The following is a 57,671-nucleotide window of genomic DNA, read 5'->3' as shown; positions in this document are numbered from 1 at the left end:
TGCCATTGGTGATGTGACAACCAATGATATTGTAGCTCCTTCTCAAGCATTCGGTATTACGCTAGGTGTTTCCAGCGTTGCTATGCATGCAGGTTCTACGGTTGCTATTACGGACCCAAGCAAAGCAAAAGGAATTGTGTATCTTCCTAAGACAACGACAAAATGGTCAAATGCTGTAGATCAAGGAGTGTATAATGGAGGAGGAAGAGCGGAGGGGCCTTTTGCTGCTGTTTCAAAAGTAGGGACAGGTAAAGCTGCTTTTATAGGAGATTCTTCACCGGTTGAAGATGCTACACCAAAATATAGACGAGAAGACACAGGATCTTCTAAAACCACATATGACGGATTTAAGGAACAAGACGATTCTACACTGCTTGTAAATATGGTCAATTGGCTAGCGAAGCAAGAAAGCTATACCTCTTTGAATCAAGTATCAGGACTTGAATTGGATCAGGCTACAGCATTACTTTCGTCGGAAACGCCAAGTCAGTCCACTGAGCCTCAGCCAGAGCCATGGTCAGCACCTACAGCAGGCTATAAATGGTACGATACGTCAACTTTTGCATCAGGTTCATATGGTTATAAAGGTGGAACCACACAGCCTCCAACTGCTAGTGCTTATGGATTTGAACATCAAGCCATTTTACCAACAAGCGGCGTATTCAAAATACGTATAAAGGTAAGCGGGCTTTCAGCTAATACTACGTACAGCACGTTTAATCTAGGTGCATATAACGGATCAGGAACTCAAATTGCTAAAGTCCAAAACGCCGATGGAAGCTGGCCGTCATCGTATGGATACAGCAGTAATTTTTCCATCACAACGGACACAGCTGGAAATGGAGAAAAGGTTGTAAATGTCCAACTAAATCCAAGCGCATCGGGGAGTGCTAACCTTCGCTTACGCCAAAGCAGTACGAACGCATATACAGAAGCTGTAACGGTAGGGAACGTAGCGGTTGAACCACTGCCTTAAACGAGGTGAAAGCAAGCCATTGTGCTTGCTTTTTTATTGTTTTATTCTCCGTCTTTAAGCTTTGAAAGAGCTTAAGAGAAGGCTTTATTCATGAAGAAGAAATATGATATGTTATAAGAAAGAATGAAGTAAAAGGAGTCACTCAATATGTCTAAATATAGAGATTTAGAAACGCGCTATCTAATGGATAAGATTAAAGAATACAAAAACTTAATTTGGAGAGTAGGGCCAGGAAGTGAAAGAACTATAGAAGCTGTTCAAGAGATTCAAGGAATGGAAAAAGAGTTAAAAGCACGCAATGCAGAATTTGAAGCTACGGATTGGAAAACTTTCACTCAGGAAATAAAAGAAAACTACGACTTTACTTATTAAATAAGACACATTCATAATAATGTGATTGAAATAAATGTCTCCAAGTAGAAGGCTTTCTGCTTTCTACTTGGAAACGATATAAGTAGTATGAAGACGATTAAGAAAAATAATCCAGTATCAGTGAAGCAAGTAATCCAAGTGCAGCAATCAATCCTGTAATAGAACCTCCTTCTTCATAGGCCTCTGGCATCATTGTAGAACCTACCATAGCAATAATACCGCCGCCGGCAAAAGCAGCAATAGCAGCCATAAGTGTCTCAGATGCATGGTCTAAAAAAACAAATCCTGTCCATGAACTAAAAGCTGAAATAAACAAAACAGCTGCCCATAGTAAAAAAATTTTCTTTTTAGAGAAGCCGCTTTTCAATAGACCGGTCGTACTGGACAATCCTTCAGGAATATTACTTATAAAAATAGCGATAACAAGAAGCCAGCTAACGGTTGCATTTTCAAGTAAGCTAGCCCCAATCATAATGGACTCTGGGATTGCATCCATTACGGTTCCTATAAATATAGCAATTCCAGAACTACTCGCAGCCATTTGTTTGGTAGACCTCTTTCTTTTATTCGCTCCTTGACGTGAAATTAGATAGTCTAAAAAAGTAAAAACAATAGCACCTGCAAGGAACCCAAACGAAGTAGCTTTTAAACCACCGTTATGAACCGAGTCTCCAAGCAGCTCATAGGTAGATGCTCCGATTAATACACCTGTCCCAAAAGCCATAATATAACCAATTATCTTTTTGCCGATAGGCAAAAAAACTGCTGCCAAAGCACCAAGAAGGGCAGCTGATCCTGAAATTCCGCCCCACATCGCAGCTTGCCACATGAAAAATTCCTCCTCATCTCTATTTTCTATGGATACTTTCCCTAAGAAGAGAAAGAAAAAACGTAAAAGGAGAAGAAAGAAATTTGTTCAATTAAGCAGTGGTTTCATTTCGTTAGCCTTAAGAAATAGAGTGTTCCGGCACCCTGCGCCTATATATATTTTAAATATTCATAAAATTTAAATTATACTGAAATAAAAAACTATTTTGCTGAGATGATTGATTTAACAAAGGTAAATGGTTTGCTTGAGTGTTTTTCTGAAAAAAACAATTGTATTTCTGAGGAAAATTTATTATTATAAAATAAGTAATTATACAGTCGGATAGCTAAAAATAGAAAAAATAGTTTAGTTGTAAAGGTACTAGGTAAAAATGGAAGGTTTTAAAAACGATAGCTGTTCCATCAGACACAAAAAGTATCTTTCCTAACAGAGCTATAACAAGTTTAGGAGGAGGAAATGGAATGGCAGACAAAGAGCTAAAAAGAGGTTTAGAATCTCGTCACATTCAAATGATCGCGCTAGGCGGAACAATTGGCGTTGGGTTGTTTATGGGATCAGCAAGCACCATTCAATGGACAGGTCCATCGGTATTGCTTGCTTACGCAATTTGCGGAATGTTTATTTTCTTTATTATGCGTGCTATGGGCGAAATGCTGTACATGGAACCAAGCACAGGTTCATTCGCTACATTTGGCCACAAATATATTCATCCATTAGCAGGTTATATGGCTGCGTGGAGCAACTGGTTTCAATTTGTAATCGTAGGGATGTCCGAAATTATAGCGGTAGGAGCATATATGCATTATTGGTTCCCTCATTTACCAGCTTGGGTGCCTGGTATTATCGCCATGTTGATTTTAGGCACAGCGAACTTAATTTCAGTAAAATCATTTGGAGAGTTTGAATTTTGGTTTGCGATGATTAAGATTGTAACAATTATTTTAATGATTATCGCAGGACTTGGGTTAATTTTCTTTGGATTTGGAAATGGCGGAGACGCAATCGGGTTATCAAACCTTTGGGCACACCGCGGCTTCTTTGCAGGCGGATGGTCAGGCTTTTTCTTTGCTCTATCTCTTGTTATTGCAGCTTATCAAGGAGTCGAGCTAATTGGGATTACAGCTGGTGAAGCAAAAGATCCTAAAAAAACGTTAACAAGCGCGATTCAAAGTATCATTTGGCGTATTTTAATTTTTTATATTGGAGCTATTTTTGTCATCGTGACGGTCTATCCTTGGAATGAGCTAGATTCTTTAGGAAGTCCATTTGTATCTACATTTGCTAAAGTTGGTGTTACGGCAGCTGCAGGTATCATTAACTTTGTAGTCATTACGGCAGCGATGTCAGGCTGTAATAGCGGAATCTTTAGTGCAGGACGCATGCTTTATACGCTCGGTGTAAACGGTCAAGCACCTAAATTCTTTACAAAAATTTCTCGCAACGGTGTTCCAATTTACAGTACACTCGCTGTTATGATTGGATTAGTAATTGGTGTTATTTTAAACTACATCGCTCCACCTAATGTATTTGTTTATGTATACAGTGCTAGCGTGCTTCCTGGAATGATTCCTTGGTTCATTATTCTTATCAGCCAAATTCGTTTCCGTAAAGCTAAAGGTGCTGAAATGGATAGTCATCCTTTCAAAATGCCCTTTGCGCCTGTAACGAACTATGTAACCATTGCTTTTCTACTAATGGTGCTTGTAGGCATGTGGTTTAATGATGAAACGCGTATTTCACTTATTGTAGGAATTATTTTCCTCGCTCTCGTTGTCATTAGTTTTTACGCATTCGGAATAAATAAACGTATGATACCTGAGACAGAGAACGGTCAAATAAAGAAATAAATATGCTTTTTCATAATCGAAAAGCAAAACAAAAAAACGGCTGAGAAAAGTCGTTTTTTTGTTTTGTTTAAATGAAAGATACAATAAAAATGTCATTGTACGCTGATAGTTTGGATAAACTATATTCGTTCATATAACGTAAAGGGAGCGAATGTTATGAGAAGCCACAGATATATTATTAAAGATTCACTAAAAGCTGATGAAGTTGCCCGAGATTTGGAACTGCAGCTCGATATAAACCGAATGTCGGATGTCAGAATTCTTTCGGTAAATGCACAAAACGAAATACTCGTTCAAATGGAGGAGGAGAACGAAGAAGCAGGAGATGTTATTGATGTATTTATGAAAGAGTATAAAACCGCAGAAATTATTGAATAGCACGTAATTGAGAAGAATATTGAGAGGTTTCGTTGAATAAATAAAAAGAAAACACCTTTAATTTTTATTAAAAAAGGAACGCACGAAGAAAACTTCTTGTTTATCAAGAAGTTTCTTTTGTATCTGAACATTCGTTTGTATAGGTAAGGAGAGGTGATGAAGGTGAAAAGAAATGGTGAGGGTCACGTCTTTTTTATTATTCTCGGAGGCCTGTTTATTTTAATAGGCACACTCTTTGCAAATACTTCCGTTTATTTTCTCGTCTCCGGATGGATAGCAGCTGTCTGTTGTTTAGGAATCAGCGCTGTACTAAAGAAAGGAAAAACAAAATCAGTCAGTAAAGAGGAGGAAGAATAATAATTTTTATATAAAGATGGAAAGTAAATATATGAAAAGGAAGAATGGATATCCATTCTTCCTTAAGTCATGGTGTGTATGAAATTGTCTTAGAAACGTCCGCCGCCAAGTTGTTGCTCAGCTAATTGTACAAGACGTTTTGTGATTTCGCCGCCTACTGATCCGTTTGCACGTGCAGTAGTGTCAGCTCCTAAATTTACTCCGAACTCGCTAGCGATTTCATATTTCATTTGATCGATTGCTTGTTCAGCTCCGTATACTAATAATTCATTATTATTGCTGCTTTTATTGTTTGCCATTGTATTCAACTCCTTTCTGTAACGTTAAGGTGTGAATAAAAGAAGAAGAATATACAACAAACTGATATTTATTTTATAAAAAACGTATTTTTACGTTGTTTGTCCTTCTAGAAGCTTAACGGGAAGGCAGATTTCACGAGGTATATTGCTGAATTCTCCTTCAATTTCTTTTAGTAAAATATCAATGGCTGTTTGAGCAATCGATTCGATGGGCTGTTGAACTGTAGTTAGACCAGGTAACAAAGTCTGACTGGTCTCCGTTCCGTCATAGCCCACGATTTTTAAATCTCTTGGGACATTTTTTCCTCTTTTTTGTGCTTCCGCAACTACTAAAGCTGCAAGTAAGTCATCGCTTGCAAAAATACCATCTACTTCCGGATGTTCTTCAAAAACCTTAGAAATAGTTTCTCGCTGAATGTTGCGGTCAAAGGTATTTGAAATCTCATACGTGATAGGCTGTTTTCCGTACTGTTTCATCACGTTTTCATAAGCTTTCCTTCTTAAGTTAGCTGGAGTTTCAAGTTTAAGGGGACCGTTAATATGAATAATATGCTTGCAATCTTTTGAAATAAGCAATTCCGTGGCTTGTTCTCCTCCAGAATAGTTATCAGAAGATACGGTAGGAATATCTTTTGATAAATAGTGATCCACTGCTACTACAGGAAGGCTTTGACTTTCGGAATCAAAAATACCTCTATTATAAGTAACGGCAATAACACCGTCTACCTGATTTCTGATAAGCATTTCTACGTATTTTTTTTCTTTATCAATTCGATTCAGACTGTTACAAAGAAGTACTTTGTAGTTAAGGGAAGCACATATGCTTTCAATATGAAAGGCTAACTCTCCGAAAAAAGGGTTGCTCGTTTGCGGGACAATCATACCGATTAAATTTGTTCGCTTATTAAATAATGAACGCGCAATATCATTTGGGAAATAATTAATTTCTTTCATTGCTTTATAAACATTTTCTCGCGTTTCTTTGCTTATGTAACCACGGTTATTTAATACACGAGAAACTGTAGTCGGTGAAACACCTGCAATTTTTGCTACATCACTAATTTTGGCTTTCATCTAGTTTCCTCCTAATTTCTCCAAAACCTTGCTTTTATAGTATATATCAGTTGTGTAAAAGCCTTAAAATAAATGCAATCAAGCAAGCAGCTTTCCAGTCGCTACGTTTTATTTTGATACATAAAATCTATGTAAGGATTGTAAACGGTTTATTGAACAATTTAAACATACCACAAAGCCCACTTTTACGCCTAATACATCTTTTTTCAATATAAAATGTGAAACCGGTTGACATATGAAACCGGTTGACATAAAATCAAATTGAAAGTGCTTTCATTTTGTTAGATAAAAGATTTTATATCTTAAGCTAAAGGGGTAACTAAAATGAAAAGTTCAAAAAGTTTATATTGGAAGCTGAGTGCATATTTTTTCTTCTTCTTTTTTACGTGGTCGTCGAGCTACTCTTTATTTTCTATCTGGTTAGGGCAAGAGATTAAGTTGAACGGATCAGCTACAGGCTTAATCTTTTCTGTAAACGCTATCTTTGCTTTGTGTATGCAGCCTTTGTATGGATATATATCTGACAGGATAGGTTTAAAGAAACACATTTTATTTTTTATTAGCTGTCTTTTAGTGTTTGTAGGACCATTTTATATTTTTGTTTATGGGCCTTTGCTTCAATACAATGTGTTGATAGGAGCTATTATTGGAGGATTATATTTAGGAGTAGCGTTTTTGGCGGGCATCGGAGCGATTGAAACATACATAGAGAAAGTCAGCCGAAAATATAAATTTGAGTATGGAAAATCTAGAATGTGGGGTTCATTAGGCTGGGCTGCAGCTACATTCTTTGCAGGACAACTATTTAATATTAATCCTCATATTAATTTTTGGGTGGCATCCGTTTCAGCGGTTATCCTAGTTGCTATTATTTTTTCTGTGAAGGTAGAAATGAGCAGCTATGAAATGGAAAAAGCTGAATCCGTCACGCTGAGAGATGTAGGTAATTTATTCTTATTGAAGGAATTTTGGTTTTTTATGATTTATGTTGTTGGTGTTACATGCGTATATGGAGTATACGATCAGCAATTTCCTATCTATTATGCATCTTTGTTTCCTACTGAATCGATAGGTAACCAAGTATTTGGCTACTTAAATTCATTTCAAGTATTTTTAGAAGCTGGAATGATGTTCGCAGCACCCTTTATTGTAAATAAGATCGGTGCAAAAAATAGTTTGATTTTAGCAGGATTTCTAATGGGATTTCGTATTATTGGGTCAGGACTTGTGGTAGGTCCAATTGGAATATCTTCGATGAAGCTTATTCATGCATTAGAACTTCCTATTATGCTCATTGCCATCTTTAAATATTTGGCAGCTAACTTTGACACGCGCCTATCTTCTATACTTTATTTGGTTGGATTCCAATTCGCTTCACAAATAGGTGCTTCCGTTCTTTCACCCATAGCGGGAGGATTATATGATAGCGTAGGTTTTTCTCGTACCTATTTAATTATGGGTGGTATGGTTTTGGTATTTAACGTTATTTCCATGTTTACACTACTAAACTCTAAAAAACATAAGTTTATAAGAAAAGATGTACAAGAAAACACGCAGATTATATAGGGGGATATGATAATGTTAACGATAAATAAAATCGAGCAAGCTCAACATTCATTAAATGAAGCAGAGAAAAAGGTAAATCATCAATATCGGTTAGGGTATCATATTATGGCGCCAGCGAACTGGATTAATGATCCGAATGGGCTGGTTCAGTATAAAGGAGAATATCATGTTTTTTATCAACATCATCCTTATGACGAGAATTGGGGGCCGATGCATTGGGGACATGTAAAAAGCAAAGATCTTGTTCATTGGCAGCATTTACCGATTGCTTTAGCTCCTGGAGATACATTTGATAAAGATGGATGTTTTTCTGGAAGTGCCGTGGATAACGAAGGAGAGCTTACGCTAATTTATACAGGACATAATTATATAGACAAAGAACTGGATACTTTTTTTCAAAACCAAAATATAGCTGTTAGTAAAGACGGCATTACCTTTGAAAAAGCAGAGGTCAACCCAGTTATTGCTGAGCCGCCGGCAGATAGCTCTCATCATTTTCGAGATCCTAAAGTATGGAAGCACGAGGATTTCTGGTATATGATTCTAGGAAACTCAACAAAGAAACAAGAGGGACGTGTTATCTTATACCGCTCTTCAAATTTACGAAAATGGGAATATGTTGGCGTCCTTGCTAAAAACGATGGGAATCTAGGGTACATGTGGGAGTGTCCGGACTTCTTTGAGTTAGACGGAAAACATGTTTTAATGATTTCTCCTCAAGGGATAGAAGCAAAAGGCGATTCCTATCAAAACCTTTTTCAAACAGGGTACTTAGTTGGAGAATATAGTTATGAAACTAATACATTTCATCATGGGTCATTTACTGAATTAGATCACGGCCACGATTTTTATGCTGTTCAAACGCTTTTAGATGATAAAGGAAGACGAATTGCAATTGGATGGATGGACATGTGGGAAGCCAATATGCCAACTAAAAAAGATGGATGGTGCGGTGCGCTAACGCTTCCGAGAGAACTAACTTTAAGAGAGGATAAAGTTTTAATGAACCCCGTCCAAGAGCTTACATTACTTCGGAAAACTCAGTATAATATGCTAACCAATAAAGCTCTTTCTAACAGCTATGTAGTAGAAGTAAATGAAGACTTGCTAGAGATACAAGCTGTATTTGATTTAGCGGACTGCCAAGCTTCATCGGTAGGAATAAAAATTCGTGGAATAAACAACGAAGAAACGCTTATGTGTTACAGCCTTAATGAGCAAAAGCTATTGCTTGACTGTACTCACTCGGGAAAAGAAGATGGAGTGAGGAAAGTAGAGTTACAAGCAGGTGAGACACTAGCTTTACGAATATTTGTGGATCGTTCTTCCATTGAAGTATTTGCAAACGAAGGACAAGCGACCATGACGAGCCGTATTTACCCAAAAGAAAGCAGGCTTGGAATTGAGTTATTTACTGAAGGAGGAGAAGTAATCGTAAAAGAGTTAACGTATTGGAATTTAAAAGATATTTGGGGGTAAAATACAGAGGAAGAAGTATATTAATACTTCTTCTTTTTTGAACATTTAATAGCTCGTCAACAAAGTGGAGGTATATAAATGGATAAGGCACTTTAGATTAAAAGTACGAGCAAATACGATATAATAGTAAAAGAGATAATGAATGAAAGAGAAACTATCCTGCTCTAAGATGCCCAAAAGAAAGCAGGGTAGAGCAGGGCTACTGCGCGTATAAAACCACGATCAGTAAAGAGAAGAGTTATGTTTTAAGACACAAAAAGAAAAGGAGATACGATGATTAATCAAAAAGAAACAGGATGGAATTTACATAATAGCTATGCGGAGTTACCAAACATCTTTTTTGCGCCTCTTGATCCTAATCCAGTAAGTTCACCTAAAATAGTTAAATTTAACGACTCTTTAGCCGCATCTCTAGGGTTACAAAAAGAACAGCTGCAAAGTCAAGAAGGAGTTAGCATTTTGGCTGGAAACAGTGTCCCAAAAGGTGCTTTCCCGCTTGCACAAGCTTATGGGGGGCATCAATTTGGCCACTTTAACATGCTAGGAGACGGACGGGCTATGCTGATAGGGGAGCAAGTTACGCCTTCGGGTGAGAAAGTAGACCTTCAGCTTAAAGGCTCAGGCCGAACTCCATATTCCCGCGGAGGAGACGGACGGGCAGCTCTAGGACCTATGCTGCGTGAGTATATTATTAGTGAAGCCATGCATGCTTTAGGTATTCCGACTACTAGGAGCTTAGCAGTCGTAACAACAGGCGAATCCATTGTTCGTGAAAAAGAACTGCCGGGGGCGATTTTGACGCGTGTAGCTTCCAGTCACCTTCGTTTTGGCACATTTCAGTTCGCTGCAAAATGGGGAACGGTCGACAACCTTCAAGCTTTAGCTGACTATGCATTAGAACGTCACTTTTCCCACATAGAAAAGAATGAAAAAAAATATTTATCATTGCTTCAAGAAGTGATTAAGCGTCACGCTACCCTAGTTGCTAAATGGCAGCTTATTGGTTTTATTCACGGCGTCATGAATACGGATAATATGACAATTAGTGGAGAAACAATTGATTACGGACCATGTGCATTTATGGATACCTATGATCCAGAAACTGTATTTAGCTCAATTGATGTACAAGGGCGCTACGCCTATCAAAATCAACCAGGCATTACAGGGTGGAATCTTGCGAGGTTTGCTGAGGCTTTATTACCGCTATTGGATCAAGATATAGAAAAAGCAGTTGAAATAGCGCAAAGCGCCGTGACGGAATTTCCAAAATTCTATCGGGAAAACTGGCTGGCAGGTATGCAGGCTAAACTTGGGCTTTTTAACGAAGAAAAAGAAGATGAAGCATTATTCCAAGAGCTTCTTACAATAATGAAAACCTATGAAGCTGACTATACAAATACGTTTCGTGCATTAACTTTCGATAAGCTAGGAAATAGTGACTTATTTGAAAGCAAAGAGTTTGCACAGTGGCATGAGCTATGGCAGAAAAGACTAGGTAGACAACAACAATCTAAAGCGGAGTCACAAGAGCTTATGAAAAATAATAATCCGGCTGTCATTCCTCGAAATCACCGGGTGGAAGAAGCGTTAGACGCAGCACAAAAAGAAGACTACAGCGTGATGGAAACCCTTCTTGAAGTGCTTTCTAGCCCATATGAATCTCCGGGTCAGCCAGAGTATTGTACACCGTCTAATCAGCCTTATCAAACGTACTGCGGAACTTGATTTATTTAAATAAGAACGGCTATTTAAAAACAGCATAAATGATATCAAAAAGAGCTCTTTATAAAGAGCTCTTTTTGATTTTCTGAAAAATGTATTATTGATTCATTAAAATGATAACGATTTCTCGTGAACAGCTACATAAAATTTAACAGGAAAAAAGAATCAAAATGAAAAGTAGTTATCTGATTCTTTAGTCTCTTATTATTGCCAATAGGAACTATTATATAAAAAATTATTCCACTATTTCACAAAAAATACATTAACGATATTTTTTTGAAAATGGTCTACCTTAATAGCTGTAGAAGAGCTTATAAAAAAATAGCAGGTTAAATATGACGATGAATTTGCCCATTTAATCAAAAAGTTGAAGGTTTAAGACTTTATAACCAAATAAAAAATACAAGGGGAGAAAAATGAGATGATTACTCCATTTTACCTATTTGACTTTTCAATATTATGCAAGTAATCTTGGAAAGGTGATGGAACCGGTTCTGTTATTTCGCCAGATTGATATGACTTCTCGATACATAGAAAATGAATGGCTTGTGATTGACACAAGAAAAGGTATTATACAAAAGGGAGAAAAACAGATGAATATTAAGAAAATCGCAAAGCAAACTACAGCCTTATCTTTTGCTACAGCTCTGTTAGTAGGTGCTGGATCTCAAACATGGGCAGCTGAAAGCAATCATAAAGATACCAACAATAATTATGGAGTTTCCCATATTACGCGTGATAACATGCTGAAAATTCCTCAGCAGCAAAAAAGCGAACAGTTTAAAGTTCCAGCTTTTGATAAATCAACAATCAAAAATATTGCCTCCGCAAAAGGGTATGATAAATCGGGCAATTTAATTGATTTAGACGTATGGGACAGCTGGCCTCTGCAAAATGCTGACGGAACAGTAGCCAACTATCATGGTTACCAAGTTGTATTTGCACTAGCAGGTGATCCGAAAGATGCTGATGATACATCTATTTATGTGTTTTATCAAAAAATCGGTGAAGATTCGATTGACAGTTGGAAAAATGCAGGAAGAGTGTTCAAAGACAGTGACAAATTTGTACCGAATGATCCTCATTTGAAAAAGCAAACACAAGAATGGTCAGGATCTGCTACTTTAACATCAGACGGAAAAATACGCTTATTCTATACTAACTTTTCAGGTGCAAATTATGGAAAACAAACCTTAACAACAGCTCAAGTAAATGTATCCCAGCCAAGTGGAGATACGTTAAAAATTGAAGGTGTTGAAGATCATAAATCCATTTTTGATGGTGATGGTAAAAAGTATCAAAATATTCAGCAGTTTATTGACGAAGGCGCATATGGTTCAGGAGATAATCATACGTTGAGAGATCCTCACTATGTAGAGGATAAAGGGCATAAATACCTTGTGTTTGAAGCAAACACAGGAACTGAAGATGGTTATCAAGGTGAAGATTCCCTTTACAATCGAGCTTACTACGGTGGAAATAATCCATTTTTCCAATCAGAAAAAGAGAAATTACTTCAGAGCTCTAATAAAAAGAAAGCCTCTTTAGCAAACGGTGCATTAGGCATTGTTGAACTAAATAACGATTATACCTTGAAAAAAGTAATGGATCCACTGATTACTTCAAACACGGTGACAGATGAAATTGAACGCGCAAATGTATTTAAAAAAGATGGGAAATGGTACTTATTCACAGATTCTCGCGGATCTAAAATGACTATTGATGGTATCGGCCAAGATGACGTATATATGCTAGGGTACGTATCAAATACGCTGACAGGAAAATACAAGCCGCTAAATGATACAGGCCTTGTTTTACATATGGACCTCGACCCTAATGACAAAACGTTTACGTATTCACATTTTGCAGTTCCACAAGTGAAAGGAGACAATGTCGTAATCACAAGTTACATGACAAACAGAGGCTTCTATTCAGAGGAACATTCTACTTTTGCTCCTAGCTTTCTGTTGAATATTAAAGGATCAAAAACAGCTGTTGTGAAAAATAGTATTTTACCACAAGGGCAATTAAGTACGGATAAATAATTTTTAAAAACGAAAGAAGATGGCGACAACTGCTGCTGTTTTCTTTCGTTTTAATATTTAATCAAAAATGTGCTGTAACCGCAGCGGTGATTAAAATAAAAAAGCAGTATCTACATTAATAGTTATTTAAAGAAAATGAAACATTCAGACAGACTATAACTTTAAGAATGAAACCGGTTGACATGCAGGTTTGACTAACTTAATATATTTACATATAATGGTTTGAAACGTTTTCATAGATTAGTATGACATGAGGGTACTTGTAGATGAAATAGCTTGTAGTAGTAGGGAATGATCATTTCTTTGAAAGAGAAAATCCCAATCGTGAACTGAAAATAAAGAAGGTGCTTCTAATGAAACGAATTGATAAGGTATACAATCAGCTGTTGAGTAATTTTCAAGAGTTTACAGAAGTGGAACTTTTACATAAACAAGGAAGCTCAGCGATTGAAATTGCTGAACAGTTAGATTTAGAGAGATCTAATGTAAGTCTTGAACTTAATAAACTTGTCCGCATGCAAAAAGTAATCAAAATTAAAATGTTCCCCGTTCGCTACGTTCCGCTAGAGGTTGTCGAAACCATTTGTCGTCAAAAGTGGGATCCGAATAAGATGGAAGTAGAAAAACTAGAGCAGCTATCTAATGTGGGAAAAGAAGAAGCCCTTCCTGCTAATCCTTTTGAATTAATGATTGGAGCTACAGGCAGTTTGAAAAAATCGATTTCTCAAGCAAAAGCTGCTGTTCTTTACCCGCCTAATGGATTACATATGCTGCTATTAGGTCCCACGGGATCGGGAAAATCTCTTTTTGCAAAACGAATCTATCAATTTGCCTTATATTCAGAGAGGCTAAAAACAGATGCCCCATTCATTACCTTTAACTGCGCTGATTATTACCATAATCCTCAATTACTTCTTTCTCAGTTATTTGGTCATAAGCAAGGGAGTTTCACTGGAGCAACTGAAAGTAAAGTAGGTTTAGTAGAACAAGCAAATGAAGGGATTCTCTTTATGGATGAAGTACACCGGCTTCCTCCCGAAGGCCAAGAAATGCTTTTTTACCTCATTGATCAAGGTACGTACAATCGCCTAGGGGAAACAGATCATAAGCGAACGTCTAAGGTATTAATTATTTGTGCTACAACTGAAAATCCCGGTTCAGCCTTACTGCAAACTTTCTTAAGAAGAATTCCGATGACTATCCATATTCCCTCATTAGAAGAGAGGTCTTTAAAAGAAAAAATTCGCCTCACCACGTTTCTTTTAGAACAAGAGGCTAAACGAATTAATAAAAAGCTAAGTGTCCACATTGATGTATTAAATGCTTTAATCCACACTGAAAAATTCGGGAATGTAGGGCAGTTAAAGTCGAATGTGCAGCTCGTGTGCGCACACGGATTTTTAAATAACCTTGATAGTAAACATATGGTGGAACTTACAGTGCGAGATCTGCCTGATGATATTAAACGAGATTGGATTTCGAACAGTAAAAATATGGAGCGAAGCAAAAAAATTTCTGAATATGTAAACCTTAAAACGATTATCTCCCCGGCTATGGAGAGCCAAGAAATAAAAATAGAGGAAGACGTATCGTTTAATTTATATCAGTTAATAGAAGAAAAAGTAGATGTTTTAACAAAAGAAGGTTTATCTCAAGAAGACATCAATCAGTATATTCTTACCGACATTCATTTGAATGTTCGGAGCTTTTTTAATCAAAAAAATGGCCAGAGCTCTAATTTAATGAAATTCGTAGAAGACGATGTGATTCAGCTTACAAAAGAATTAAAACATTTGGCTGAAAAAGAATTGAACTGTAAATTTGATCGCAGGTTTATTCATTTTTTAAGTATGCATATGGAATCCTTTTTAAAGCGAAAAAAACAAGTAGACGTCTTAAATACAAAGGAGATAGATGAAATTCGCGAAACATACCCAAAAGAATATGCGGTAGCACTGCTTTTTAAAAATCGGATTGAAAAGTGGTTTAACATTCGCGTGCCAGAAATAGAAGTCATTTATCTCACAATGGTTATTCAATCGATTCGAACGTTAGAAGAAAATAAACGAGTAGGGATTGTAGTTGCTGCGCATGGAAACAGCACGGCAACTTCTATGGTTGAAGTTGCTACGGAGCTTTTAGGAAGCACTCCTATTATAGCTATTGATGTGCCTTTGACGGTATCTCCGGTTGAAATTGTAGACAGGTTAATCCAAGGAATTAAGAAAGTAGATGAAGGAGAAGGCGTATTAATGCTTGTGGACATGGGTTCGCTTGCCATGTTAGAAAGCAAGTTGGAACAAAAAACAGGGACTAAAATTAAAACCATCAGCAATGTGACGACGTCTATGGTGTTAGACACCGTTAGAAAAGTAAATTATTTAGATTTAAACTTATATGCCATATTTGATTCGGTGCAAAAAGACTTTATGGAATTTATAGATAAGCAGCAGCACGTGTTTGGAAAAAAGAAAGCACTTGTTTCTATTTGTACAACAGGAAGCGGTACAGCAAAACAATTAGAAAAAATCTTGACGATTATTTCACGCAAAGTATCTCAAGAACCTATTAAAATTCTAACCGTTTCTTCTATTAAACTAGCAGCAAATATTCGAGAAATTCAAAAAGAATATGAAATTGTTGCAACGGCAGGTACTAAAAATCCAAGGATTGATGCGCCTCATGTATCATTAGAAGTCCTCATTGAAGGGCAGGGTGAGCGAATACTTCAACAGGCAATTACAAAAGAAACGATATGCTATGATGACGAGAAAACCGGATCGAATATTGTGGTGCGTGAACTTTGCGAAGAAAACTTGCGAAAGTACCTTCTATTTATTAACCCGTACCTCATAAGTGAAATTCTGTTAGAGTGGTTAAGTCATGTACAAGATGAGTTAGAAATGGAATTAAGCAACACTGTTATGATTCGAATTGTGATGCATACAGCCTTTGCTTTAGAAAGAATGATAAAAAATGAACCTCTTACTTTTCCCGAGGATGAAGAAATCACTCACCAGTTAGAAAATATTTATCAAAAAACGGAAAAAACATTACAAGCCGTCGAAAAAAAGCTGAAACTTACCTTAACAAGAGATGAAAAATTATTTATTGCCACCATTTTTGCGGATGAAATGTAAAAATTATATTATAATTCTGAGAAACTAGTTTGATTTATATGCCACTAGTTTCTTTTTTTATCCCACTTTTTAAATAACAGAAAAACCTGTATTAAAACGCATGACGTGTTGATACAGGTTTGTTTATTTTAAGGAACCTGTATCAACAACACAGAAAAAGGTATTGAAAAATAAATGAAAGCGCTTAATACTCTTTGTTGGCACGATACTTGCAATAAATAAGTGTAGAACGTAAAAGAGAGGAGCAAGTGTACATGATTTCAGTCATTATTAGTGGACATGGTGATTTCGCGCCAGCGTTAGAGGGGTCTTCCAAAATGATATTTGGTGAAGAGAATCACGTAGTAGCCGTACCTTTTCTAAAAGGAGAGGGTATCCAAACCCTTGAAGAAAAATATAAGCAGGCACTAGAGGAAATGCCCTTAGAAAATGAAGTGCTTTTTTTAGTCGATATTTTCGGAGGTACACCCTACAATGCGGCTACTCCCTATATCCTTAAAAATAAAACAGCGGATATGGTATCCGGAGTTAACTTGCCTATGCTATTAGAAGTGTTAGCCATGAGGGAACACGTTACATTAAAAGAGATGCTAGGAAGATTAAAGCAAGTGAATGAAGAAAGTTTTCAAGTATGCAGTGAACATTTGGAGAAAATCCAGCAAGCAAACCAAATCGGAGAGGATGGATTATTATGAAAATCGTTTTAGCAAGAATTGATGACCGCTTTATTCACGGGCAGGTATTAACAAGATGGATCAAAACAAATGCAGCAGATCGAATTATCATTGTTTCAGATGAGGTGGCAGCGGATGAAATGCGAAAAACGCTTATTCTTTCTGTGGCTCCTTCGAATGTAAAGGCGAGCGCTGTGTCGATTTCTAAAATGACAAAAGCATTTCACAGCCCTCGTTATCAGGATACAACAGCCATGCTGCTGTTTGAGAACCCTACAGACATTGTCGCTCTTGTTCAAGCAGGCGTACCTATTGAAACAGTAAACGTAGGGGGCATGCGTTTTGCTAATGACCGAAAACAAATCACTAAATCTGTAAGCGTTACCGAAAAAGATATCGATGCTTTTGAGAAACTGCAGGAACTAGGCGTAAAGCTTGAGCTGCGCCAATTACCTTCAGATTCTAGTGAAAATTTTATTCAACTACTGAGAAACGAAACAAAAATCAAATAAGGAGATGAGTTTATGTCTTCCATACAAATTATTTTATTATTAGTCATTGCAGCGGTAACTGGCATCGCAAGCGTGTTGGACGAAGGGCAATCCCATCGTCCTCTCATTGCCTGCACGTTAGTAGGCTTGGTGCTTGGAGATTTAAAAACCGGCATTATTTTAGGTGGAACACTGGAATTAATGGCTCTTGGATGGATGAATGTTGGATTGGCGATGGCACCTGATACGGCTATTGCTTCTGTTATTTCAACTATTTTAGTTATCACAGCTGGTCAGGGGATTGGTGAAGGCATTGCGGTAGCCATAGCTTTAGCAGCTGCAGGGCAAGTACTCACTATTTTTGTTCGTACTATCACAGTATTTTTAATCCACCGAGCTGATAAGTACGCGGAAGAAGGAAACTTTAAAGGAATTGAAATTATGCATATTACTGCTATGGGTTTTCAGGCTCTCCGCGTTATGATTCCAACTTTAATTGTTACATTAATCAGCGTAAGCGCCGTGCAAACTTTCCTCGGAAATATTCCGGAAGTTATTACAAAAGGCCTGCAAATTGGAGGAGGCATTATCGTGGTCGTAGGATATGCCATGGTTATCAATATGATGAACATTCCTCATTTAAAGCCCTTTTTCTATATCGGGTTCTTATTGGCGGCATTTACAGGGTTTAACCTGGTAGGATTTGGAGCGCTGGGTCTTTGTTTAGCACTTCTTTATCAGCAAGTAATGCAGCAGCGAAATCAAATGCAGCCGGCAGGCGTTCCCGCAGCTACAGGGAGCGAACAAGTATATGATGACGATGATGATTTAGATGCCTAAACGGCGAACTTAAGGGAGGGATAGAGATGGAAAATGAAAAAAGATTAACGAAAAAAGATATCTTTAGCATGTTCATTCGTTCGAATTTTTTACTCGGTTCATTTAACTTTGAGCGTGTTCAAGCAATGGGCTACTGTTATGTTATGATTCCGGCAATCAAACGTTTATACGGACCAGGGGCACAGCGAAATGCGGCACTAAAGCGGCATTTAGAATGGTTCAATACACATCCATGGATTTCTGCACCTATATTCGGCGTAACGGCAGCAATGGAAGAAGAAATGGCAAACAAAAAAGATTTTGATGAAAAAGCTATCAGCGGAATGAAAATTGGATTAATGGGACCGCTTGCTGGTGTAGGAGACCCTATTTTCTGGGGAACGCTGCGGCCAGTTCTCGCAGCACTAGGCGCATCTCTTGCGTTAGGCGGGAATATTGCCGGGCCACTGCTGTTTTTCATCTTAATTAATGCCATTCGATTAAGTACAAAATATTATGGATTAAAATATGGCTATTTAAAAGGAACAGAAATTTTAAAAGATTTAGTAGGGAATCGAATTCAAAAACTGACGGAAGGTGCATCCATTTTAGGACTCTTTGTAATGGGAGCATTGGTTTCGAAATGGACCACTATTAATATACCAGTGGTTGTTTCTAGGATCAAAGATGATTCTGGTAAAGTTGTCGTGAAAACCGTGCAAGACGTACTCGATAGTATTCTACCGGGACTGCTACCTTTAGCGCTAACTTTATTAGTAGCATGGATGCTTCGAAAAGGTACAAATCCGCTGCTTATTATTTTCGGTATTTTCTTAATCGGTATAGGAGGTTATTGGATCGGCTTTTTAGGCTGATAAATAAGAGGAGTCATCTATTCTTCTAGCATCTGCTGGTGAAAATGTTTTACATAGCCAGTATGCCAATAAAGGAGGAAAGGAAGATGAAAAGAACCGTCAAAAAGTTATTAATGATTGGAGTCGCTTGTTCTATAAGCTTGTTTTCTGTATACCCTGTATTAGCTGATAATACAGGGTATTATCAAGAAAAATACCGGAATCAATTTCATTTTTCTCCAGAAGCGAACTGGATGAACGATCCAAATGGAATGGTCTATTATAACGGGGAGTATCACCTTTTTTATCAGTATTATCCTTACGGTACCACCTGGGGACCTATGCACTGGGGGCATGCAGTTAGTACAGATTTAGTGAAATGGAAACACCTGCCGATTGCTCTTTCTCCAGACGAGAACGGAGAGATTTTTTCAGGCAGTGCCGTTATTGATTGGAATAATACCGCAGGGTTTGGAAAAGAAGCGATGGTAGCTATCTTTACGCACTCGGGCAGTAAAGGGCAGGTGCAAAGTCTAGCATACAGCAAGGACAGCGGAAGAACGTGGACCAAATATGAAGGAAATCCTGTTATGCCGAATCCCCCAGTTCCTGACTGGCGCGACCCAAAAGTGTTTTGGCACGACCAAACCAAGCAGTGGGTGATGTCTTTAGCTGCTAAAGATAAAATCATGTTTTATACATCACCTGACTTAAAAAGTTGGAAATACGCAAGTGAGTTTGGATCTGACGGAGGGGTTCAAGCAAACGGTCAAAGCGGTGCCTATTCATATACTTTGTCTGAACAAAAAGGTCAATCCTTTACTCTAGAGGGAGAAATTACGCTTGTAGAAAAGAATGGACGCGAAGGTGCAGGAGGCCTTGTTTTTCGTTCTGATAAAGATGCAACAAACGCATATACCGTCAATTTAGATGCTGAAAAGAACCTCTTAACACTTAACAAAGTAGAGAAAGGAAGCGTAACGACCGTTGTCTCAAAGTCGATGAGGCTGGATACGTCGCAAGCGTATCACGTGAAAGTAGAAGCAAGCAGTCACCACTTTAAGATACTGCTAAATGGAAAACAGGTTTTAGAAGGCAGTGATGCATCTTTTGAAAACGGTCAGTTTGGATTAACAGCATGGAATTCCACAGCTGTCTTTCGTCATGTTAAATTTACGAATCAATCTAATTTTATAACCAATCTATCTAACTGGAAACCTGTTACGGGAACATGGAATGATACTGCTGCTGGAAAACTTGGTAAATCTGACAGCGATGGATATATCATAAGTGAAGAACAGGGAGATCAGTTCATTTTCAAGTCAAATATGACATTTTTAGATGCAAATGGTTCAGGTGCACTACTCTTTCGAGCAGACGCAGAAGCCAAAAACGGATATATAGCTAGCGTGGACGCTTCTAAAGATACAATCAAACTAGTAAAGCTTCAAAATGGCATTTCAACTATCCTTGTCGAAACAAACGCAAAAATTGATACGAGCAAATCACATCAAGTAAAAGTAACTGCATTGGAAAATAAACTTGATTTGCATATAGACGATAACTTCACCCTTACTGCAAAAGATGAAACTTTTTCAAAAGGATTGTTTGGACTACACGTTAATCAATCTTCAGTCCAGTTTCAAGACGTTAACATGACAAAGTTTATTGATACAGATGAAAAAGAAATTAAAAATAAAAGTTTTGAAACAGGAGATCTCACCGGCTGGAAAACGATAAAGGGAAATGCATTCACAAACGATCATGTAACGGATGCAACTGCAAATTGGAGCGGTCTTTTTGAACAAAAAGGAAAGTATCATTTATGGGGTTTTTCTGATAAGCAAGATGGCGATAATGCCACTGGAGAATTACATTCGTCTTATTTTAAATTGAGCGGATCAGGTGAAATCAATTTGTTAATGGGAGGCGGAAACGACCCCACAAACCGCTATGTCTCCTTAGTCCGGGCATCTGACGATAAAGAATTGATTCGTCAAGCGAATACAAAGTTTGCAGATGAAAAGTACCAGCGCTACGTATGGGATGCTTCTAAGTATATAGGAGAAGTACTGTACATTAAAGCTGTTGATCAAGCTGTAGGCGGATGGGGGCATATTAATCTAGATGATGTGAATGTATTTAATACAGAAAAGATGCCGGAGAAAGTAGACAGTGTAGCAAAAGAACCAGAGGAAGCTAAACAAAGAGAAGGCGGAGAGCTTTCAGATTGGAACACAGTGTCAGGAGAATGGGTGAATTCAACTCACGGAAGCAATGGAGGCATTTGGGAGTGTCCTACTTTACTCGAACTGCCGGTTGATGGAGACAGCACGAAGAAAAAATGGATGCTGCAAGTCAGCATCAATGATGGAGCGGCAGCTGGAGGTTCAGGGATGCAGTACTTTGTTGGCGATTTTGACGGAAAAACATTTAAAAATGAAAATCCGCCAGAGGAAGTGCTTTGGACAGATTATGGTGCCGACTTTTATGCCGCTGTAGATTGGAGCGGAGTTGAAGGAGATAACGGAGAAAAGTATTGGCTAGGCTGGATGAGCAATTGGCAATATGCCAACAATACCCCAACTACTACTTGGAGAAGCTCTATGTCAATTCCAAGAAAAATAGAACTAACCAACACAGCAAAAGGGCTTCGGTTACAACAAGTACCTGTTTCAATTGATTCAATTCGCAATAAGCAAGAAAAAAAGATATTGAAGAATTTGATGGTTGCTGAAAATGAAAATCTTCTTTCAGGCATAAAGGAAAATAAATATGAAATCATGGCAGAATTCGATGTTTCTAATACGGATGCACAAGAATTTGGTTTTCAAATTCAAAAAGAAGGCAGTGAAAATACGAAAGTCAGCTATAACATAAACAAGCAGCGATTATCTGTTGATCGAACAAACTCTGGAAGTTTTGATTTTGGTGAAAATGTGAAAGGCAAACACTCTGCTCCCATGCTTCCAAAAGACGGAAAAGTTAAGCTCCATATGTTTGTAGACCAGTCGTCTGTAGAAGTATTTGGCAATGACGGCACGGCAGTAATAACAGACCAGCTCTTTCCAACGCTTTCAAGCAATAAAATAAAGCTTTACAGCAAAGGAGGCGCTGTAAAATTAAATTCTCTTAAGATGTATCCATTAAAATCTATTTGGAATAAAAGTCCTGTTGATACAAACTTGTCTGTATGGAAGAATATTAGCGGACTATGGACCGATACAATTAACGGAAAACAAGGACGAAGCAAAGAAGATTCCTTTACCTTATCATCAAAAGAAGCAAAAAATTTCACATATGAGGCAAAAATAAAGGTGTTAGACGATCCCGTTTCAAATTCTACAGGAGCAGGAGCGCTAGTATTCCGTTCGGATGAACAGGCAAACAATGCTTATGCTGCGAATGTAGATGTGCTGAATAATCAAATAAAGCTCATTGCGTTTAGAGATGGAATAGGAAAGGATCTCATTATTTACGATGATGGGGGAAAGCTGGATTTAAAGACAAATACGGATTACCATCTAAAAGTGACGGCTGAAGGAGAACACATTCAAGTTTATCTCGATTATAAGCTGGTGATCGATACGATGGACCCTACCTTTTCAGAAGGTTATGCTGGGCTGAATGTGTGGAATTCTACTAGTTTGTTTAATGAAGTGAAATTTGAAATAGTGGATTAAGGGATTGTGAAAGCTTCTGCTTATTTGAGGGATTTTTTATATGGCATAAAAAAGCATGCTGCGGTGAAGTAGCATGCTTTTTAAATTTCATAGGTTAATGAAGAGGATTTTGACATATGATAAATATCTTACTAGTCTAATTAATCGTACATTTTAGTTCTTAAAAGGTCTTTTGAAAAATCCTCATAAAAATATGATAAAATCGGATAGGATATATATTTCGAGGAAGGAAAGTGTTTTTTTATGATTATTGGTAACGAACAAGATTTAGAAAGTTTACGCAAAATTGGACGCATCGTTGCACTTGCGCGCGAAGAAATGAAAAAACAAGCAAAAGCAGGTATGACAACAAAAGAGCTTGATATGATCGGTAAAAAAATATTGGATGAACACGGTGCTATTTCTGCACCTGAAAAAGAATATAATTTCCCAGGTGTAACGTGCATTAGTGTCAACGAAGAAGTGGCTCACGGTATTCCTGGAGACCGCGTATTAAAAGATGGCGATTTAGTAAATGTAGATGTATCTGCAGTACTTGATGGCTATTATTCAGATACGGGTATTTCATTTGTTATCGGGCAAGACGAAGAAAAAGAAAAGCTGTGTCAAGCTGCAGTAGATGCATTTTGGGCAGCTATGAAAAAAGTAAAAGCTGGTTCAAAACAAAACCAAATTGGTCGTGCTGTTTCTAACTTTGCACATCAAAACGGATATGCTGTTATTGAAAACTTAACGGGTCATGGTGTTGGCCGCAGCTTACATGACGCTCCTAACCACATTTTAAACTATTATGATCCAATGGATAAAGCCCTCTTGAAAAAAGGTCTTGTTATTGCTGTAGAGCCGTTTATCTCTATGAAGGCTGATCATATCATTGAACGCGGAGACGACGGCTGGACGTTTGTTACACCTGATAATAGTCTTGTAGCACAATGTGAACATACGATTGTTGTAACAAACGGTGAACCGATTATTTTAACTGAACTATAATCAAGTTTCTCTGTAGATTTCGGTAACAAAAAAGCTACTTCACTTAGCAATGTTTTTTCATTGCATTATAGTGAGGTAGTTTTTTTATTACTATGTAATGAATGACTATTATATTGACTTGCTTTGTTCATACAACGTTTGAAAGATAGTGTAATTGAATATGCTCAAGGGAATGCTAAGTATAAATCAAAATGAAAAGGGGTATGAAATGTGGAATATGTAGGAAGAGAAGCGATTGTAAGTGAACTGACTCATCATATGGATGACATTTTAAACAAATATAACCTTCAAGGCGTCTCCGTATATGAAGAGGAAGGAGAAGGTAATCACTATTATCTTGGCTACACAGTAAAAAAGAATGATCATGTGTTTATGGTTAACAGACCTTATCTAAAAGATAAAGACGGGAAATTAGCAGTCGAAAAGCAAGAATGGACTCTTCAAGGTAACGAAGGAGAAACAAACGGATATACTTCACTTGAAGATGCGTTTCAAAAAATTGATGAAACCATACATTAAATAATTTTTTGAATTTCAGTTCAGATTTTTTCTTTGAATGCGTGAATCTGAACAGTAGGGCGCTAATGGCTGTCGTGCTTCTTTCACCTATACTATCTAACTTTTCTTTGCTATAAAGTCTAGAAAATTACATGTAATAAAAAATTGTTTTTTTAGGTTTTACTATATAAATACGGGGTACACATATAGTACAGCAGCTATCATGCAAATGGTTGTTGTGGAAGGTTAAATACTTAGCGTTTGAAGGGACTGATTAGTTTTGAAAGGCTTAACAGCGACTTCAGCAAATGTATTACCGCAAATTGAAAGCAGATATTCGTATCTGACACAAGGCACTTTGGTTATGAACCGATATACGTAACGAAAGGGCCTGACTAGGCAAACAAAGGAAAGACTGAATCAACTAGAAGAAGCCTGCATCTAAAAATGTAGGCTTCTTCTTTTTTACAGATGAAACTAAGATGATGAATGAGTACATAACGGGTATAAATTAAGAAGATTCACATTCAATCAATTTTCCGTACACGTTTTTCTTGAAAAAAGGTCATAAGTTGAAGATACTGTATATAACTATGTAAAAGAATTTTTGAAGACAAAATAGTAAATCTGCTTGAGGTGAAAATGATGAGAAAAGCAAATAAAAGTGAATTTCTGTGGAATACGTTAGACGGCTGGCTTTTTATCCCTAGGAACATTCCTTTACTATTTCTTTTTGTATTTCTCTTAGGGGTTTCTTACCTAGGTTGGGTTAAGCTGTTTCATAAATTCGTTTAGCTACACCAATGAGCTGAAACAAAAAACTGTTTCAGCTTGTTGGCGTGCTGATTTATTTATTTATTTATTTTATGTATAGCTGTACCGTAATTTACGTAAATTATTCATTCCATCCTTTGCATACATCAACCCACTTTAAGCATTTCGAAAATTCTTCTAGTTCAGGTATTGTTAATTCAATTGCACTATTTCCACTTCCACAGGCAGGAAAAACGGTAACAAAACGTTTCAGAGATTCATCTAGATACACGTGAACACCTTCATTAACGGCAAACGGGCATACTCCGCCTACGGCATGACCAATCAGCGTTTCTACTTCACTTGCTCCAAGCATTTTTGCTTTGGTTCCGAACTCTTCTTTATATTTTCGGTTATCAATTTTCGCATCTCCTGCTGCCACAATCAATAGAACAGTTCCTTCGGCGTTAAAAGAAAGACTTTTTGCGATCCGTTTCGGCTCGCATTTTAAAGCTTGCGCTGCTAGTTCTACAGTAGCACTGGACTCATCCATTTCGATAATTCGATTCTCCATACCATATTGTTTAAAATATGCTTTTACTTTTTCAATCGCCATTTTTTATATCCATTCCTTTCTTGCAAATATGTATGATTGCCTTACAGAGAACGTGCAGTTGTTCTTTACAGTGAAAAAATCTTATTATTTTAATATACAGAAATTATACACAACTTTGAAGTTAAAAGCACATATTCGTTTTAATTAAAAAAGTTACGTAGGTAAAGTATTTTTAACTGATTAAAGCAGGATTACGGAACCGTTTGACGAATGTAACTATGTCGGCTGCGAAAACATAGGCATTAGAACGAAAGATAAATGATGAAATTGAAAAGGCGCAAACGTTCTAGTGAAATGAGGAGAAGTAATGCCAAATTTACACACTGTCGTCAGTTTTTTTAGCAGTACATGTATGGCAGCGATGAGTATGATTTATTTGTTTTCCCTTGTGCCGCGCGCATGGTCTTTTAAATTTCGATTTGGAGCCATGATTATAGGAATCCCAGTCGGCATTATAATGGGACAGGTTGCTATGCTGATCGGCTGGCACCATCATTAAAACTTTGAATTTTTTAACAAAAAAGGAGACGTGTAAAATGAATATTGTTACATTAAACAATGGTTTAAAAATGCCTCAGCTTGGGTTTGGCGTATGGCAAGTAGAAGATAACCAAGCAGCAGCTGCAGTGTCAAAAGCAATTGAAGTGGGATATACGTCTATCGACACAGCCATGATTTATAAAAATGAAGAAGGAGTAGGTCAAGCGATTAAAGAATCTTCTGTTCCTCGAGAACAGCTGTTTATTACAACAAAAGTTTGGAACAGCGACCAAGGCTATGAAAATGCATTACGTGCATTTGATGAAAGCTTAGAACGATTAGGACTTGAGTATGTCGATTTATATTTAATTCACTGGCCTACGCCTCAATATGATGAGTACGTGGAGACGTATAAAGCATTAGAAAAGCTTTATCACGACGGAAAAGTAAAAGCAATTGGTGTCTGCAACTTTGAAATTGAGCATTTAGAGCGCTTGTTAAACGAATGTGATGTAACGCCTGTTTTAAACCAAATCGAGTGTCATCCGTATCTTGCTCAAAACGAATTAAAAGAGTTTTGTGCCAAACATAATATTTTCGTGGAAGCATGGAGTCCTCTTGATCAAGGAGGAGAAGTGTTACAAGACGAGGTTATTCAAAAAATTGCTGAAGTACATAGCAAAACTCCGGCTCAAGTTGTATTGCGCTGGCACTTACAAAACAACACAATTGTCATCCCTAAATCAGTTACACCGTCTAGAATAGAAGAAAACTTTAACGTGTTTGATTTTGAACTTACTGCCGATGATATGGCAGAGATTAATGGGTTAAACAGCAATCGCCGCAAAGGTCCGCACCCAAGTGACATGAACGTCCGATAACGTTTAAAAAATAAAATTGTGCAGCCGTGAATCATCGCTGCTATAAGAAATAATGAGTTTATTTCAGATTATTTAAAATTTTCTTAAATAATAATTGACAAATGATTAATTCAGCGTAATACTTAGTGTAGGTACCCTAGTTGCTTTAAGTTGTACAGCTTAAAGTGTATAGTGATTTAGTCATTTAGCGATTGTTTGTATGTATAAGTTGAAATGCCGATTATTAATAAAAGCCCATAGTGTAAGTAGGTTAGTTTATAGGGGGCTATATCAAAAGGAGCTTGTTTCCTCTTTGATATAGCCCCTTTTTGTGTTCAAAAAAAAGGTAGTCTACAGTTTAACAAGGGAGCGGGTATGATGTTTATTCAAATCGACGGAAATTCACTGACGTTCGACCAAATCTACAAAGTTATTTACCAAGGATACTCCGTGAAAATTAGCGATCACGCAGTTGAACATATACAAAAAAGCAGAACGTTAATTGAAGAGAGCATTACGAATAACAACGTAATTTACGGAGTAAATACTGGATTTGGAAAGTTTAGCGATACGGTTATTTCAAAAACGGACTTAGCTGATCTGCAGATTAACTTGATTCGCAGTCATGCCTGTGGACTAGGAGAACCATTCTCGTTAGAAGTAAGCAGAGTGATGCTGCTGTTACGAGCAAATGCATTGGCTAAAGGATATTCCGGAATACGACTGGAAACCTTGCAGCTTCTTATCGATTGCTTAAATCAAAACGTAGTACCGGTTATCCCGAGTCAAGGTTCGCTTGGAGCTAGCGGTGACTTAGCCCCGTTATCACATCTAGCGCTGCTGCTAGTTGGAGAAGGGGAAGCTGTATATAATGGTCAGCAAATGCAAGGAGAAGAAGCTTTAAAGCTAGCGGGGCTTGAACCTATCCAATTACAAGCGAAAGAAGGGCTAGCTTTGATCAACGGCACTCAGGCAATGACGGCTGTAGGAGTAGTTTCGTACCTTGAAGCTCAAAAGCTAGCAGATCTTGCTGACGGGATTGCAGCACTGACATTAGAAGGTCTGCAAGGCATTTTAGATGCATTCATGCCCGAGTCTCATGGAGTAAGACCTTATCCGGAACAACAGCAGGTAGCTGCCCGAATTCTTTCATATTTAGAAGGCAGTCAATTAACTACTTCTCAAGGTCAAATGAGAGTGCAAGATGCTTATTCACTGCGCTGCATTCCTCAAGTTCATGGTGCTATTTATCAAGTTTTAAATTATGTAAAAGAAAAGCTGTTAATTGAAGTTAATTCAGCAACCGATAACCCGCTCATCTTTGCCGACAGCGGCAAAGTAATTTCTGGAGGGAACTTTCACGGGCAGCCCATTGCGTTTGCTATGGATTTTCTAGGAATTGCAATGGCGGAGCTTGGGAATATTTCTGAACGGCGCATTGAACGAATAGTAAACCCTCAGCTTAGTGGGCTGCCCGCATTTTTAAGTGCAGATCCAGGTCTAGAGTCCGGGCTCATGATTACTCAATACGCTGCAGCTTCATTAGTTTCCGAAAATAAAGTATTAGCGCATCCATCAAGTGTTGATTCTATCCCATCTTCAGCAAATCAAGAAGATCATGTCAGCATGGGAACGACTGCTGCTCGTCATGCTTATCAAATTATCCAAAATACACGAAGAGTTCTATCGATTGAAGCAATTTGTGCGGCTCAAGCAGCCGATATTCAAGGAGTGGATAAACTCGCTTCAGAAACAAGAAAAATTCATTCAAGAATTAGAAAAACCGTACCAACCATTATTAAAGATCGAATTTTCTCACGTGATATTGAGGCGTTAGCAGCTGATTTCAAAACCTTTGTGCAAGATACTAATTATGAACTAGCGTTGTAATAAAAATGTTCGTTTAACAGTTTTTCATTTTTATAGAGGAGGAAAACAAAATGGAGACAAAGCAAAGTGGAATGAAAGCACCTCGTGGAACGGAACTAACGACAAAAGGCTGGGTACAAGAAGCTGCTCTTCGCATGCTTCTAAACAATTTAGATTCCGAAGTAGCGGAGCATCCGGAAAAGTTAGTCGTATACGGAGGAATCGGAAAAGCAGCTCGTAACTGGGAGGCGTTCGATCGTATTGTCGCAGCGTTAAAAGAGTTAGAAGAAGATGAAACGCTTCTCATACAGTCCGGTAAGCCTGTTGCGGTTTTTAAAACCCACAGTGATGCACCGCGTGTTTTATTAGCGAATTCGAATCTTGTTCCTGCTTTTGCAAATTGGGAGACGTTCCATGAGCTTGATAAAAAAGGGTTAATGATGTACGGACAAATGACTGCAGGAAGCTGGATTTATATTGGAACCCAAGGCATTGTTCAAGGAACGTATGAAACATTTGCTGAATGTGCCAACCAGCATTTTAACGGAACTTTGAAAGGAACCATTACGGTAACAGCTGGATTAGGAGGAATGGGAGGCGCACAGCCACTAGCTGTTACGATGGCAGGCGGCGTTGTAATTGGAATTGATGTTGATCGCACGCGTATTGAAAAGCGTATTGAAACAAAATATTGCGATACGGTAGTCGAAAGCGTAGCTGATGCAATCACATTAGCTGAAGATGCAAAAAGATTGGGCAAAGCGCTTTCTATTGGATTAGTTGGAAATGCAGCCGAGATTCTTCCTGAAATGATAGAGCGAGGATTTATCCCAGATATTGTGACAGATCAAACATCGGCACATGATCCGCTTAACGGATATTTGCCGATTGGAGTCAGCTTAGCAGAAGGAGAAAAATTGCGGAATACAAATCCAAATGAATATATAAAACAATCAAAAGCAAGTATGGCTATTCACGTTCAAGCCATGTTAGAGATGCAAAGAAAAGGCGCGGTTGCTTTTGACTATGGCAATAATATTCGCCAAGTGGCGTTAGATGAAGGTGTCACGAATGCATTTGATTTCCCGGGATTTGTCCCAGCGTACATCCGTCCGCAGTTCTGTGAAGGAAAAGGACCGTTCAGGTGGGTCGCTTTGTCAGGAAACCCAGAGGATATTTATAAAACAGATGAAGTCATTTTACGTGAGTTTTCGGATAATACGCATCTTTGCAACTGGATTAAAATGGCGAGAGAAAAAATTGAGTTTCAAGGATTGCCGGCGCGTATTTGCTGGCTAGGCTACGGAGAAAGAGCGCGCTTTGGAAAAATTATTAATGATATGGTAGCAAACGGAGAACTGTCAGCGCCTATCGTTATTGGTAGAGATCATCTAGATGCCGGTTCTGTGGCGTCGCCAAACCGTGAAACTGAAGCAATGAAAGACGGCAGTGATGCAGTAGCAGACTGGCCGATTTTAAATGCATTAGTAAATACGGCAGCAGGCGCAAGCTGGGTATCTGTTCACCACGGAGGAGGAGTAGGTATGGGGTATTCTCTTCACGCTGGAATGGTTGTAGTAGCAGACGGGACGGACGAAGCCGCCAAACGTCTAGAACGTGTTTTAACAACAGACCCAGGCATGGGTGTTGTTCGTCATGTAGACGCCGGCTATGATAAAGCTATTCAAACTGCAAAAGAAAAAGGAATACAAATTCCGGCGTTAAATGAATAAAAAAGGAGGGATACGTATGACTATTACGTATATCAAATGCGCTGCACAAGTCATTACGGTTAAAGGAGGAAGTCAGCCTAGACGATCGGAGGAAATGTCAGATCTAGGAATCATTGAAAATGGCAGCGTACTCGTGAAAAATGGAAAAATTGTATTTGTTGGGCTTGACGTCAAAGCGCAGGAATACCTTGAGCATATCCATGAACCTATTAATATAATTGATGCCGAAGGAAAAATCGTAACGCCTGGGTTGATTGATCCCCACACTCACCTTGTGTTTGGCGGCAGTCGTGAAAAAGAATTAGAAATGCGCTTAAACGGGGCGAAGTATATTGATATTTTAAAAGCGGGAGGAGGAATTTTACAAACAACCGTTAGTACACGACAAGCAACGGAAGAGGAGCTAATCAAGCAATCTACAAAACGTTTAAATAAATTTCTGCAGCACGGAGTTACAACTGTCGAAGCCAAAAGTGGGTACGGTTTAAATCTTAAAGATGAAATCAAACAATTAAAAGTAGCGAAGAAACTGAATGAACAGCATCCAGTAGATGTTGTTTCAACCTTTATGGGAGCTCATGCGGTGCCAGTTGAGTACAAAGGAAATGAAGATCAGTTTGTTCGTTTCGTTATCGAAGAAATGATACCAATCGTTGCAAAAGAAGAGCTAGCGGAGTTTTGTGATGTATTTTGTGAAGAAGGCGTGTTTACAGTTGAACAGTCAGAGCATATTTTACAAGCTGGAAAAGCATACGGACTAAAACCTAAAATCCACGCCGATGAAATTGTGTCTTTTGGCGGGGCAGAATTAGCGGCTAAAGTGGGAGCAGTGTCCGCGGATCATTTGTTAAAAGCATCGGATCAAGGAATTAAGCAAATGGCTGAAAGCGGAGTTATAGCCGTTCTACTGCCGGGTACGGCATTCTTTTTAATGGAAGAGCCGGCGCGTGCTAGAAAAATGATCGAAGCAGGAGTGCCGGTTGCTTTGTCTACAGATCGAAACCCTGGGTCTTCTCCTACGGAATCACTGCCGTTTATTATGAATTTAGCATGTTTAGCGATGAAGATGACGCCAGCAGAAGTTTTAACCGCCTGTACGATCAACGCGGCTCATGCCATTTGCAAAGGGGATCAAATCGGAAGTATTGAAGTAGGTAAAAAAGCCGATTTAGTGCTATTTGACGCTCCCAATTACCAAACGCTGCAGTATAACTATGCCGTAAATCTTGTAGACACGGTATTAAAAGATGGAAAAGTTGTGGTTGAAGGCGGTGTTTTACATGAACTATCCGTACCCACAGCTTGATCGACCGCCTTTTTGCTGGCAGCGTCAAAGTACTTCTGATCCTAAAGTAAGTGATTGGATTCAGACAGTTGAAGATGGGAGCAGCGTCGACTTTACATCGATAGATATTACGGTCTTGGGCGTGCCTCTTTCAAGATCTTCCATTAGCGCTTCTGGAGCCAGTGAGACGCCAATGGCCATGAGGAAGCTCTGGAAATCCTTTAACCCGTATCATATTGAGTATGATACGGATTTGACTTCCTTGTCAGTGTTGGATTTAGGAGACGTCAAGCAGCACGTAACGAATATAGGGAAGTCTCATCAGTATATAAAAGAAGCGATGATGTCTATGCGGAAATGTCATCCGCATGCGCTACCTATTATGCTTGGAGGCGATCATTCTATTACAGCTATGTTAGTAAAAGGGTGGAAAGAGTCACATCCCGAACAGAAAATAGGGATTTTGCAGTTTGATACGCACTTTGACTTACGCAGCTTAGAAGATAACGGTCCTTCTAACGGAACCCCTATACGAAATTTAATCGAAAGCAATACTATTGATGCAGCTCATGTATGGAATATCGGACTTCACGGGTTTTATAATTCAAAATCGTTAAAGGAATATGCAGATAGCAAAGGCGTTCATTATGTAACGTTACTGCAAGCAAGAAAAGCAGGAATAAATCATACCGTGAAAGAAGCATTAAAACAGCTGAGCAAAGAGGTAGATATGATCTATTTAACCGTTGATATGGATGTGTTAGATATCACTTACGCACCTGGAGTTCCAGCAGGAACGACAGGGGGAATGAGAACGGAGGAATTGTTTGAAGCGGTATACACGGCTGGGAGTCATCCGCTTGTTCAAGCAATGGATATTGTATGTCTAGATCCGCTGCGTGATGTAGGAGAAATTACCGTGAAAGCAGGCATACACGTGTTTTTGAATTTTTTAACGGGTGTTGCAAACAGAAAGTAAGGAAGTGTGCTTCCTTACTTTTTTATATGGCTATTTTTATAAGATTAATAAACGATTGTTGAGAGTGGGATAAAATAACTTTAGAAGTGTGTATGGATTTTAGTAAATATATTTTTACTAAAATAAACAATTTTTATTGTTTTTATTAGAATTTAGTAATAATATATTTACTAAAGAAGGTGAACATCTTATGAAGGAAAATCTGGCTAAGGAATATATCGCTTTATTACTGGTTTTATTTAAAAACTTCAAGAACTTAAATAAGAATGAAGTGAAATTAACACATTTACAAAATCACGTAGTTGAATTTATGTATATGAAAAAAAGAGATTTGAATATTAAGGAAATTAGTAATGGATTAAATATTGCCAAACAACAGTTAACGAATGTTATCAGTGAATTAGAAAATGAAGGATATTTAATCAAAATGCCTGATCCGCGAGATAAGCGTGCAGTTTTAGTCTCATTAACGTTTAAAGGAAAAAGTATTCAAGAGGAAAAATGGAGAGGGATTTATAGTAACTTTCATACAAATCTTGCGAAGTTAAATGAAGAAGAGCAATTAGACCTGCAGTTTGCTCTTCATAAATTAAGTGTTTTATTAAAAAAGATGGAGGGATAAATCATGAATCAAAGAGAGCGAATTTTACTTATTAGTGTAGGCGTTATAGGCGGGACAGTAATGGGAGTAATTTATAAAGATATATCCAACTGTTTAATTACAGGTGTTATTGTCGCTTCAATCATTACGGTAATGCTCAATCAAAAAGCGAAAAGAACAGCTAGATAGTATGAATAAACGTAAGACAGCACCAGCAAGTCACCAACTCAGCTATGGTGCTGCCTCTCGTTTATAAAGTGTATTTTCTAAATGAACATTACGAAGTTGAATATGATTTAAGAGCTTCAAGCATCAGATCCCAAAATCCATCCACATCAAGGGTTAAACCAAACTTCGCATTTGCTTTCCTTCCTGTAACTCCAAGCAAATCAACTGAAGTCGTTCCAGCCGTGTATTCTCCGTGTGTTTCTACCACAATATTAACTTCCTTTAGCGTAAATAGTTCTGGAGCTATGCAATAAGCAACGGTTAATACATCGTGAACAGGAGGACCATCAAAGCCAAACGTTTCTTTATAGGTAGATTTAAAAAATGCTAATAATTCACCCACCTTTTTTGCTACGTTATTATCAATGTTCATCACTTGGTTAATAACATTATCTGTTGCAACGGCTTGATGCGTAATATCTAACCCCATTACTACGAGTGGAATGCCGCTATCAAACACTTTTTTAGCCGCTTCTGGATCTGCCCAAATATTAAACTCAGCTGTTGGCGTCCAGTTCCCGAAGGTTCCGCCGCCCATAAGGATAATCTCTTCAATATTTTCTTTAATTTCTGGAGCTTTTATTAAAGCTAAAGCAATGTTCGTTAATGGACCGGTAGGCAAAAGCGTAACGGGATCTTCTGACTCTTTGACCATTCGTATAATAGTATCTACTCCGTGTTCTTCGCTCCAGCTGCGAGAGAGAGCCGGGAACTCAGGGCCGTCTAATCCCGAATCACCGTGTATACTAGGCGCGTTTTCACGTCTGCGCATCATTGGTTCGCTTGCTCCTTTTGAAACAATCACGTTATGTAACGATACCAAATCACACACCTTCAAAGCATTCAGCGTCGTTTTTTCTATTTCTGCGTTTCCTGAAACAGTTGTAATCCCTAAAATATCTAATCCTGGTTGTGCAGCAGCTAAAATAATTGCAATGGCATCATCATGACCTGGGTCACAGTCCATAATAATCTTTCTTTTTTTCATTATGATCACCTCTATAGAATGGATAAATTGCTGTTAATGTTACATGGATTTTATTTTTTCTAAAATAGCTTCTGTAAACTCCGACGTAAAGGCATGTCCGCCTAAATCTTTCGTTTTCACTTCAGCTTGGAGCGTTTGATAAAGTGCGTGTTCTACTGTAGCAGCCACTTCTGTAAGTTTGTGATCCGCATGTTTTTCAGCTAGCCATTTCAGTAGCATGACTGCTGAAGAAATAATACCGATTGGGTTTGCTATGTTCAAACCTGCGATATCTGGCGCAGAACCATGAGCTGCTTGTGCCATAGCGATATGTTCATTTGCATTAAGAGAAGGGGCTAATCCTAAGCTCCCTACAAGCTCGCCAGCTAAATCTGAAAGAATGTCACCGTACATGTTTTCTGCCACAATGACATCAAAATCGGCTGCACGACGTACGAGATGAGCAGCCATGGCATCGATATGGTAGTCGTCCACTTTTACTTCAGGATATTGATCAGCTACTTCTCGACAAACGTTTAGAAATAGTCCGGTACTTAATCTTAAAATATTTGCTTTATGTACGATTGTTACTTTTTTACGACGCTGCATAGCCAATGCAAAAGCTTCATGCGCAATTCTTTCTACGGCTTTTCGTGTAAATACGCCCGATGTCACCACAACGTCTTTTGTAATCTGCCATTCGCCGTGTCCAGAATACATATTTCTATCAGCATAAAATCCTTCTGTATTTTCTCGGACAATCACTAAATCTGCTTCTTTCACGACGCTTTTAATGCCTGGTATTGTTTTAGCAGGCCGTATATTTGCATAAAGATCTAAACTGTGACGAAGCTCTCCGCTAGGATTACGCTTTTCTTTGTGTTCAAGAGGGTAAGCCGCAGAATCATGCGGGCCAAGTATCCATCCATGCGTATGTTTTAAAGCATCTATCGTTACTTCTGGAAGAGGATCGTTATATTGTTTAATTCCTTCCCATCCCATCGGCAGATAAACCCATTCAATTGTCACTCCTGCTTTGCAAGAAGCAGTTTTAACCACCTTAACTGCGGCGTCGACAATCTCTGGCCCGATGCCATCACCCGCCAATACCCCTATACGATAAACATTCATTGATTTGAACACCCTTTCATTATGCGCGATGCTTTTATAAATAGATTGAAGGTTTATAGTATTAATCTACTTAAAGAAAAGACAATAATAAAATAGTATTTTTTTATGTTTATAGATTAAATTCTTTTATCTTTCTTTGTGCTGCCTTTTTTAAAAAAAGAACTAGCTAATGCTTCGTGCTCCAGATTTTCTATTAACCAGTTTCTTAATTGGTGCTATTAAATTTAACATAACACCCAATTAACACCTAAAACATGTTTTAATTATATCATAATTCAGAAAATTAAACGGTTATACGTTGGCACGAAAATTGCTTGTACTATATGTGAAGAACACAAGAGAAAGGAGCAATATGTAGTTGCAGATAAGGAAGCTGCTTTTAAAGAACGAGAAGTCTGTTTAAAGTTATTATTTCACAATGAAGGGGAGAAGAAGAATGAGTGAACCGCAAAAAGAAATGAGTTCATTAAATCAGGTAAGGAAAAAAGAGAGGAAAATAAACGTTTTTGCTTTATTGTTAGGCTTTCTTGTGATTGCTACTATTTTAACGTATATCTTGCCAGCCGGAGAATACGCACGTGTAGAAGTAGACGGACGAACAACGGTAGATCCTCAGTCGTTTAAATGGATTGATTCTACACCAGTTGGATTCTTTGATATGGTCAAAGCGATACATACAGGAATGGTAGAAGGAGCCGATATTATCTTTTTTGTATTAATTATCGGCGGTTTCTTTGGTGTACTAAGCGCTACGGGGACAGTAGATGTATTAATTACAACGATGGCTAAAAAGCTTGCTACCCGAGAAAAATTATTAATTCCTGTTATGATGCTATTTTTTGCGGTAGGAGGATCTTTAATGGGAATGGCGGAAGAAACGCTAGCCTATATTCCTCTTTTAATTCCGCTGGCACTTGCTCTTGGGTTCGACGCATTAACGGGAACTGCCATTGTTTTAATTGGAGCATCAGCTGGTTTTACTACGGCTGTTATGAATCCGTTTACAGTGGGTGTTGCACAAGGAGTAGCAGAGCTTCCTATGTTTTCTGGAATGGGCTTTCGCCTTATCTTATTCGTAGTTGTTTACGCTGTTTCAGTATGGTTTGTCTATCGATATGCGATGAAAGTTAAAAAAAGTCCTTCGATTGGAACTTACGGAAAATACAGCATAACTAATGCAAATAAACTTTTAAACTCCGATGCCAAGTTAACTAGAAAGCATAAATGGATTATGGCAGCATTTCTTGTTAACTATGTAATTCTTGCTTTTGGGGTTATTAAGTATAAGTGGTACATTACCGAAATTGCCTCTCTGTTTGTCATTTTGACTATTGTGATTGGGGTTATTGGGAGACTGTCTGTTGAAAATACAGTTAAGTCGTTTACAAACGGGGCAGCAGCATTAGTTGGAGGAGCGCTAGTTATCGGAGTTTCTCGTGCTGTTCTTGTTGTTTTGAATGAAGGTCATATTGTAGATCCTATGCTTCATCAAGTATCTGGAGCCATTCAACATATTCCGGGATATTTAAGCGTTATCGGAATTTATAACTTCCAAGCCCTGATTCACCTTATTTTAGCATCTGGAACAGGTCATGCGATGCTGACAATGCCAATCATGACGCCGCTTGCAGATTTGCTTGATATTACAAGACAAACAGCAGTATTATCTTTTTCTTTTGCAGACGGCATCGGAAACATTATTTTCCCGACGGCTGGAACATTAATGGCTGGCTTAGCGATTGCGGGAATTTCATGGACAAAGTGGGCGAAATGGGTGCTGCCGTTAGTCCTTATTCAATATGTGATTGGTCTAATAGCCGTTGTGATTGCTTATTTTATCAATTACGGGCCATTTTAAGAGTTGAAAGTATATAGAAAATGTTATTCGTAAGCTGAGCTTACTAGTAGGAGGAATAGACGTTGTTAACCTTAATTAAAAACGCAGAAGTATATGCACCAGAGTATTTAGGAAAAAAAGACGTATTATTTGGAGACAGTAAAATCATCCTCATAAAAGATTGTATTGATCATGTAAATACGTCCATTCCTATCGATGTTGTAGACGCCGCTAATCACATTATAGCTCCAGGCTTCATTGACTCACATGTTCATATTATTGGTGGAGGAGGAGAAGGTGGATATAAAACACGCACGCCTGAACTAATGTTAACCGATGCAACGACTGCCGGTGTTACAACTATTGTAGGTGTACTTGGAACAGACGGTACAACAAGAAGAATGGAAAATCTTCTGGCCAAAGCAAGAGGATTAGAAGAAGAAGGGATTAGCTGTTTCATTCACACAGGTTCCTATCAAATACCGGTAAAAACGTTAACCAGCAGCATCGAGGAAGACCTTATTTTAATTGATAAAATTATTGGAGTAGGTGAAATTGCGATCTCTGACCACCGTTCCTCTGAACCGACATTTGAAGAACTGGTAAAGGTGACTTCCGCTGCCCGCAATGGAGGGATTTTATCAGGAAAAGCTGGAATATTAGAAGTTCACGTAGGAGATGGAGAACGAAAATTATCTTTATTAAATCAAATTGCAGATAAAACAGACCTGCCAATTCGTCAATTTCATCCTACACACATTAATCGAAATGAAGAGCTGTTTAAAGAAGGAATTCAATTTGCAAAACGAGGCGGATATGTAGATTTGACGACTAGCACCATTCCTCATTTTTTAGAAGAAGGGGAAGTGAAGTGCAGCAAAGGGTTACGCATCATGCTTGAAGAAGAAGTTCCGATCTCAAGTATTACGTTTTCATCCGATGGAAACGCGAGCCTGCCGTTTTTTGATGATAACGGAGATTATAAAGGTCTTCAAGTTGGAAAAGTGTCTTCTTTATTTCAAGAAGTACGAGATGCAGTATTAGAGGAATCAGTACCGTTAGAAACAGCTCTTCAAGTTATTACCTCTAACCCTGCTAAAGTATTAAAATTGTACAATAAAGGGCATATTCAACCTGGAAAAGATGCAGATTTAGTCCTTTTAGATAAAGAGACGCTAACGATTAAAACAGTTTTTGCTCAAGGTAAGATGATGCTAAAAGATGGTGTTCCTCTTGTGAAAGGAACGTTTGAATAACAGATTTTAGACTCTAAGCAGCGAAGCATCATTTAACGAACGTATTGTGGAAAGGATATGAGCTAATTAGAAAGAGCTATTGAAATTTGCGTGGAAAGGGGCATTCCAATGAAAAAGAAACTTGTTTCATGTCTGATCAGCTTTACATTACTTTCTTCTTTGAGTACACCGCTGCTTGCAAAAGCACAAGACAATACGCAGGACATTAAAGGCAACCTTGTTATTGCAGGCGGAGGTGTAGGAACATCCAATCACGACATATATGAAAAATTCCTCTCGCTTGCTGGAGGAAAAGAAAAAGCCAAAATAGGGATTATTCCAGCTGCTAGCACAACGCTGCAGTCTTCTGAAAAGTTTAAGAAAGACCTCGTGAAATGCGGAGTAAACTCAGATTCTATTCAGATACTTCCCGTTTCAAATCACGATTTTTCTGACACACAAAAAGATGAATCGACTTGGAAGAGCCAAGTAAACGATAAGAAGTTATCCGGTACAATTAAAGGACTAACGGCAGTTTGGTTTGTAGGAGGAGACCAAACAAAAATTGTGGATTCCCTTCGTCAAAATAATGGAAACGATTCTGAAGCGTTAAAAGCTATCTGGGATATATATCGTAAGGGAGCAGTTATCGGAGGTACAAGTGCAGGAGCTGCAATTATGAGTGACGTCATGATTACAGGAGGAGACAGTCTAGGAGCTTTAAAAGAAAGTATAGGAAGTAAAAAAAATAAACATGTAAACGAAAACCAACACAATAAGAAAGAATACGAGCCTCTATCAGTTCAAAAAGGGCTGGGATTTTTCCAACACGGCATAATTGATCAGCATATGGATGAACGAGCACGACTTGGGCGACTTGCAGTAGCTGCGTATAATGCTGAAAGCGACAAAGAAAAAAACTTTGCATACGGTGTAGACGAAGATACGGCTATGGTCGTTAACAATAAAGATCAAAAAATTGAAGTCGTTGGAAGAAGCGGAGTATCTGTATTAGATATGAGCAAAGCTAAGCTTATATCTAAGCAAAAAGCGCGTTCAGGTTTAGAGAACATAAAAGTTAGTTACTTATCTCCTGGAGATAAAATTAACTATCATTTAAAGTCATTTGAATTTCCAAAAGATAAAGTAGAAACGAAGGGATTTGAATATTATTCCTTTAACGCACTGCCTGCTACGGGTGTTTTTACGCCATATGGAAGATTAAAGGCTTATTTATCCTATTCTCTTGTTGACAATGAATCGATGAAATCTGCCAACAGCTATGTTTATGACAGTCAAGGGTCTGGATATGAAATTGCTTTTCAAAAGGATAGTGATACAAACGGCTATTGGAGATATACTGACGGACAAAAAGATGACTATTCCATTGTAAATGTCAGAATGGATATTATACCTAAAACCGTCAAATTTCAACGAGATAAAAAAACTAGTTTAACGTATAAAAAACCTACTTTTTCTTCATCTGAAAGTCCTGCATACGGTTCGATTAAAGGTAACCTCTTAATTGCAGGAGGAGCACTTGGCAGCAGTAATTCAAGCGTGTATAACAAGTTTATTACTCTGGCAGGAGGAAAACAAGCCAAAATAGGAATTGTGCCTGCAGCCAGTACTAAGTTCGATTCTTCTAATCAGTTTAAAGCTGATTTAGTTAAATACGGAGTGAAAGCAGAAAATATAGAAATTTTACCCATTTCAAATCATAATTTCAAAGGGACGCCAGAAAACGAGTCGAATTGGAAAACAAATATAAACAGTGATAAACTAGCGCAAAAAGTTAAAGGTCTAACAGGCATTTGGTTTGTAGGAGGAGATCAAACCTTGATTACGGGCTCGTTGCGTAATGAAGATGGTTCGGACTCAAAAGTTTTACAAGCCATATGGCATACGTATAAAAACGGGGCAGTACTTGGTGGTACGAGCGCCGGCGCGGCGATTATGAGTAATACTATGCTCGCAGGCGGAGATAGCTACGGAGCGCTTTCGTACGGATTTACAGACACATACGATGATATGACTCAGCAAGAAGGCGGGCCTGCTTATTTGGAAAAAGGTCTTGGCTTTTTCCAATACGGTCTTGTAGATCAGCATTTTGACAACAAAGCAAGACTCGGACGTCTTATTGCAACAGCGTACGAAAAAGGAAATAAAAATCAGCTTGCGTACGGAATCGATGAAGATACAGCTATGGTGGTCAACAATTCAGGAAAACAAATAGAAGTTGTTGGAAGAGGCGGTATTACGTTAGTTGATTTAGCCAAAGTACAGGCAAATGACAAATTTCCGAGTGATTACAAAAATATTCTTATCTCTTGTATTACTCCAGGCGATAAAGTAAATATGACAACAAAAGAAATCGTAATAAACCCAGCTAAAACGTCTACTAGAAAAAATGAATACTACAGTGAAAAGATTGGGCCAAACACGGGTCTTTTCTCTCCGCACGGCGTATTAAGAAAATTTTTAGCTTACGATCTTATCGATAACGCTCAGAGCAAAGAAATAAAGAGCTATACGTTTAACCAAAACAAAGGTTTTGAGCTTACCTTCAGAAAAAGCCCTGAAAGCAATGGCTATTGGGCTTATACCGACGGTCAAAAAGACGATTACTCCATTGTGAAAGTAGCCTTAGATATCAAACCAATAAACGTAGACATTAAATGAGAAGGAAGTAATTCAATGCATCTAGCACTTTAGCATATCGTGCCTCCACCTATTAAAGTGGAGGCGTTTTTTTCTACTTTTTTATTTACAAAAGGGACAAACGTCCGCTAGATGAAATGCGCAGTAAAGTATAAAATGATAGGTATATATTCCATAAACTAATCTCTGAAGGCAAGTCAAGTTAAAGGCCTGTAGAAAGGTGTTCATACGATGAAAAAGAAATTAGTTTTAATAACAGGAAGCAAGCAAACTAGAATCATTTTACACAATCAATTAAAAGAATTGTTAGGAGATTACATTTTTATTGAATGCTTTGCGATTGATGAAGAATTACCCGGAAAAATTGATGGAGATGTTGTACTTTATTCATCGGAGAGTATAAAGCACGAAATGAAGGACAGATTAGACGTTCAGCATGCACATGAAATTGTAGGAAATAGAACGATTCACCATAAACATATAAATGAATTGCTGAAAATCCCTGCCCATACAAAGGTGTTAATTGTAAACGATGATGATAAAGAAACTCTTAAGTTAATAGAGTCTCTCTATCAAGTAGGGATTAATCATGTTCAGTTTATTCCTTTTAAAAAGCAAAAGACCTATTACGAAGATGTTGAAATTGCTGTTTCTCCAGGTGAGGTTCACTTGTGTCCCCCATACGTAAAACATGTAATTGATATAGGCGTTAGACTTTTTGATATGGCGACCATTTTTGAACTTATAAAATCATTTGGTTTTAATCAGTCTAATCATTCAATTATTTGGGATCGCTATTTACGAAATATTATTGAGCTGCAAAAAAAATTAATAGAAGCAGAAGGGCAAATGAAAGAACTTCACCTTCATGTAAAGAGTATTGTAAACGTAGTAGAAGATGGTATTCTTGCCGTGGATTTTAACAAAAAAATTACGTTATTCAATAAAAGGTTAGAATCATTGTTTCAGTTATCTTCTTCTGATGTTGTAGATCTTGAAATTCAACATGTCATTTCTGACGAAGGCCTTGTGGAGTTTATTACATCGTCTGCCCAGAAAAGTCAGTACTTTAACGTAAACGGGTACGAAATGGTTATCTATAAGTCTATGATTCAGGAAAGCAATACTACGGTAGCAACGTTTAAAAGTGTTAATCAAGCTGTTGAAATAGAAGGGAAAGCGCAGTCAGAACTTAGAAAAAGCGGTTTTTCTGCTAAGTATAACTATCAAGATATTATAGGAGAACACCCAGCTTTGCTTAAAACGATTGAAATTTCCCGGAAAATGGCGGTTACTGAGTATCCTATTTTAATTCAAGGAGAAACCGGTACAGGAAAAGAGCTGTTTGCTCAGGCTATCCACAATCATTCTACACGTAAAAATGGACCGTTTCTTGCCGTGAACTGCAGTGCTATGACCGATACATTACTAGAAAGTGAGCTGTTTGGGTACGAAGAAGGCAGCTTTACAGGAGCGCAAAAAGGCGGCAAAAAAGGGCTGTTTGAGAGCGCTGATAAAGGTACGATCTTCTTGGATGAAATTGGTGATATCAGTCCGCGTTTACAAACTCAGCTTTTAAGAGTGCTTCAAGAAAAAGAAATTAGACGGGTAGGAGGGACAAGAGTTATTCCAATCAATGTAAGAATAATAGCAGCTACTCACAACAATTTACTACATAAAATGAAAGAAGGGTTGTTTCGAGAAGATTTGTACTATCGTTTACACGTATTATCTTTAACGATTCCTCCTTTAAGATATAGAAGAACCGATATTCCTTTACTGATTCATCATTTTATTTCTAAATCAAAAACATGGACGCATATCCATCCAGAAGCGATGAAGCTGCTTATCGAATATGAATGGCTAGGAAACATAAGAGAATTAAAAGGAGTCATCGAGTATTTGCTTACTGTCTGCGATGAAAACGAAGTGAAAGCAAAAGACGTAGAGTATAGGCTTAGTAGTCAAAAAGAGGAGCATACTTTACATGAAGTTGAAAATGAATCGGTTGACTTGATCGAACTTCAAGAAAATCACGCTCTGTTAGAAACGATAAAGCAGTGTAATGATACAGGAAAAGCAGCAAGCAGAAAGTGGATTACACAGCATTTAAAAGGCTTCACTCTTACAGAACAGCAGGTGAGAAATCGTTTGGATGTACTAGAAGAAAAAGAGTATATTATAAAGCGCAGAGGCAGAGCAGGAACAAAAATAACAGAAAAAGGACTGCATTATCTATATCATTTAAAAACAAAACAGCACTTAATCAATCCTTAATATCTTAATATAAGGAAGAAAGGGAAACTTCACTAATTAAGTTTCCCTTTTCTATAAAATAAAATATTCATTTACCGTTTACGGCTGATTTCCTCCGTAAACTTTTCCTGTAGAAGAAGTAATAATACCGCCGTTTACGTTTAAAGTATAAGCTAATCCTCCAGAACCTGTCCAAGTGGAAAGATTAAAAGTGCTGCCATTAAATAGTTTATAGATAGAAATATTATTAAACGTCAGCGGCTGACCGCTTACACAAGTGGTAGGAGCCATATTCGTTTTAGCTAGATAAACAGCTGCATTGGTAGAACCTGGCTGCGTTACTACTTTAGCTGAACCATCTTTTTCTACCAGAAGCGCTGACTGTTCATTAACAGCAATCCCTTTTGCGGTTGTCCCAGTTTCTTCTCCGTCTTGGATATTACGTGCTAGAAATGTTAGAAAGCGTCCCATTCTATCTCGTTGTTCAAAATGGGTGTCTGTTTGGATGTTGTTGTTATGAGGTGTTTGAATCAAATAATCTGTAAAGGAAATAAGAGAACTATAAGGATTGTTTAGCGCTGTTTTAGAATCTAAAGTTGTAGAGCCTGCTGAGATAGAGTCGTAAATATGATCCCCTTGAATCATGGTGCCAGCACTTGTTCCCCCAAAAGGAATGCCTTGATTGATACGATTATTTAATGCTGTCAGAGCCGCAGAACCTTCTAAGAAATCTACGTAATCAGCCTGATTGCCTCCAGCAAAAAAGATGCCTTCTGCTTTGTTAATTTTATCAATTAAAGAAGAGTCTGAGCCTGCTCTTATTAAATCATCGACGACAATTGTGCTAACAGAGTTAAGAGGCTTACCTATGCTTTTTGCTAGGTCGTAGATATAAGAGTTATAGGCATCAGTACCCGTCGCTCTTATAACTAAGAAATCTCCGCCGTTTGCCTTTTGAATCATCCATTTGAACGCTTCATCTACATCGGTGCTTCCTCCCATATAGACTTGTCCGAAGCTTGTACTGGTCGCTTTGTCTGCAGTACTTCCCATCTGATAAAGCGTATAAGGTGCAGAAGCAGCAGAAGCTGAAATGGGCAGTAAAAGAGACGTCGCGAGAACAGCACAAGTGATGACTTGCTTTTTAATACTTTTCTTACGTTTAGCTTTTTTCATAAAGTTCTCCTCCTTTAATTAAGTGTTCATAGATGAACATGCAAGTCTTATACCAACTTATTAAACAGCAGAACAACTGTGAAAGAAGAGGTCTTTTGAAAAAAATACGCATGACATAGGTTCTTTATGGGTTCTTATTAAATTGCTTTATACCCAAAATGACAAGAGAAACTCTAACTTGAATGCCTAATAGTGAAAGGGAAATAGTAAAGGATATATTTTAAAAGTCCATACTTCATTGAAAAATATCATTTAAAAACTTAAAATTATAATAGAAAGGAAAAACAAGGATAAAAAAGGGCTTCCCCAAATTAGCACTTTATTTGTTTAAAAGACCTTCATTCTATCAATATCTTCGTCTCTTAAACGTTTTCTACTAACATTTCTACGCAGAAAAATTATACACGAGAGGATCTGTCAAAATGAACAAACAGGAAAGTAGTTATAGATGGGTTGTTTTTGGAACCGCTTTATTAGCATATTATTTGATTGTCAGTCAACGAACAGCCCCCGGACTTATTACAGAACAGTTAATGAAAGATTTTCACGTTTCAGCGTCTGTTATAGGATTAATGACGAGCATACAATTTTTAGCGTACGCAGGCCTTCAGATTCCTGTTGGCTTACTTTCTGACCGGTACGGTCCAAATCGATTTCTTATTATAGGATCGATTTTAACCGGAATAGGAAGTCTTATCTACAGTACGGCTCCCAACGAATATGTCTTAATTTTCTCTCGTTTGCTAGTCGGTACCGGAGACTCCATGATTTTTGTCAATTTAGTGTTAATTTTAAGTCAGTGGTTCAAGGGAAATGAGTTTGTAAAGCTGTTAGGTTTAATTGGGCTGGTAGGAAGTGTAGGTTCATTATCAGCTACTGTACCTTTATCTATGTGGATTTCACTTTCAGGATGGAGAGTTCCTTTTCTTAGCATAGGTCTGGTTTTAATGGCGGTATCTTATTTGCTTTATGTCGTTTTAGTCGTAAAGCCTAAACGATTATTTGTAGATGATGCTAAAGCAAATAAAGCCTCTGTTAAGACCCAAGAAAGCGTATGGGCGATCCTAAAAAGGGTAATGACGACTCGTCAAGCATGGGCAACATTTCTTTGTCATTTTGGTGTAGTGGGTACATACATTGGTTTTATTGGTTCTTGGGGAGTTCCTTATGGCATGAATGTGTTTCATTTATCTCGCGCTGATGCAAGTCAGCTTATTATGTATGGTTTGTTTGGCGCTATGATTGGCGGACCTTTAATCAGCTGGATATCAAGCAGGCTAAACTCTATTAAAAAAATCTATTCACTCGTCCATCTTATTGTGGTGCTTAGCTGGACAGGATTATTATTAACCGGAGTGAAACCTTCATTCATGCTAGTCGTTATTTTACTTTTTATCATCGGATTTGGAAACGGCGCAAGCGCTTTGACATTTGCCGTAGTACGTCAATCTTTCTCAGTGAAAGAAGTAGGAGTTGTATCAGGTTTTGCTAATATGGGAGGTTTTCTAAGCGCCGTATTATTACCTAGTATTTTTGGAAACGTCCTTGATTTATTCCCCGAGCGCTCGCTGCAGATTGGATATCATTATGCTTTTATGATTCCCATTTTGTTTTCAATGATGGGGTTGTTAGGTGTCTTACTAATTAAAGAAAAAGGAAAAAAGGAGCAGAGCGTACTGAATGCTTCTTAATTTACAATGACTGTCTCATTTACAGTGCAGAAAAATTCGTATCTTTATTATAAGGTTCATTTTTATACTTTCAAGCAGCCAGAAGATAATCGCTTTTATAAGTGGTTATCTTTTTTAGTCTATACCATTTTTTAGAGTCGTATAGAGCTAATACTTCTAAAAACAATAGCATAACTGAGTATTCTACTCCAAATAGATTTTACTCATATCAGTAATACAAAATTTTTTATAAGACAGCACACTATTAGAATTTACTACTTAAATAAAGAGCCACATCGCGAATTGCTTTATCAGTTTCACTTTCTATTAACTCTCTGTCCTTTGTATAGGAATAAAGAGTATCACCGTGAAGAAGGTGGTCTGATAAATTTAATAAGCCGACAGCACGTTTGTTGAATTTATAAGCAATAGCTAAAGTGGTGGCTGTCTCCATATCCACGCCAAGAAAATCTGCAAGCGACCATTCTTTTACCAGGTCATGCGTCTCGATAAGCATGGCGCCCATACTGACCACATGTCCTTTTATATATTTGTAGCCTTTTTGTTCACAATATCTACAGGCGGCTTCCACTAGCTCTTTGTCAGCTTCTACAAGCGTTTGTTCTGGTAAATACCAGTGCGATACGCCGTCTTGCATTTGTGCTGCAGATACGATTAAGATATCTCCATATTGTATAGTAGAAGATAAGCCTCCAAAATATCCCGTTTGAATGAATAAGTCGGTTCCGCTGCCAGCAAACTGATGGACAATGTTTGACGCCATCGGACTGCCGTATACATTCGCAAACCCTATATTTCTGTTTTTGAACTTACCTATCACGGTGTTCCATTTAGGCATATGAACATCAGTAGATAAAATCTCTTTCCATAAGCTTAGATTATCTTGGAATCCCCACTCACCATGAATAATGAATGCATTAGGCAGCTCTTTTTCTGATAGCTTTAATACGTTTAGCCAATCTTCTTTTTCAAAATCCCCATACAGTTTCATATCGTTCTCCTTATTCTTTTCATTTAGACTAGTTGGAGAAGAATTCTTCATTACTAGCTTTTATTCCTTTAATTTTTAGAACTAACAAACATAAAAGAAATGACAGTGCTGATTTAAAAATGATGTTATGCGCGCTTTTTTTTACTCATTTCTCCACAAATATTTAGGATTAAAAAGGAATTCAGTAATAATAAAAGAACTCAGTAATAATAAAAGAACTTTCTTACTAACGGTTATTTAAATTAGATAAAGCTGTGAGAAAAGCTCCGTTTAGTTAATGAATGGATAAAAGGAGGGAAGGTACAGGTGTCAAATTATTTTCCCGTAATTAAAACAAAAAGGCTTATCCTAAGGGAAATCATAACAGAAGACGCAGGCAATATTTTAAAATACCTATCCGATAAAGAAGTAATGAAACACTACGGTCTAGAGCCTTTTACAACGGTTGAGGATGCTTCAAAAGAGATTGCGTGGTATAAATCAATCTTAAGCGGAAAATCTGGAATAAGATGGGGTATTACTCTTAAAGAACAAGACGACATTATTGGCAGCTGCGGGTTTCTTAATAGAGTTCATGGCCATTACCGTGCAGAAATTGGATATGAGCTAAGCAAAGACTACTGGGGGAACGGAATTGCTAGTGAGGCATTGGGCGCTGTCATAAAATATGGTTTTACACATTTGAACTTGCGAAGAATTGAAGCTTTAATAGAGCCTGCTAATGTTTCTTCACAAAATCTAATAAAAAACCACGGTTTTGTAAAAGAGGGATTATTAAGAAGTTATGAATTTACGTGTGGAAAATTTGATGATTTGTATATGTATTCTTTATTAAAGCAAGATTTTGACAGGCTTCAACCACATGAAGGGAATATCTAGACATCGTTATTAAGAATATGTATAGCATAATGACAGATAAGGGGAAAATGTATGGCCTATTTTAATGTTGATATTGTTCACTATCATCCTCAATTTGCTGAGCAAACGGTGAAAATGTGGCGGGATAGTAAAGAAAAAGCGATTGGACAAAAGGAAATGCACAGTTTTGACCGTCATGTTTATTTCTTAAATCATATATTATCAGCACACTATAAAATTGAATTAGCGCTAATGGATGAACAAATAGTAGGAATGATTGCTTATCATGCTGACGAAATTAGCCAACTGTACGTTCATGTAGATTATCAAGGAGGAGGAATCGGACAGCTTTTACTCGAAAGAGCCAAGACAGAATCAAATGGAAAATTAATATTACGTACTTTTGAACGAAATAAAAGTGCACAGCGGTTTTATGAGAAACACGGCTTCAGTATTATAAAGAGAGGATGTGAAAATGAAGAGAAATTACCCGATATTACATATGAATGGACAAATAAATGAAAAATACGTAATTCTGATGAAGGAGAGTTTATTGTGAATAAGTTGGCACATGAAACATAACAACGCTGCCTGTATGTTCGTGGCCCGCCTTTTACTAGTTTAGGATAAATGATTAATGCTGACTGACTATTAAAAGGAGGATTTTAACATGATAACGGACAAACATTTTTTAAACGCTGTAAACAATACAAATGTTGATTTTACTGGCTGGGATTTTTCTATTATTACTCGTACTGGACGTATGGATAGCGACAAGCTTTCGTGGTCATATGGAAGTGAAGCTTTTCGCCTTATTCAAAACTCTAATGCTGCTTTAGATATGGGAACAGGAGGAGGAGAGTTTTTATCTTTGTTACAACCTTTTCCTCGCGTTATGTATGCTACCGAAGGATACAAACCTAACGTTCCAATCGCTAAAAAACGGTTAGAGCCACTTGGTGTCACCGTTGTTGAACGAACTGAAAACGCGAATCTACCGTTTAAAGATGGTACATTTGATTTGATTTTGAACCAGCACGAATCTTTTTGTGCTTCAGAAGTAAGAAGGATTTTGTCAAAGGAAGGCACGTTTTTCACTCAGCAAGTGGGAGGGTTGGACTGTTCACGAATCAATGAATGTATAGGAGTTCCAATAAATAGAGAGTTTTCTAACTGGAATTTAAAGAAAGCAATAGAAGAGCTTAAACAAAGTGCTTTTAACATCGTCTTTTACAAAGAAGAGTTTCCTGTGCAGAGATTTTATGATATCGGGGCGCTAGTTTTTTATCTAAAAGCAATTCCTTGGCAAGTTCATAATTTTGATATAGAAACACATATCGGCGGATTGTACAACATACATCAAATTATACAGTCTCAAGGTTTTTTTGACGTAAAACAGCATCGTTTTATTATTAAAGCTGAGGCAGAGCAATCACAAACAGGAGGCAGATCTCTAACTGGAGATCCGCTTTTTGTGCATCAATGATGATTGTACATAAAAATCATGATATAGACAGAATTAGTTATGTAATGGAACGTTTATGATCTTTAATATGATTTTTTGATGTATGAGATGTTGGTAATATGCAATTTACTGCTTTTTGAGTAATAGGCATAAAGAAATTAAGCAGCACACCGCCTAAACACACGGTCAATAACGTTCCAACACCAATCGGCCCGTTTAAAAGCATTGCAGCTAGTAAGAATGTGAGGTAAATAAATGTTCTTGAAAGAAATAAATTTGTTTTAGTTAGTTTTTGTATGATTAAAGTTAAGCGGTCAATTGGAATGGGTGCAAAATTTGTATGTAAATAGGCTGAGGTGCCTACACCTATAATGATTAAGCCAATTCCAAAACAACATAATTTGCTGTACCAACTTTCGAACGTAACCCAGTTCTGTAATAAAAAAAGCCATATATCGATACCAAGGCCGGTTACAACTGCTGTTAACAGTCCCAGTACTTCCGGCTTTTGTTTGCTTAAAAGAGAATTACCACAAATTAAAATACAGGCAAGCATAATCTCCCAGCTTCCAACGCTAAGACCTACGTTTAGTGACAGTCCAACTAAAAGTGCATCAAAAGGTGAAGCTCCTAGGTTGGATTGGATCGTTAAAGCAATTCCTAGAGTTAATAGTAAAATTCCTCCTACATAAACAACATATTTCATCGTAATCAGCTCCTTTATTCATTATTTTTTGTTGCAAATGCAACTATTTTGAGGTACATTAAACTTATAATATTTTTATTGTATTTGCAACAAAAATATGTGCAAAGGAGACATTTATGAGTGAAATTCTGCGTGAAATTGGAATGATAGCAAGAGCATTGGATTCGATTAGTAATATAGAATTTAAAGAGTATGACCTGACTAAGGGGCAGTATTTGTATTTAGTGCGAATATGTGAAAATCCGGGAATCATTCAAGAAAAGTTAGCTGAGATGATAAAAGTAGATCGAACAACAGCGGCTCGGGCTATAAAAAAGCTTGAAATGAATGGTTTTATTGAGAAGAAAGACGATCTCTACAATAAAAAAAATAAAAACCTTTTTCCAACTGAGAAAGGGAAGAACGTATACCCGTTTATAAAAAGAGAAAATGATTATTCGGATAAAGTGGCATTAGAAGGTTTTACCCAGGAAGAAGCAGATACCATTCTTAAGCTGGTTCAAAGAGTAAGAAAAAATATAGAAACAGATTGGGAGTTTGTCAAAAAAGGAAACAAGAGAAATTATTGAGGATATAAAGGAGAGGCGCATGTCAGTGATGATGGATATAAAAAAGTGTACTCTTGAAGATATAAATCACCTTCAAAATATTAGCTACAAAACATTTAATGAAACGTTTAAAGATCAAAATTCACCTGAAAACATGAAAGCTTATTTAGAAAAAGCATTTACAGTCGAACAGTTAGAAAAAGAACTATCAAATACGTCCTCGCAATTCTTTTTTATGTATGTTAATCATGAAATTGCAGGTTATTTAAAGGTTAATACGGATGATGCTCAGTCTGAAGAGATGGGGAAAGAATCGCTTGAAATTGAAAGAATTTATATAGGTAACAGCTTTCAAAAACAAGGGCTTGGTAAACATTTATTTAATAAAGCAGTAGAGATAGCAACGACATTTAATAAAAAGAAAATTTGGTTAGGCGTATGGGAAAAGAACAAAAATGCGATTGATTTTTATAGGAAACAAGGGTTTGTTCAAACTGGATCTCACTCTTTTTATATGGGAGACGAAGAACAAATAGACTTCATTATGGTTAAAACACTTTTATAGTTTTAAACAATAAGGACTATTCACTAATTTAACTGGTAGAGGATAATCCTTATTGCATACAGAGATTTTATGCTTTTAGGGTAAGCAGTAAGCAAACTAATATGGCTGCTGTGCCAGCATATAGGAGAATGAAATTAATGTCACATGCTTACCAAAAAGTTGGCTTTTTTCATTTTGGACATTACATTTTTACTTTAATTCTATTTGAAATAACATAGATTAATTAGATATATATCGAATTATAAAGCTTAAAAAATGAACGTTTTTACGTCCATTTTAAAAGATAACGGGCCACATCTCTTTCGGATTTAACTCATATTCTCCATTTTGCCTATACATAAAATGCTGCATAATTAACTCTCTGCGAATCGTTGCATAATCTTCATGATATTTTTTAATATGTTCATTTAATTCTTTTTCTTGATACGTTTTTCCGTGCTGTAAATCACGTATTAAATACGCTAATATCACGTTTTTTTTCTTTCTTTGACTTGGAATGATTTTTAAAGTACCGTCACTATTTATAAAGTTTTTAACAATAGATAATTTGTCTTTATCCTGTAAATGGTTGTCTTGATTTTCCATCGAATCCTCTCCAATACTTAAAATAGCCTTCGAGTTATATTCAAGTCTTTCAAGGTCTAGATAAAAATAAATAATGTTCCCTTGTCTTCTTTGATAAACAATTCCTACATCTCTTAGCTTTGAAATATGATGAGTAATAGTTGAAGGCTGTAACCCCAGTTTGTAAGCAATTGCTTGCCCGTGAAGAGGTCCTTTTTTTAATAGTGAAATAATTCTAATTCTCGTAGGATCACCAACGGCTTTATGGTAATTCACCAACTTATCTAATTGCATAGCTGAATACCTTCTCTCTTTAATTCGATATACATCTAATTCGATATTAATCGAATTAGATGTATATGTCAAAAAAGTGAAAATATTTAAAGTGATCATTTGTCACACTGCATATAAAAAATCGGCTCCGTCTAATCTTCAAAGTATAAAAAAGAGCCTGCTTTTCCATATAATTTAACCATTATTTTTACCTGTTCTTTTTATCAGTAAGAAAAAGTTACCATGTTTTCATCAAATAATACCGGGGAACATATTCAAAGAGATAAATGAATTATTAAAGATACATGTATGTAAATAATAAATGAAAAAGGAATGAGTAAATCATGACAGGAAATTCAAAAATTTTAATGGTTGTTACAAATGGACATACAATGGAAAACGGAGAGCTTGCTGGTATTTGGCTTACTGAATTTTCTGAAGCATATTTAGAATTTAAAAAAGAAGGATACGAAGTAGTCGTAGCAAGTCCAAAAGGCGGAAAATCGCCTGTGGATCCTAACAGCTTAACAGATGATGTAACGGACGAAGACAAAGAAGCAGGAAAACTTTTAGAGAATACAAAATCATTAGCTGATATAAGTTCACAAGAATTTGCAGGTATGTTTGTACCTGGAGGGCACGGAACAATGTTTGACTTTCCAGACGATACGCACTTACATCGTTTGCTAACAGAATTTGCTGAAGACGACAAGCTAATTGCAGCGGTATGCCACGGACCGGCAGCTCTTGTAGGCGGAAAGCTTAAAAACGGTGAGCCGATTGTAAAAGGAAAACGTATTACAGCGTTTACTGATTCAGAAGAGAAAGATACAACGTTAGATAAATACATGCCCTTTCTTCTTGAAACAAAGCTACGTGAGCTAGGCGCTGAATTTATTGCAAAAGATAATTGGAGCGATCATATTGAAGTAGATGGAAAGCTTTTAACAGGACAAAATCCACAGTCTACAATCAGCCTAGCAAAAGAATTTGTGCGTGCTTTAAACGCGTAAAAGTATGTATAACCTTAATGGGGATGTCTCGTGAGTGTTTGAGACATCCCCATTTCTTTAGGATGAAATAAAATGAGAATTAAGGAAAACAAAAAGGGCGGCTATCTAAATAGCTGCCCTTTTATTTATTAGAAGATTTATTTCTGAAAATGTATGTAGTAATTCCTGTCACAATGATAACAGCCACAATACAAATGATCAGACGAACAATCTGTGTCACAAAAATATTATCTGCAATACTCATGTGTTTCGTTAGAATTAACGTTCCATAAGCAGCTAAAACAGATAAAAACATATTGACGATTCGTTGAGCCATGTTGTCGTTACTCCTTTCGTTCCACTACTTTACACTTTAACATATGTATTCACTGTAAAAAATATCGAATTACAAGTATGTCAGAAAATCAGCACTCTCGTAAAAGAATCTACTTGTAAGGAAGTAGCTGATATCATATAGTTATGACGACTAAACGCAGCTTAGAGAAGGAAATGAGCTTTCTTTAGTCGAATTTAACATGCTTATATTCTGTTTTTAGATAGGTGGGAAAAGCTTGTTTGATAAATTGAAAAAGCTATTTATGGATAAACAGGGTCAGGAAGCAGATGACAAATACATTTTAGTCCCTGAGAGTGAAATAAATGAGACTTTAAAAAGAGAGATAGTGAAGTTGGAAGAAGTGGGAGAGGCATACAGCGAAAGTCTTCAGCAAAAATATAGAAATAAATTTGAACATGATGGTAAGCAGAACTTAAAAATATGGGTGTGTCGAGATATTGACGGCGACCAACTGCCAAATCTAAGTTCGGAGCAGTGTCTAGAAAAAGAATATCGTTCCCAAGTTGCGATAAACTTTGAGGGGTTCACAGATGAAGAAGATGCATACATTTATTACATCCAGTTGTGGTATTACTTCGGTGGGTATTTTAAAGGGTCAGGCACTTTGTATGATTTGTCAAAAAATTATTTAGAAGCTGATATTGAAGAGAAAATAGAAGAAATACTGAAACAGCTATAACCTTTTAGCATAGAGATTATGTGTTAGTACACAGGGGGAAAGAAGATGAGGGGACGGCCAGCGCTGGAAATAGAAAGTGAAAAAGTTTATAAAACTAAAAAAATCCTAACGGAACATTTATAGCGCGAATTATTCAAGTGCCTAAGGAAGAAAATATGTTAGATTTTATGCTGAAATCAAACACTTAAGGAAAAAGGAACTTTCTTATAAAAATCTCTTAGTAACGACTGAAAACTGGTATGATTCTTTTCGTCTTGCTAGAGGAGATCTGAAATGGGTATCTTTGCATACAGTAGCGGTGTGGGACTGGTTGGGACATAAATTAGTTGAGGTAGCAGCCCCAACCGGTAAGGAAAATTATCGTATTTCAGATGACCACTGTTCAGCTTACCGAGAAAAGTAATAATGACGATATAGTAAGGAGAAAACGAATGAAAAAGCATTGCTGCGATTATATGAATTATCATGCGAACTTTACATGTGATATTCATAGTGATCCATTTGATTGTCCAGATAATCTTATCTTATTTGATAAAACAAATAAGGAATACGGTTTAATTATCCATGATGGTGGTTCATCCATTATTGGAATTTCATTTTGTCCATGGTGTGGTAAGAAGCTTTGCTTTAACTTAAGTATGAAGGGGGATCCTCTTCATTTCTGGAATGGGGGATGGGGCTTGATTTTTCGTTATCTAGCTATGTTATCAGGATTAGGAATAGCTCTATTAAACCTTTTTGATCCTATACATCAAGGGATTACGCGCTGGTTGATGGTTATCTGCGGTTTATTCATCTTTAGTAGCCATTTAAAATTCATCTTAGATAAGAAATCGAAAACAACGGATAATCAAAAGCAGACCTACTAATAAGAATTTCTTTTGATGTTCTAATGGTGATAAACAGTATTATGTAAATGAAAAACCTATGGAATATGTAGGAGAGAAAAAAAAAAGAAAATTATATGTTATAATAATCTTAAATACCCAAATAAAGGAATTTTTTGTTGTTATGAATCATAAATTTAATTCTCTATTTATAGTCTATCCTATCGTTTTCTTTGTAGTCCGTACTGTTTTTTCTTTTGTGAAAAATAGCGCTGCGGAATCTGTCTATGAGACGTTAGCTATACTTGCCATGTATTACTTTGCAGTTAGTGTTTTCTATTAGATTGACTTGTATATACAAAAGAAAAATAGTTAATAGATTAGAAAATGCTCAGAGTCATAGTAAAAACAAACGATATAAAGGAGTCTAACAGTGCGCATTAAGAATTATTTTTTGTTTATTTTTCCATTCGTTTTACTATTATTAGCAAGCTGTGATCCATCTTCCACGCCTAAAGAAAAATACTATTCAAGCACCAAAAGCACAAACCTTCAATTAGAAAACGTTAAATCAGTATCAATAGGAAGTGCTAAATATGACGTAGCAAGTTGTTTGAAGAAGAAACCAAAATTTATAGAGGTTACGGAGAAACCGCCGTATACTACCTACATTTACGGAGAAAGTACGGAAAAGTATGATGTTGAATTTAAAATTGTAGATAATAAAGTCAGTAGGTATGACTTGCTTAGCAGCAAGTATGGTACGGAAAAGGGCATACATACTGGTGACAGCAAAAAAGATGTCATTAAGGCATATGGAGAAAATTATTACGAAAGAGAAGATACCGGAGCAACAATAATAGGGTATTTTGATAAAACTCATAAACTCAATATTGAGTTTTCTTTAGATGATAAGGATAAAGTTGGCGGCGTTTTGGTTCAAAAAATAAATAATTAAGATGAGTAATAATCATTTATTTGCAAAATGAAATATATTGACTAGTAAATTTCAAATAATAGTAATAGAGGAGAATATACTGATGCTTGGGGCACCATTTACACTATTAAGGCCTATTTATTACCTGATCGCAGCTTTTTCAGTATGCAATTTTATGTATGTAATTTTCTTGAGAAATAAAGTCAAAGCAAGTAGTTATGTAATCGTCAATTCCTTCTTCTTTTTAATAATTGCAGCAGTCTTATTGTTTCAAGAAGGCATCATTGTAGATGAATTTAATCTTTCAGGTGATTCCGTAACCTTTGATTTAACGATACTGTTAGGCGTTTTATTTGTAGCTAGTTTCATTTTTCAAAAGAAGAAGACAAGGAGTAAGAATTAAAAAAAATAAATACAATCATTTACGCTGCACTAGCATCGTGCTTAATTATCGGTTTTACCATATGGCAATTATTTTTTAACCCGCGGCATTTACCTTCCGGTGACTATATCTCGCAGTGTACTTCCCCAAATGGAAAGTACATGGTGAAAGTATATCAGTCAAACGGAGGGGCGACGACGGACTTTGCTATAAGAGGAGAAGTTACATACAATAACGAAACCTTTAATAAAACTAAAAATATTTATTGGAATTATCCTCAGGAAAAAGCGTCGGTAAAGTGGATCAACCGTGATACGGTCAACATTAGTGGCCACATATTAAATGTCAAAAAAGACAAATTTGATTTTAGATCCGAGAATGAATAAAAATTGTAAATAACCAAAAAAACATAAAAGTCTTTTTGAAGAGCTTTTATGCTTTTTATTATTGATAATAAAGATTCTGTCAGAGCCAATAAATGTATTAGTTTAATAAACTCTAAAAAGGATCTTCCACTGAAGGTTATTTTTTACTTTTATTTAACATCCGGGATGTTAAATAAAAGGTACCATCATATATAAAAGTAGAACTAAGCCGACCATTAAGTTTTAATCCTTTAATTACTATTTTATCCATAATATGTTATAATGTTTTAAAAATGGTGGTGTAGCAATGAAGGAAGATAAAGAAACACCTGAAAGAATAAGAGAGAGGTTAAAACAAGAAGAGTTAAAAAGAAACCCCGCAGGGAATATGAACGATGCATTTAACAGAAATGAAGCTGGAAATCTATCTGGTTTAGCAGGCAGCTTAGGATGGAAGGGTCTAGGCGTACTTATTGCTGTAATCATTATAGGTTTTATCGTTGCGTCACTCTTTTTAAAATAACATCAGGTTTATAAATTAAAAATACTGGAGGCGTTATTTTGAAAAACTATGCAGTGTTTATGAACTGAACCCAAAAAGTTAGACACGTTATTTAGGCAGCTAATGAGGATTGAATTCTGTATTCTACAGGGGTCAATCCTTTTAATTTTTCTTTTATTCGCAGATGGTTGTAATAGAGGATATAGGC

The 57,671-nt window shown here is 37.1% G+C and carries 54 protein-coding genes and 1 pseudogene (1 of these 55 running past the window's edge); 43 read left to right on the top strand and 12 right to left on the bottom strand.

What is annotated here, in order from left to right; genetic code table 11:
- Together MMB68_RS25400 and MMB68_RS25395 are read left to right on the top strand one after the other, a co-directional pair.
- A protein-coding gene (locus MMB68_RS25400; RefSeq protein ID WP_277549535.1) for a type 1 glutamine amidotransferase family protein crosses the window boundary here: on the top strand, positions 1-976 show its 3' portion. 611 nt of this gene lie to the left of the window's left edge; the window shows 976 of its 1,587 coding nt (coding positions 612-1,587); the start codon falls outside the window, past its left edge; it ends in the stop codon at positions 974-976.
- 147 nt (positions 977-1,123) lie between these two features.
- Positions 1,124-1,348 (top strand): transcriptional regulator, encoded by a 225-nt coding sequence (locus MMB68_RS25395; protein WP_221786011.1) that lies wholly within the window; start codon positions 1,124-1,126, stop codon positions 1,346-1,348.
- A gap of 97 nt (positions 1,349-1,445) precedes the next feature.
- Here the strand turns inward: MMB68_RS25395 and MMB68_RS25390 are convergent, their stop codons facing one another.
- Entirely contained in the window at positions 1,446-2,177 is a 732-nt protein-coding gene (locus MMB68_RS25390) for a ZIP family metal transporter (RefSeq protein WP_277549534.1), read from the bottom strand.
- Between the two features lie 461 nt (positions 2,178-2,638).
- On the opposite strand from MMB68_RS25390, the gene MMB68_RS25385 reads away from it, so the two are divergent.
- From MMB68_RS25385 to MMB68_RS25375, 3 genes are all read left to right on the top strand, one after another.
- A complete protein-coding gene (locus MMB68_RS25385) occupies positions 2,639-4,024 on the top strand; it encodes an amino acid permease (RefSeq protein ID WP_269871038.1) in 1,386 nt (461 codons plus the stop codon).
- A 156-nt stretch (positions 4,025-4,180) separates the two neighbouring features.
- Positions 4,181-4,402: a hypothetical protein gene (locus tag MMB68_RS25380; RefSeq protein WP_013056286.1), complete on the top strand. Its 222-nt coding sequence runs from the start codon at positions 4,181-4,183 to the stop codon at positions 4,400-4,402.
- A 156-nt stretch (positions 4,403-4,558) separates the two neighbouring features.
- A complete protein-coding gene (locus tag MMB68_RS25375; protein ID WP_221786008.1) occupies positions 4,559-4,759 on the top strand; it encodes a hypothetical protein in 201 nt (66 codons plus the stop codon).
- A gap of 89 nt (positions 4,760-4,848) precedes the next feature.
- Here the strand turns inward: MMB68_RS25375 and MMB68_RS25370 are convergent, their stop codons facing one another.
- Positions 4,849-5,058, bottom strand: a complete 210-nt coding sequence (locus tag MMB68_RS25370; protein WP_013058452.1) for an alpha/beta-type small acid-soluble spore protein — start codon at positions 5,056-5,058, stop codon at positions 4,849-4,851.
- A 90-nt stretch (positions 5,059-5,148) separates the two neighbouring features.
- Entirely contained in the window at positions 5,149-6,132 is a 984-nt protein-coding gene (locus MMB68_RS25365; RefSeq protein ID WP_221786007.1) for a LacI family DNA-binding transcriptional regulator, read from the bottom strand.
- 324 nt (positions 6,133-6,456) lie between these two features.
- Between MMB68_RS25365 and MMB68_RS25360 the strand changes: the two genes are divergently transcribed.
- The 12 genes from MMB68_RS25360 to MMB68_RS25305 all read left to right on the top strand — a co-directional run bounded on the left by MMB68_RS25360 (position 6,457) and on the right by MMB68_RS25305 (position 24,114).
- A complete protein-coding gene (locus MMB68_RS25360) occupies positions 6,457-7,698 on the top strand; it encodes an MFS transporter (RefSeq protein WP_028413935.1) in 1,242 nt (413 codons plus the stop codon).
- Positions 7,699-7,719: 21 nt separating this feature from the next.
- Complete coding sequence (locus MMB68_RS25355; RefSeq protein WP_269871070.1) at positions 7,720-9,177, top strand: glycoside hydrolase family 32 protein; 1,458 nt, start codon at positions 7,720-7,722, stop codon at positions 9,175-9,177.
- A 273-nt stretch (positions 9,178-9,450) separates the two neighbouring features.
- Positions 9,451-10,902: a protein adenylyltransferase SelO gene (locus MMB68_RS25350; RefSeq protein ID WP_269871036.1), complete on the top strand. Its 1,452-nt coding sequence runs from the start codon at positions 9,451-9,453 to the stop codon at positions 10,900-10,902.
- 590 nt (positions 10,903-11,492) lie between these two features.
- Complete coding sequence (locus tag MMB68_RS25345) at positions 11,493-12,944, top strand: glycoside hydrolase family 68 protein (RefSeq protein ID WP_098399806.1); 1,452 nt, start codon at positions 11,493-11,495, stop codon at positions 12,942-12,944.
- 353 nt (positions 12,945-13,297) lie between these two features.
- Positions 13,298-16,084, top strand: coding sequence for a sigma-54-dependent transcriptional regulator (locus MMB68_RS25340; RefSeq protein WP_221786005.1), 2,787 nt, complete (start codon positions 13,298-13,300; stop codon positions 16,082-16,084).
- 254 nt (positions 16,085-16,338) lie between these two features.
- Complete coding sequence (locus MMB68_RS25335) at positions 16,339-16,779, top strand: mannose/fructose/sorbose PTS transporter subunit IIA (RefSeq protein WP_014460796.1); 441 nt, start codon at positions 16,339-16,341, stop codon at positions 16,777-16,779.
- Complete coding sequence (locus MMB68_RS25330) at positions 16,776-17,270, top strand: PTS sugar transporter subunit IIB (RefSeq protein WP_221786004.1); 495 nt, start codon at positions 16,776-16,778, stop codon at positions 17,268-17,270. Before MMB68_RS25335 ends, MMB68_RS25330 begins: the two co-directional genes overlap by 4 nt.
- Positions 17,271-17,282: 12 nt before the next feature.
- Entirely contained in the window at positions 17,283-18,089 is an 807-nt protein-coding gene (locus MMB68_RS25325) for a PTS mannose/fructose/sorbose transporter subunit IIC (protein WP_013056297.1), read from the top strand.
- 26 nt (positions 18,090-18,115) lie between these two features.
- Positions 18,116-18,943 carry a mannose/fructose/sorbose PTS transporter subunit IID gene (locus MMB68_RS25320; RefSeq protein ID WP_013056298.1) on the top strand — a complete coding sequence of 276 codons (828 nt, stop codon included), beginning with the start codon at positions 18,116-18,118 and terminating at the stop codon, positions 18,941-18,943.
- 86 nt (positions 18,944-19,029) lie between these two features.
- The gene (locus tag MMB68_RS25315; RefSeq protein ID WP_277549533.1) at positions 19,030-22,605 is read left to right on the top strand and encodes a GH32 C-terminal domain-containing protein; all 3,576 of its coding nucleotides are present in this window, start codon (positions 19,030-19,032) and stop codon (positions 22,603-22,605) included.
- Between the two features lie 243 nt (positions 22,606-22,848).
- Positions 22,849-23,595 carry a type I methionyl aminopeptidase gene (gene map / locus MMB68_RS25310; RefSeq protein WP_014460782.1) on the top strand — a complete coding sequence of 249 codons (747 nt, stop codon included), beginning with the start codon at positions 22,849-22,851 and terminating at the stop codon, positions 23,593-23,595.
- A 210-nt stretch (positions 23,596-23,805) separates the two neighbouring features.
- The gene (locus MMB68_RS25305) at positions 23,806-24,114 is read left to right on the top strand and encodes a DUF5634 family protein (RefSeq protein ID WP_028413927.1); all 309 of its coding nucleotides are present in this window, start codon (positions 23,806-23,808) and stop codon (positions 24,112-24,114) included.
- Positions 24,115-24,988: 874 nt separating this feature from the next.
- Here the strand turns inward: MMB68_RS25305 and MMB68_RS25300 are convergent.
- On the bottom strand, positions 24,989-25,462 hold the full coding sequence (locus MMB68_RS25300; RefSeq protein WP_013082511.1) for a YbaK/EbsC family protein: 474 nt from the start codon (positions 25,460-25,462) through the stop codon (positions 24,989-24,991).
- A gap of 307 nt (positions 25,463-25,769) precedes the next feature.
- On the opposite strand from MMB68_RS25300, the gene MMB68_RS25295 reads away from it, so the two are divergent.
- The 8 genes from MMB68_RS25295 to MMB68_RS25260 all read left to right on the top strand — a co-directional run bounded on the left by MMB68_RS25295 (position 25,770) and on the right by MMB68_RS25260 (position 33,458).
- Complete coding sequence (locus MMB68_RS25295; protein ID WP_269871034.1) at positions 25,770-25,961, top strand: hypothetical protein; 192 nt, start codon at positions 25,770-25,772, stop codon at positions 25,959-25,961.
- Between the two features lie 37 nt (positions 25,962-25,998).
- On the top strand, positions 25,999-26,823 hold the full coding sequence (locus MMB68_RS25290; RefSeq protein ID WP_221786002.1) for an aldo/keto reductase: 825 nt from the start codon (positions 25,999-26,001) through the stop codon (positions 26,821-26,823).
- Positions 26,824-27,180: 357 nt separating this feature from the next.
- Positions 27,181-28,692 carry a histidine ammonia-lyase gene (gene hutH / locus MMB68_RS25285; protein ID WP_269871033.1) on the top strand — a complete coding sequence of 504 codons (1,512 nt, stop codon included), beginning with the start codon at positions 27,181-27,183 and terminating at the stop codon, positions 28,690-28,692.
- A gap of 50 nt (positions 28,693-28,742) precedes the next feature.
- A complete protein-coding gene (gene hutU / locus MMB68_RS25280) occupies positions 28,743-30,404 on the top strand; it encodes a urocanate hydratase (protein WP_269871032.1) in 1,662 nt (553 codons plus the stop codon).
- A 16-nt stretch (positions 30,405-30,420) separates the two neighbouring features.
- On the top strand, positions 30,421-31,710 hold the full coding sequence (gene hutI / locus MMB68_RS25275; RefSeq protein ID WP_269871031.1) for an imidazolonepropionase: 1,290 nt from the start codon (positions 30,421-30,423) through the stop codon (positions 31,708-31,710).
- Complete coding sequence (locus MMB68_RS25270; RefSeq protein WP_269871030.1) at positions 31,685-32,668, top strand: agmatinase family protein; 984 nt, start codon at positions 31,685-31,687, stop codon at positions 32,666-32,668. Before hutI ends, MMB68_RS25270 begins: the two co-directional genes overlap by 26 nt.
- 190 nt (positions 32,669-32,858) lie before the next feature.
- Positions 32,859-33,290, top strand: coding sequence for a MarR family winged helix-turn-helix transcriptional regulator (locus tag MMB68_RS25265; RefSeq protein WP_269871029.1), 432 nt, complete (start codon positions 32,859-32,861; stop codon positions 33,288-33,290).
- 3 nt (positions 33,291-33,293) lie between these two features.
- Complete coding sequence (locus MMB68_RS25260) at positions 33,294-33,458, top strand: hypothetical protein (protein WP_269871028.1); 165 nt, start codon at positions 33,294-33,296, stop codon at positions 33,456-33,458.
- Positions 33,459-33,546: 88 nt separating this feature from the next.
- Here MMB68_RS25260 and MMB68_RS25255 read toward each other — a convergent pair whose 3' ends face one another.
- Positions 33,547-34,485, bottom strand: a complete 939-nt coding sequence (locus MMB68_RS25255) for a nucleoside hydrolase (protein WP_221785996.1) — start codon at positions 34,483-34,485, stop codon at positions 33,547-33,549.
- A 39-nt stretch (positions 34,486-34,524) separates the two neighbouring features.
- Complete coding sequence (locus MMB68_RS25250; protein WP_269871027.1) at positions 34,525-35,595, bottom strand: isocitrate/isopropylmalate dehydrogenase family protein; 1,071 nt, start codon at positions 35,593-35,595, stop codon at positions 34,525-34,527.
- 436 nt (positions 35,596-36,031) lie between these two features.
- Here MMB68_RS25250 and MMB68_RS25245 point away from each other — a divergent pair, with 436 nt between their 5' ends.
- The 4 genes from MMB68_RS25245 (at position 36,032) to MMB68_RS25230 (ending at position 43,605) form a co-directional block, all read left to right on the top strand.
- Positions 36,032-37,453: a YfcC family protein gene (locus MMB68_RS25245; RefSeq protein WP_016763618.1), complete on the top strand. Its 1,422-nt coding sequence runs from the start codon at positions 36,032-36,034 to the stop codon at positions 37,451-37,453.
- A gap of 62 nt (positions 37,454-37,515) precedes the next feature.
- Positions 37,516-38,688 carry a beta-aspartyl-peptidase gene (gene iadA, locus MMB68_RS25240; protein WP_269871026.1) on the top strand — a complete coding sequence of 391 codons (1,173 nt, stop codon included), beginning with the start codon at positions 37,516-37,518 and terminating at the stop codon, positions 38,686-38,688.
- A gap of 108 nt (positions 38,689-38,796) precedes the next feature.
- Positions 38,797-41,349 carry a cyanophycinase gene (locus MMB68_RS25235; protein ID WP_269871025.1) on the top strand — a complete coding sequence of 851 codons (2,553 nt, stop codon included), beginning with the start codon at positions 38,797-38,799 and terminating at the stop codon, positions 41,347-41,349.
- Positions 41,350-41,559: 210 nt separating this feature from the next.
- Entirely contained in the window at positions 41,560-43,605 is a 2,046-nt protein-coding gene (locus MMB68_RS25230; RefSeq protein ID WP_221785993.1) for a sigma 54-interacting transcriptional regulator, read from the top strand.
- A 78-nt stretch (positions 43,606-43,683) separates the two neighbouring features.
- Here the strand turns inward: MMB68_RS25230 and MMB68_RS25225 are convergent, their stop codons facing one another.
- Entirely contained in the window at positions 43,684-44,760 is a 1,077-nt protein-coding gene (locus tag MMB68_RS25225) for a cyanophycinase (protein ID WP_221785992.1), read from the bottom strand.
- A gap of 422 nt (positions 44,761-45,182) precedes the next feature.
- Here MMB68_RS25225 and MMB68_RS25220 point away from each other — a divergent pair, with 422 nt between their 5' ends.
- Positions 45,183-46,451: an MFS transporter gene (locus MMB68_RS25220; protein ID WP_221785991.1), complete on the top strand. Its 1,269-nt coding sequence runs from the start codon at positions 45,183-45,185 to the stop codon at positions 46,449-46,451.
- A 244-nt stretch (positions 46,452-46,695) separates the two neighbouring features.
- Here the strand turns inward: MMB68_RS25220 and MMB68_RS25215 are convergent, their stop codons facing one another.
- Complete coding sequence (locus tag MMB68_RS25215; RefSeq protein ID WP_221812675.1) at positions 46,696-47,442, bottom strand: phosphorylase family protein; 747 nt, start codon at positions 47,440-47,442, stop codon at positions 46,696-46,698.
- 306 nt (positions 47,443-47,748) lie between these two features.
- On the opposite strand from MMB68_RS25215, the gene MMB68_RS25210 reads away from it, so the two are divergent.
- The 3 genes from MMB68_RS25210 to MMB68_RS25200 all read left to right on the top strand — a co-directional run bounded on the left by MMB68_RS25210 (position 47,749) and on the right by MMB68_RS25200 (position 49,786).
- Positions 47,749-48,321: a GNAT family N-acetyltransferase gene (locus MMB68_RS25210; protein ID WP_269871023.1), complete on the top strand. Its 573-nt coding sequence runs from the start codon at positions 47,749-47,751 to the stop codon at positions 48,319-48,321.
- Between the two features lie 51 nt (positions 48,322-48,372).
- A complete protein-coding gene (locus MMB68_RS25205; RefSeq protein WP_221785988.1) occupies positions 48,373-48,822 on the top strand; it encodes a GNAT family N-acetyltransferase in 450 nt (149 codons plus the stop codon).
- A gap of 148 nt (positions 48,823-48,970) precedes the next feature.
- A complete protein-coding gene (locus MMB68_RS25200; protein WP_269871022.1) occupies positions 48,971-49,786 on the top strand; it encodes a class I SAM-dependent methyltransferase in 816 nt (271 codons plus the stop codon).
- A 37-nt stretch (positions 49,787-49,823) separates the two neighbouring features.
- Here the strand turns inward: MMB68_RS25200 and MMB68_RS25195 are convergent, their stop codons facing one another.
- The gene (locus MMB68_RS25195) at positions 49,824-50,471 is read right to left on the bottom strand and encodes a YczE/YyaS/YitT family protein (RefSeq protein ID WP_269871021.1); all 648 of its coding nucleotides are present in this window, start codon (positions 50,469-50,471) and stop codon (positions 49,824-49,826) included.
- Between the two features lie 116 nt (positions 50,472-50,587).
- Between MMB68_RS25195 and MMB68_RS25190 the strand changes: the two genes are divergently transcribed.
- Together MMB68_RS25190 and paiA are read left to right on the top strand one after the other, a co-directional pair.
- Complete coding sequence (locus MMB68_RS25190) at positions 50,588-51,040, top strand: MarR family winged helix-turn-helix transcriptional regulator (RefSeq protein ID WP_269871020.1); 453 nt, start codon at positions 50,588-50,590, stop codon at positions 51,038-51,040.
- A 19-nt stretch (positions 51,041-51,059) separates the two neighbouring features.
- Positions 51,060-51,584, top strand: coding sequence for a spermidine/spermine N(1)-acetyltransferase (gene paiA / locus MMB68_RS25185; RefSeq protein ID WP_481861950.1), 525 nt, complete (start codon positions 51,060-51,062; stop codon positions 51,582-51,584).
- A 276-nt stretch (positions 51,585-51,860) separates the two neighbouring features.
- On the opposite strand, the gene MMB68_RS25180 is transcribed toward paiA, so the two are convergent.
- Positions 51,861-52,442, bottom strand: a complete 582-nt coding sequence (locus MMB68_RS25180; protein WP_277549529.1) for a DUF2087 domain-containing protein — start codon at positions 52,440-52,442, stop codon at positions 51,861-51,863.
- A gap of 323 nt (positions 52,443-52,765) precedes the next feature.
- Here MMB68_RS25180 and MMB68_RS25175 point away from each other — a divergent pair, with 323 nt between their 5' ends.
- On the top strand, positions 52,766-53,434 hold the full coding sequence (locus MMB68_RS25175; protein ID WP_140450581.1) for a type 1 glutamine amidotransferase domain-containing protein: 669 nt from the start codon (positions 52,766-52,768) through the stop codon (positions 53,432-53,434).
- Positions 53,435-53,555: 121 nt separating this feature from the next.
- On the opposite strand, the gene MMB68_RS25170 is transcribed toward MMB68_RS25175, so the two are convergent.
- Complete coding sequence (locus MMB68_RS25170) at positions 53,556-53,750, bottom strand: hypothetical protein (protein ID WP_013056341.1); 195 nt, start codon at positions 53,748-53,750, stop codon at positions 53,556-53,558.
- A gap of 235 nt (positions 53,751-53,985) precedes the next feature.
- On the opposite strand from MMB68_RS25170, the gene MMB68_RS25165 reads away from it, so the two are divergent.
- The 7 genes and pseudogenes from MMB68_RS25165 (at position 53,986) to MMB68_RS25135 (ending at position 57,484) form a co-directional block, all read left to right on the top strand.
- Positions 53,986-54,450, top strand: a complete 465-nt coding sequence (locus tag MMB68_RS25165) for a hypothetical protein (RefSeq protein ID WP_264409063.1) — start codon at positions 53,986-53,988, stop codon at positions 54,448-54,450.
- 45 nt (positions 54,451-54,495) lie between these two features.
- Positions 54,496-54,853 (top strand): annotated as a pseudogene (locus MMB68_RS25160) (hypothetical protein).
- A 28-nt stretch (positions 54,854-54,881) separates the two neighbouring features.
- Positions 54,882-55,319, top strand: coding sequence for a DUF6980 family protein (locus tag MMB68_RS25155; RefSeq protein WP_277549527.1), 438 nt, complete (start codon positions 54,882-54,884; stop codon positions 55,317-55,319).
- Between the two features lie 391 nt (positions 55,320-55,710).
- A complete protein-coding gene (locus MMB68_RS25150; protein ID WP_277549526.1) occupies positions 55,711-56,235 on the top strand; it encodes a hypothetical protein in 525 nt (174 codons plus the stop codon).
- 82 nt (positions 56,236-56,317) lie between these two features.
- Positions 56,318-56,617 (top strand): hypothetical protein, encoded by a 300-nt coding sequence (locus MMB68_RS25145; RefSeq protein ID WP_264409064.1) that lies wholly within the window; start codon positions 56,318-56,320, stop codon positions 56,615-56,617.
- Between the two features lie 5 nt (positions 56,618-56,622).
- Entirely contained in the window at positions 56,623-56,982 is a 360-nt protein-coding gene (locus MMB68_RS25140; RefSeq protein ID WP_346780487.1) for a DUF5412 family protein, read from the top strand.
- Between the two features lie 286 nt (positions 56,983-57,268).
- The gene (locus tag MMB68_RS25135) at positions 57,269-57,484 is read left to right on the top strand and encodes a DUF6366 family protein (protein WP_277447997.1); all 216 of its coding nucleotides are present in this window, start codon (positions 57,269-57,271) and stop codon (positions 57,482-57,484) included.
- 91 nt (positions 57,485-57,575) lie between these two features.
- Here the strand turns inward: MMB68_RS25135 and MMB68_RS25130 are convergent.
- Positions 57,576-57,671, bottom strand: a 96-nt coding sequence (locus MMB68_RS25130) for an IS3 family transposase (RefSeq protein WP_251400393.1), incomplete at its 5' end; no start/stop codon positions are given.

Source organism: Priestia sp. Y58, from assembly GCF_029522095.1.
Classification (GTDB): Bacteria; Bacillota; Bacilli; order Bacillales; family Bacillaceae_H; genus Priestia; species Priestia megaterium_E.
This window is presented reverse-complemented; position numbering and strand designations above follow the sequence as displayed.

What these genes read in the sequence shown, in the direction of transcription:
- MMB68_RS25395 (WP_221786011.1), top strand. Translation starts at nt 1,124, where the DNA reads ATGTCTAAATATAGAGATTTAGAAACGCGCTATCTAATGGATAAGATT.
- MMB68_RS25390 (WP_277549534.1), bottom strand. Translation starts at nt 2,177, where the DNA reads ATGTGGCAAGCTGCGATGTGGGGCGGAATTTCAGGATCAGCTGCCCTT.
- MMB68_RS25385 (WP_269871038.1), top strand. Translation starts at nt 2,639, where the DNA reads ATGGCAGACAAAGAGCTAAAAAGAGGTTTAGAATCTCGTCACATTCAA.
- MMB68_RS25380 (WP_013056286.1), top strand. Translation starts at nt 4,181, where the DNA reads ATGAGAAGCCACAGATATATTATTAAAGATTCACTAAAAGCTGATGAA.
- MMB68_RS25375 (WP_221786008.1), top strand. Translation starts at nt 4,559, where the DNA reads ATGAAGGTGAAAAGAAATGGTGAGGGTCACGTCTTTTTTATTATTCTC.
- MMB68_RS25370 (WP_013058452.1), bottom strand. Translation starts at nt 5,058, where the DNA reads ATGGCAAACAATAAAAGCAGCAATAATAATGAATTATTAGTATACGGA.
- MMB68_RS25365 (WP_221786007.1), bottom strand. Translation starts at nt 6,132, where the DNA reads ATGAAAGCCAAAATTAGTGATGTAGCAAAAATTGCAGGTGTTTCACCG.
- MMB68_RS25360 (WP_028413935.1), top strand. Translation starts at nt 6,457, where the DNA reads ATGAAAAGTTCAAAAAGTTTATATTGGAAGCTGAGTGCATATTTTTTC.
- MMB68_RS25350 (WP_269871036.1), top strand. Translation starts at nt 9,451, where the DNA reads ATGATTAATCAAAAAGAAACAGGATGGAATTTACATAATAGCTATGCG.
- MMB68_RS25345 (WP_098399806.1), top strand. Translation starts at nt 11,493, where the DNA reads ATGAATATTAAGAAAATCGCAAAGCAAACTACAGCCTTATCTTTTGCT.
- MMB68_RS25340 (WP_221786005.1), top strand. Translation starts at nt 13,298, where the DNA reads ATGAAACGAATTGATAAGGTATACAATCAGCTGTTGAGTAATTTTCAA.
- MMB68_RS25335 (WP_014460796.1), top strand. Translation starts at nt 16,339, where the DNA reads ATGATTTCAGTCATTATTAGTGGACATGGTGATTTCGCGCCAGCGTTA.
- MMB68_RS25330 (WP_221786004.1), top strand. Translation starts at nt 16,776, where the DNA reads ATGAAAATCGTTTTAGCAAGAATTGATGACCGCTTTATTCACGGGCAG.
- MMB68_RS25325 (WP_013056297.1), top strand. Translation starts at nt 17,283, where the DNA reads ATGTCTTCCATACAAATTATTTTATTATTAGTCATTGCAGCGGTAACT.
- MMB68_RS25320 (WP_013056298.1), top strand. Translation starts at nt 18,116, where the DNA reads ATGGAAAATGAAAAAAGATTAACGAAAAAAGATATCTTTAGCATGTTC.
- MMB68_RS25315 (WP_277549533.1), top strand. Translation starts at nt 19,030, where the DNA reads ATGAAAAGAACCGTCAAAAAGTTATTAATGATTGGAGTCGCTTGTTCT.
- map (WP_014460782.1), top strand. Translation starts at nt 22,849, where the DNA reads ATGATTATTGGTAACGAACAAGATTTAGAAAGTTTACGCAAAATTGGA.
- MMB68_RS25300 (WP_013082511.1), bottom strand. Translation starts at nt 25,462, where the DNA reads ATGGCGATTGAAAAAGTAAAAGCATATTTTAAACAATATGGTATGGAG.
- MMB68_RS25295 (WP_269871034.1), top strand. Translation starts at nt 25,770, where the DNA reads ATGCCAAATTTACACACTGTCGTCAGTTTTTTTAGCAGTACATGTATG.
- MMB68_RS25290 (WP_221786002.1), top strand. Translation starts at nt 25,999, where the DNA reads ATGAATATTGTTACATTAAACAATGGTTTAAAAATGCCTCAGCTTGGG.
- hutH (WP_269871033.1), top strand. Translation starts at nt 27,181, where the DNA reads ATGTTTATTCAAATCGACGGAAATTCACTGACGTTCGACCAAATCTAC.
- hutU (WP_269871032.1), top strand. Translation starts at nt 28,743, where the DNA reads ATGGAGACAAAGCAAAGTGGAATGAAAGCACCTCGTGGAACGGAACTA.
- hutI (WP_269871031.1), top strand. Translation starts at nt 30,421, where the DNA reads ATGACTATTACGTATATCAAATGCGCTGCACAAGTCATTACGGTTAAA.
- MMB68_RS25270 (WP_269871030.1), top strand. Translation starts at nt 31,685, where the DNA reads ATGAACTATCCGTACCCACAGCTTGATCGACCGCCTTTTTGCTGGCAG.
- MMB68_RS25265 (WP_269871029.1), top strand. Translation starts at nt 32,859, where the DNA reads ATGAAGGAAAATCTGGCTAAGGAATATATCGCTTTATTACTGGTTTTA.
- MMB68_RS25260 (WP_269871028.1), top strand. Translation starts at nt 33,294, where the DNA reads ATGAATCAAAGAGAGCGAATTTTACTTATTAGTGTAGGCGTTATAGGC.
- MMB68_RS25255 (WP_221785996.1), bottom strand. Translation starts at nt 34,485, where the DNA reads ATGAAAAAAAGAAAGATTATTATGGACTGTGACCCAGGTCATGATGAT.
- MMB68_RS25250 (WP_269871027.1), bottom strand. Translation starts at nt 35,595, where the DNA reads ATGAATGTTTATCGTATAGGGGTATTGGCGGGTGATGGCATCGGGCCA.
- MMB68_RS25245 (WP_016763618.1), top strand. Translation starts at nt 36,032, where the DNA reads ATGAGTGAACCGCAAAAAGAAATGAGTTCATTAAATCAGGTAAGGAAA.
- MMB68_RS25235 (WP_269871025.1), top strand. Translation starts at nt 38,797, where the DNA reads ATGAAAAAGAAACTTGTTTCATGTCTGATCAGCTTTACATTACTTTCT.
- MMB68_RS25230 (WP_221785993.1), top strand. Translation starts at nt 41,560, where the DNA reads ATGAAAAAGAAATTAGTTTTAATAACAGGAAGCAAGCAAACTAGAATC.
- MMB68_RS25225 (WP_221785992.1), bottom strand. Translation starts at nt 44,760, where the DNA reads ATGAAAAAAGCTAAACGTAAGAAAAGTATTAAAAAGCAAGTCATCACT.
- MMB68_RS25220 (WP_221785991.1), top strand. Translation starts at nt 45,183, where the DNA reads ATGAACAAACAGGAAAGTAGTTATAGATGGGTTGTTTTTGGAACCGCT.
- MMB68_RS25215 (WP_221812675.1), bottom strand. Translation starts at nt 47,442, where the DNA reads ATGAAACTGTATGGGGATTTTGAAAAAGAAGATTGGCTAAACGTATTA.
- MMB68_RS25205 (WP_221785988.1), top strand. Translation starts at nt 48,373, where the DNA reads ATGGCCTATTTTAATGTTGATATTGTTCACTATCATCCTCAATTTGCT.
- MMB68_RS25200 (WP_269871022.1), top strand. Translation starts at nt 48,971, where the DNA reads ATGATAACGGACAAACATTTTTTAAACGCTGTAAACAATACAAATGTT.
- MMB68_RS25195 (WP_269871021.1), bottom strand. Translation starts at nt 50,471, where the DNA reads ATGAAATATGTTGTTTATGTAGGAGGAATTTTACTATTAACTCTAGGA.
- MMB68_RS25190 (WP_269871020.1), top strand. Translation starts at nt 50,588, where the DNA reads ATGAGTGAAATTCTGCGTGAAATTGGAATGATAGCAAGAGCATTGGAT.
- paiA (WP_481861950.1), top strand. Translation starts at nt 51,060, where the DNA reads ATGTCAGTGATGATGGATATAAAAAAGTGTACTCTTGAAGATATAAAT.
- MMB68_RS25180 (WP_277549529.1), bottom strand. Translation starts at nt 52,442, where the DNA reads ATGCAATTAGATAAGTTGGTGAATTACCATAAAGCCGTTGGTGATCCT.
- MMB68_RS25175 (WP_140450581.1), top strand. Translation starts at nt 52,766, where the DNA reads ATGACAGGAAATTCAAAAATTTTAATGGTTGTTACAAATGGACATACA.
- MMB68_RS25170 (WP_013056341.1), bottom strand. Translation starts at nt 53,750, where the DNA reads ATGGCTCAACGAATCGTCAATATGTTTTTATCTGTTTTAGCTGCTTAT.
- MMB68_RS25155 (WP_277549527.1), top strand. Translation starts at nt 54,882, where the DNA reads ATGAAAAAGCATTGCTGCGATTATATGAATTATCATGCGAACTTTACA.
- MMB68_RS25145 (WP_264409064.1), top strand. Translation starts at nt 56,318, where the DNA reads ATGCTTGGGGCACCATTTACACTATTAAGGCCTATTTATTACCTGATC.
- MMB68_RS25135 (WP_277447997.1), top strand. Translation starts at nt 57,269, where the DNA reads ATGAAGGAAGATAAAGAAACACCTGAAAGAATAAGAGAGAGGTTAAAA.